Genomic DNA, 51,142 nt, shown 5'->3' with positions numbered 1-51,142 from the left:
GTGCAGACGGTCGCGAAGTCGGCAAGGAAATCCTCTACCCCGGACAACCGGACTCGCTCTACCACATGACCAAGATGCTGGATCAGCATCTCTTCGAGTTCTACGCGCGATATCACGGTGTCCGGATCACCGATCTGCATCAGGGCGTCGTCTGGGGGACCCAGACCGCAGAAACCTGCCGCGACCTGCGTCTGGTCAACCGCTTCGACCACGACGCCATATACGGAACGGTGACGAACCGTTTCATCCTGCAGGCGCTCGAGGGGCGGCCACTGACCGTCTACGGCAGCGGCAGCCAAACCCGCGGGTTCATTCACATCGAGGACATGCTGACCTGTCTCACGCTGGCCGCCGCCACGCCGACAAAGCGCGGGGAGAGGGTCCGCATCCTCAACCAGATTGCCGAGACCAGCAGCATCAATGCTCTCGCCGGCAGGATTTCCCGTATCACAGGTGCGGAAGTCGTTCATCTCGACAACCCGAGGCGCGAGCCGGAGGGGAACGAGTTCGAGGTCGACAACGGGACTTTCCACGATCTGGGGTTCGTCGCCCACCGCTTCGACGAGATCCTGGAGACGGAAATTGCGCAACTTGGCGAACTCCTCGGGCTCGACGGTACGGGCCCGCGCAGCTCGGTCGCCTGATGATCAGAGCTGCTGCATCGTCTCGAGGAGGTTGCGCATGTCGCTGCCGTCCTCGAGGAAGAGCGCGCGCCGTTCTGCCATGATCCGCGCCCGTTCCTTCCGGTATTCACCGGGAGTGACACTCTTGAGAAAGTCGATGATCGACGCGGCATGCGGCGCGGGAAAGGCGTGGCCCACCCCTGCGCGGGCCAGCCAGTCCTCCATCTCGGATCCCTCGGCCACCAGCGGCACCGACCCGTAGAAACCGCCCTGGTACATCCGGCACGCCAGCAGCAGGGGCGAATTGCCCTCTTCGTCGAGAAAATCCAGGCACCAAGAGAAATGCACCCGGCCATACATCTCTTCGAGATCGTCGGGGATCGTGTATTCCCCGTCATAGGTCCAGTTCGGATGCCGGTTGACGATCTCCATGTAGGCGTCCAGCCCGGTCTCCGTCGGGTAGCCTCTTGTGTAGATTTCGACCCGCGGACCGAGGGCCACGGCGATCTCCTCCAGAAGCGCCATGCTCTTGGTGCATCTCAGCGTGCCGAACCAGCCGATCACCCAGCGGTCCGTGATCTCTTCCCAGACCCGTCCCGCCGGAGTCGGCGTCTCCGGCCGGTCCCCGAGCTGGAGCTTGTTCTCGAGCACGAAGCTGGGCCCTTTCCAGCCGTGAACAGGTTCGAAGTACCCCCGCAGGAACCCGGGGGACATCACCACCAGCAGGTCGACGCGCTGCAGCAACCATCCTTCGACACGGCGGAACAGGGCCCCGGCGGTGGACTTCTTGAAGAAGATCGCCTGAACGTCCTCGACCTCGTAGACCAGCTTCGCCTTGCTGCGTGTCAGGAGTCTGGCGAAGTGGCCAAGGGCCAGAAGGTCCAGGTTGCGAGCATAGATGAAGTCCGCGTCGCGTAAGACGTCGCCGTGCTTCACCATCCGCCACAGGGCACGCAGAAGCGCCGGAAGACGGTAGAGATAGCGCCTGTCGACGGTATCCCCGAGGTGGATGTTGTCCCAGTCCGGCTGGAACCCGGTATTGAACTTGTGCCGGCGAAACGTGAAGCTCGTCAGCCTGACACCGGCCTTTCGAAAGGATCGGATCCGCAGGATGAGCGTGGGATTTGTGGCGTCGACGCCGATATAGACCCCTCGGACAGGGGCGGTTTCAGGCAGTTCCGATGTGCCCTGTCCATCCGCGCGCGAGAGGACAGCATCCGCGAGCGTCATGGTGCAAACCTGATAAGAGGGCCTGAGCTCATCTGCGAAACCTGGCAACCGTTCTGAGGTCAGATCACGATACCCGGGCCGCCGGCCATTCGGACAGGCCAATGTGATCCGCGGTGCGATAGGAAGATCCCGCCAGCTGCTAAATGGCGACCCTCTTGCCCTAAGAGGTGGCGACTCCGAACGTAAAGTCGCCGCCGCGTCTCCGGCTGGAGGCTGCGTTGGTTCCGGCCGCGAGTCGGGACAGCACCGGCAATGCCGGCTCGAACGCAGGATGCGGCATAGTCAACGGGAGCCGAGGGACCCGACAAAGGCTGGATTGGCTGGATCTGAAGATCACCAGCTTAACCGAGCGGCCCTGCCATGATTTCAGGATATTCCGCCCGCCGAGCTACGCACCCGACAAGAAGGTCGTGTCTGCGTGACATCCTGTAATGTGGAAGTGGCGGACCGAGGAGGATTCGAACCCCCGACCCCCTGATTCGTAGTCAGGTACTCTATCCAGCTGAGCTATCGGTCCGTCGAGCGCTGATCTAACGGAGGTGTCGGACCCCTGCAAGGGCCTGCGTGAGGAAAAATTGCACTTTACGCCACATCCCCCATGGGGAGGCGGATTTCGAAACAGGTGCCGCAGCCCTCCTTGTCGACCAAGGTGACGGTGCCGCCGTGTCCGCGGACGATCTCGGACACAATGGCGAGGCCAAGGCCCGTGCCGCCCTTGCGCGCACCGCCCTGGAACGGCTGGAAGAGATGTTCCTTTGCCTTCGGCGGCAGGCCCGGCCCGGTGTCCGAGACTTCGATGATCCATTCGCGTTCGCCCTCGCGCGCCGCGATCGAGATCTCGCCCGGCTCGCCCGAGCCGGTGATCGCCTGGCGTGCGTTGCGCACGAGGTTGGCGAGCGAGCGGTAGAGCTGCTCGGGATCGCCCCGCACCATCAGGCTCGCGGGGATGTCCTCGGCCAGGCTCACGTCGTCCTCGCCGATGGCCAGCCGTTCGGCAGACAGCACGTCGTTGGCGAGTTCCGCGAAGTTGAAAAGGGTGAGCCGCGGCGCGGGCTCCTCGGCGCGACCGAAGGCCAGCGTGCCCTCGCAGAGGCTGATGGCGCGCGTGATCGAGCCCACGAGCTTGGGCGCGAGCCGCTTCACCGTGGGGTCCTCGGACATCTCGATCCGGTCTGTGAAGAGCTGCGCCGAGGTGAGGATATTGCGCAGGTCGTGGCTGACCCGCGCCATGGCCCCGCCGAGCTGGGCCAGCCGCTCCTTCTGCTTGAGCGCCTGGGTGAGCTGCTGCTCCATCTCCTGCAGCGCCTCTTCGGCCTCGCGCAGTTCGCGCACGCTGGCCGAGGGCTGCATGATCCGATGGGCATCCTCTGGCGCCTGCGTATAGGCCATCATGTGCGCGATCACGCCCTTGATCGGCTTCACCAGAAGCCGGCGCACGGCCAGGAACAGCAGCAGCGCCGTGATGATCGAAATCACCGCCGAGAGAATCAGGATGCGCAGCCCGTAGTCGATCATGGCCGCGCGCATGGGCGCGGTTTCCATGGTGACCTCGATCAGCAGGCCCGCGTCCCGCAAGGGGCTGCCGATGACCCGGACGATCCGCGGCTCTGGATCTATGAGGCGGGCGAGCGCATCACGGATGAGGATGGGCGGCCCCGCCTCGCGCAGGTCGTAGGTCGCGGCGATGTCCTGGGGCAACGGCGAGCTGAGCACGAGTTCGCGGGCCTCGTCACGCCGCAGTACGACGTTGTAGACGCCGGCATTGGCGAGAAGCTCCTCTTCGAGCTCGGGCGCGATCATGTCGTCGGCCAGAAGCGCGAGCGAAGCGATCTGCGCACGTTCGAGCCGCGCGAGAAGGTAATCCTCGCGGAAGCGTGCCACCGAGGGAACGAAGATGAGGATCTCGGCCAGCATGACGAAAACCATCGTCAGGACGAGGAACCGGCCGGAAAGCGAGTTGAACATGGGCGCCGTAACTTGTCAGGGCAGCCAGCGTTGGACCAGCCGCACCACCTTCTTCACTGTGTCGTTACCGAACAATCTAGGTGTGAAATACGCGCCTGCAGCCCTTTTATTTATTTCGGCGTAAGTCGGGTACGGTGCGACCATGGCCGAGACCTGGCTCATCTTGAGCCCGTTGGCGATGGCAAGCGACCAGAGCGCGATGTGTTCGCCCGCCTGATGCCCCGCGATGGAGGCACCCACGGGCTTGCCGCCGACCACCATGACCTTGATGAGACCGGCCGTCTTGCGCTCCGCAATGGCGCGGTCGTTGTGGGCGTATTCGAACCGGGCGACCTCGGCCTTGTCGCCGTGTTTTTCGCGCGCCTGCGCCTCGGTCAGGCCGACCTGTGCCAGCTCCGGATCGGTATAGGTGGCGGTGGGCAGGTGGGCGGTCCTGGCCTTGCCGGGCAGGGCGAAGAGCAGCGGGCGGATGACCTGCCCGCCGTGGTAGCCCGCGACATGGGTGAACATCATGCCCCCGGCCGCGTCGCCCACGGCATAGACGCGGCGGTTCGCGGTGCGCAGGTTGTCGTCCACGTCGACGCCGGTCTTAGTGCGCTTGATACCCGCCCTCTCGAGGTCGAGCCCCTCGACATTGGCCTTGCGGCCCACGGCGATCAGCAGATGCGTGCCGGTGAAGCTGCGGCCGTCCTCGGTCTCGACCGTGAGGTTGGGGCCATCCTTGCGGACGGCGCTGGCCAGCGCGTCCTCGGCGATTTCCACGCCTTCCTCGCGCAGCGCCTCGAGCACCACGGCGGCGGTCTCGGGATCGTCCTTGGCGAAGGCCTTGCCGCCCTCGATGACCGTCACGCGGCAGCCCAGCCGCCGGTGGGCCTGCGCCATCTCCATGCCGATGGGGCCGCCACCGATGATGAGCAGGTGCGAGGGCCGCTCGCGCAACTCCCAAAGCGATTCGTTGGTCAGGTAGGGCACATCCTCGAGCCCCGGGATCGGCGGCACGAAGGGCGACGACCCCGTGGCGATCACCACGCGCCGCGCGGTGATGCTGTGCTGACCGGCCTCGACGGTGCGGTGGTCGACGAAGCGGCCGAACTCGCGAATCACGCGCACGCCCAGCCCCTCGAACCGCTCCTGGCTGTCGACGGGGGCGATGGTGGCGATGGCCTGCTTCACGTGGTCCTTGGCGGCGGCATAGTCGATCTCGGGGCTACGCGGCGAGATGCCGTAGGGCGCCGCCGTGGTCATGCCGTGGGCCACCTTGGCCGAGGCAATCAGCGCCTTCGACGGCACGCAGCCGTAGTTGAGGCAATCGCCCCCCATCTCGCCGCCTTCCAGCAGCACGACATTCGCGCCCATCTGCGAGGCCCCCGCCGCCACCGACAGGCCACCCGAGCCCGCACCGATCACCAGCAGGTCGCACCGGATCTTTTCCATGCCTCAGATCTCCTTCCGGCCGCGGACGGCCTTTATGACCATGGGAAGCGCCGCCAGGACCGCAAGCCCGAGGATCGGGCCGATCACCTCGGGCGCCCAGAGCAGCGACAGATCGGGGTCCTCGCCGCGGGCGAAGACCTCGCCCAGCCCGACGCCGATCGAGGTGAAGACGAGAGCGCCCGGGATGATGCCAAGCGCGGTCGTCAGCAGAAAGTTCCCGAACTTCACGCCGACCAGCGCAGGCAGCAGATTCGCAACGAAGAAGGGCACCACAGGCACCAGCCGCATGAGGAACATGACGCTGACCTCGTTCTCGTTCAGGCGCTGCTTGATCTGGTGCAGCCGGCCCTCGGATGTTTCAAGCCGTGCTTCGAGCATCCGGCCGAGCCCTGCCCGCGCAGCGAGGAAGATCAGCACCGCACCGATGGTGGCCGAAACGACATTGAAGACCGTCCCCGCCACAAGCCCGAAGAGGAAGCCGCCGGTGACCGAGGTCACGGCCGCCCCGGGCAGCGAGAAGGCGACGATGGCCACGTAGGCGCCGACGAAGACCAGCACGAGCGCGAGGTAGTTCTGATCGCGGAAGGCCAGCAATGCCTCGCGATTCTCGCGCAGCGTGTCGAATGTGAGCTGGTCACGCAGGGTGAAGTAGCCCACCACCGCGGCCACGAGGATCAGCAGAAGCGGCAGATGCCGCCGCAGCCCCGGCTTGTGGTTGTCGCGCGTCTCGGTCATCTCCGCCTTCCCGTCGTGTTTGTCCTGCATGGCATGAAGATGGGGTCGCAGACAGCGCGAGATGCCAAAGTCACGCCGCCTTGATCCGTGGTGCGCGTGATGGGGGCTGCGGGGCAGGCGGCACCGGAAACTGTAACATTTCCCGGCGCCGCAGCACCGGAATGACAGGCTTGACCCCGGTTTTGAGGTTTGACAGGCGCGGGATGCATCCCTATAGGACGGGCTTCGAAAACTCACCGGCCCGGCCCGCCGATACGCGCGCGCCCCGGGTCCGATGCACGGAGCAGACGCGATGAAACGCACATTCCAGCCGTCGAACTACGTTCGCAAGCACCGCCACGGCTTTCGCTCGCGCATGGCCACCAAGGCCGGCCGCAAGATCCTGAATGCCCGCCGCGCGCGCGGCCGCAAGAAGCTCAGCGCCTAAGAGCTTCCGGCCATGACCGGCCCGATTGCAAGCACCGCCTCGGAGCCCTCCGCGGCGGTTTCGCTGCGTCTGGACCGGCTGCGGCACCGTGCCGATTTCCTGCGCGCCGCACGGGCGCGCAAGCAGGGCACCGGTGGCATGATGGTCCAGGCGCGGGAACGCGCGGACGGCGACGAATCGGTGCGCGTGGGATTTACCTGTTCGCGCAAGGTCGGCAATGCCGTGGCCCGCAACCGTGCCAAGCGCCGGCTGCGCGAGGTTGCGCGTCTCGTGCTGCCCGGACTGGCGCACCCCGGCTGGGACTACGTGCTGATTGGCCGCCCCGGCGCCACCATCGACCGCGACTTTACCGCGCTGGAAGGCGACCTGCGCTTTGCCCTGTCGCGCCTGCACGGCTGAGGCCGCGGGCATGACCCCGGCGGCCCGCCTTCTCTCCCTCCCCGTCCGCGCATACAGGCTGCTGTTCTCGCCCTGGGTTGGACATTCCTGCCGCTATCACCCGACCTGCTCGGCCTACGCGCTCGAGGCGCTGGAGCGTCACGGCGCCCTGCGCGGCGGCTGGCTGACGCTGCGCCGCATCGGGCGCTGCCATCCCTGGGGCGGGTCCGGCATCGACAACGTCCCCGACTGACGCGCCACACGCGCCGCGCGGCTTTGCGCCCTTCCCCAAAATAATCGTCGATTTTTGCCAAGGCTCGATGTAAGAGCCTTTCCACGGAACCCGCACGAGTCAGAGGAGGGCCGTTCATGACGTTCATGCCGACCATCTTCTGCCCGTCGTTCCGCGCGGTCCACGGCAACACGGCCTCACGAGGCCTGTAAGCCGCACCGCCCGATCGCCGCCGCTGCGTCCGCCGGCCGCGTTCTCCCCGCAACCCGACCTTTCGAAGCCTGGCAATCCAGCCGGGTCACGTGCATCCGCACGGGTCTGCGGGACGATTCCCTTGGCTTCGATCCAACCTCAGACCAAGGGACCGGGCACCTGCCCGGATATCGTACCATGATCCACCCCGTCCGCATCGCCCCTGCCGGCCCAGACGCCGCGCTCGAGGCCATCATCGCGCGTCACGGCGCCCGCGTCGTGCTCATCGCCGCGCTCCGCGCAGCCCTGCGCCGGCCGCAAACCCGGCCGCCGCCGCCCAATGCCGATGACCTGAGCGCGCATTTGCGCCGCGATGTCGGCCTGCCGCCCGAGACGGCGCACGCAAGGCACGCGGCCCTGCCGCCATTGACGCCGCGCATCTGAACGAAAAAGCGCCCCCCGGAGATCATCTCCGGGGGGCGCTTGAGCATCAGGTCGCGTCGCGCAGACGGGATCAGGAGGCGGCTTCGATCACGCCGCAGGCGATGCGGCCGCCGGCCCCGGCCTCTGCACCGTAGCTGTCGGCGCTCTCGTGCACGATGATCGCCGAGCCGTCGTCGTCCATGACCGGCGCCTCACCGTCTTCGAGGCTTAGAACCGACGAGGTCAGATCGGCCCGCACGTTACCCTCGGGCCCGGCGAAGACGTTGGGCAGATCGCCGGCATGCGCCCCCTCCTCAGCCATCAGGCCGTGGCTGTTTTCACCGGGCTGATAGTGATCGCCGGCAGAGGTGAAGTCCCCCTCGCAGGTGCCGGTCTGGTGCACGTGAAATCCGTGCCCGCCCTCGGGCAAACCGCTTGCCTCGACCTGAAACAGAAGGCCGTCAACAGTCTCGAAAATCTCGACCTGGCCCACTTCGGCGCCGCTCTGATCCATCAGCGTGGCCATGGCGGCGGGGCTGGCTGCGCCCTCGGTGTGGCTGCCGGCAAGGGTCGCGGTCGCAGGCACCAAGGCCAGCGTTGCAGCGGTCAGGGTCGTGCGAAGCATGATGTTTCTCCTCTCGGATAAGGCTTTGCTCACAACGGCTTGGTGGGCACACCGTTCCACTCACGCCAGTCACGAAACCGCGTGCGCCCGGCTGGTCCCGCAGCGCATGGGCATCATAGCCTTGTCGGGGGAGGCGCGGCAGACGCGCCCGCCTAGCCGCGACCGAGCACGGGAGGCGCGTCCACCTCGGGCGTTTTCCCCTCTTCCAGGGAAAGACCCGCGAAATCCCAGAGCTTCGCGTCGAGCAGATGCGAGGGCCGTGCGTTCATCAACGCCCGGAACATCACCTGACGGCGGCCGGGGCTGTTCTTCTCCCACTGGTCGAGGATCTGCTTCACCTGCTGGCGCTGCAGCCCGTCCTGAGATCCGCAAAGGTCGCAGGGAATAATGGGATAGTTCATGGCCCTGGCGAACTTCTCGCAATCGGCCTCGGCCACGTGGGCCAGCGGACGATAGAGGAAGAGATCCCCCTCTTCGTTCACCAGCTTCGGCGGCATGGTCGCAAGCCGCCCGCCGTGGAAGAGGTTCATGAAGAAGGTCTCGAGGATGTCGTCGCGGTGGTGGCCCAGCACGACCGCGTTGCAGCCTTCCTCGCGCGCGATGCGATAGAGGTTGCCCCGCCGCAGACGCGAGCAGAGCGCGCAGTAGGTGCGTCCCTGCGGGACCTTGTCGACGACAATGGAATAGGTGTCCTGGTACTCGATCCGGTGGGGCACGCCCATCTTTTCGAGGAACTCCGGCAGCACCGTCGCCGGGAAGCCCGGCTGCCCCTGATCGAGGTTGCAGGCCAGGATCTCGACCGGCAGAAGCCCGCGCCATTTCAGCTCCATCAGGGCCGCGAGAAGCGTGTAGCTGTCCTTGCCGCCCGAGAGGCAGACAAGCCAGCGGGCGTCGCGCCCCTGCACCATGCCGTACTGCTCCACCGCCTCGCGGACGTAGCGCACGATGCGCTTGCGCAGCTTGCGGAATTCCGTCGTCTGCGGCGCGCCGTAAAAGAGCGGGTGGATGTCGTCGTGGTCACTGAGCATGGCGTTGCAATAGGGCAAAGCCGGGCCCGTGAAAAGAGCCGCGCTGCCCTGCCCCGGCCTGCCCTCGCGGTGATCGTTCAGAGCGCGATCGGCCGGTTCTCGAGGATCGATTCCATGGCGATGTAGGAGGTGACCGAGTCGAGCTCGACCTTATCGATGAGGCGCTGATAGACGCCGTCGAAGCTTTCGATGTCGTCGGTGACAATCTTGAGCATGTAGTCGTAATCGCCGCCGATCCGGTAGAAATCCACGATCTCGGGGATCGCCGTGACATGCTGGCGGAAGGTGTCGAGCCATTCGCGCGAATGGCTGCGGGTGCGCAGCATGGTGAAGACGACGAGGTTCTTGCCCAGCGCCCGGCGATTGATGCGCACCGTGCGCCCCTCGATCACGCCGCTTTTCTCCAGCGCGTTCAGCCGCCGCCAGCAGGCGTTCTGCGACAGGCCCACCACCTCGGCCAGCTCGCGCTGGGTGAGCCCGGAACCGTGCCGCTGAAGCGCCTTCAGCAACTGGATGTCAATCTGATCGATCTTTCCGGTCATTTTTCGTTCATTTCATGAAGATTGGCGGCGCATCGGTCTGTATTTGATAGCGCATTCACACCCAACGCTAAAGTATTCTCTTCTCAAGACCAGTCAGAAGGAGAGTGCCCCCGTGTCCGCCCTGCAGAAGTTTCGCGACAGCCTCCACCGCCCGGACGTGACCGATGTCATCGCCGCAGGAGTCATCGGCAACGACATGGAATTCGAAACGCCCTTCGGCACGCAGAGGCTTCTCTACGCGGACTACACCGCCTCGGGCCGCGCGCTGCGGCAGGTCGAAAGCTTCGTGGCGGAGCGGGTCCTGCCCTTCTACGCCAACTCGCACACCGAGGCCTCCTTCTGCGGCATGACCATGACCCGGATGCGCGAAGAGGCGCGGCGCACGATTGCCAGGCTCGTCCACGCGGGCCCGGAGGGGCACGTGATCTTTGGCGGATCGGGCGCGACGGCGGGGCTGAACCTGATCGTTCGGCTGCTGCGCCTGAGAGAGCGTGTCGCGGCGGGCGAAGACGTGGTCGTGATCAACTCGATCTACGAACATCACTCCAACATCCTGCCCTGGCGCGAGTCGGGCGCGCGGGTCGTCACCATCCCCGGCGCCCCCGAGGGCGGCATCGACCTTTCCGCCCTGGAAGAGACCCTGCGCGCCGAGGCAGGCGCCGACCTGGTGGTCGGCAGCTTCTCGGCGGCCTCGAACGTGACGGGGCTGATCACCGACCCCGATCCCGTCACGCGGCGGCTCAAGGCGCACGGGGCGCTGGCGATCTGGGATTACGCGGGCGGCGGCCCCTACCTGCCCATGGACATGACCCCCGCCCCGGATTGCGCCAAGGACGCGATTGTCTTTTCGCCGCACAAGTTCGTCGGCGGCCCGGCGGCCACGGGCGTTGCGGTGATCCGCGACACGATCGTCGACGGCGTGACCTCGACCGCGCCGGGCGGCGGCACGGTGAGCTTCGTCTCGCCTTGGCGCCACGCCTATTCACCCCGCGTCGAGGCGCGCGAGGAAGCCGGCACCCCCAACGTGATCGGTGACATCCGCGCGGCACTGGCCATGCTGGTCAAGGACGCGATCGGCGCGGCACGGATCGGGACCCGCGACCACGCGCTGCGGGCCCGCGGAATCGACCGGCTCGCCGGGCACCCCAACATCCACCTGCTGGGCCCCGCCGTGACCGAGGGCGCGCTGCCGATCTTCTCGTTCCAGGTGCGCGATGATGATGACACGCCCGTGCATCACCAGCTCTTCACGCGGATGCTCTCGGATCTCTACGGCGTGCAGGTGCGTGGCGGCTGCGCCTGCGCCGGCCCCTATGCACATGAGCTGCTCGGCCTTGACCGGACCACCTCTGAGAGCCTCTTCTCGCGGCTGGAGGACGGGCACGAGATCGACAAACCCGGCTGGGTGCGGCTGAACCTCAGCTACGCCCATACCGACGAACAGGTGGCGCGAATCCTCGACGCTGTGACTGATCTTGCCGGGGACGTCGCCGCACATGCGGCGCGCTACGGCGTCGATGCGGCAACCGCGCGGTTCACTGCCCTGGCGGGGTAATGGCGGCTGCGCGCCGCGACGAGGAGAAGGACGATGATGAACTTCGACCATGCCGTGGTGAACGTGCTCGGCGAGATGGACAGCGTGGCCGAGAGCTACCGGAGGCTCGGCTTTCAGCTCACGCCGAGGGGCCATCATACGCTGGGCTCGATCAACCACCTGGCGGTCTTCGGCGAAACCTACGTGGAGCTGCTGGGATATGCCGAGGGCGAACGCGAGAAGCGCGCCGAGCTGTGGGAGCATCCGCCGGGACTGACCGGCATCGCCTTCCGGGCCGGGGATGCCGCCGCGCTGCACCGGCAAATGGCGGAGAAGGGCGTGCCCATCGAGCCCTTCAAGGATTTCTCGCGCCCGGTGGAGATCGACGGGACCCGGTACGAGGCTGCCTTTCGCACCTTCCAGATCGACCGCGCCGAGCTCGCCAACGGGCGTCTGTTCTTCTGTCAGCACAACACGCCGGAGCTCATCTGGCGCCCCGAGTACATGGATCACCCCAACGGGGTGAGCGAGATCACCGAGGCCATCGTCGCCTGCGACGCGCCCGCGGCGCTGGCGGATCTCGTGACCGCCGCCGAAGGGCTGGCCCGCAGGGGTGATGACAGCGTGGACGCCGGGACGACGGTGGTGCGGTTCTTGCCCCGCGCGGCGGTTGCCGAGGACTTCGGTCCCGTTCCAGATGACAAGGCCGGCCACATGCGGATGGTGGCGCTGGGGCTGCGCTGCCGCTCGCTTGACGCGCTCAGGGCACTTCTGGACGGGAACGCCGTCCCCTACGAGCCCGCGACCGGTTCCGTCGTCACCGTTTCCCCGACCGAGGCGCACGGCCTCTACCTGCGCTTTAGCGAGGCGTGAGGCGCGGCAGGGCGCCGCAGGAAATTCCCCGCGCGTGTTAAGGGCTGCGTTACCCGAGTCCGGATAGGTTCCCCAGGGTAAGAATGGGAACAGGTCACGCAGTCATGAAAGCCGAAACCCGGCACCGCATCGGGCTGGTCAGGTCCCGGCTCGCCACGCTCCCCAAGGGGCCGCAGTGGATCGCCTTCCTGCCCGCGATCGCGCTCGCTGCCTTCTGGCTGGGCGGTGAAGGTGCCCTTCTCGTCGTTGCCATACTGATGCCGATCCTCTTCATGCTCGCTGCCGAGACCGAGGACCCCACCAGTCCCGCGCAACGCGAAATCGCGCCGGCCGACGATGTCACGCCCGCGGGCGAAGCGGTGTCGCTGGCGGATCACGCGCTGCTGCGAGCGCATGCCGCGAACCTCTCCACCGCCTGCATCGTGATCGAGGCCGAGGGACTGGACCAGATCATGCGCCAGCACGGTGACCGCGCGGCCGAATCCCTGCGCGTGGTGCTGCACCAGCGGCTGACCGCCATGCTCCGTCCGGACGACCAGGTGCTCCGCGTCGGGGACCGCCGTTTCATGGTGCTGATGGCGCCTGCCCTGCGTGCCGGGCTCGAACACCTGCTTCAGCTTGCCGCACGACTGCAGCGGGGGCTCGAAGAGCCGACCGAGATCGACGGCGCCACGCATTACGTCGCGGCCTCCATCGGGTTTGTCAGTAGCCAGCGCCTGTCCGGGGCGGCCAGCGGCAGCTCGATGATCGAGGCGGCTCAGACCGCGCTCTCCGAGGCGCTCTCGAACGGGCCCTCGGCGATCCGCGCCTGGTCCGAAAGCCTGCGCGCCGCCCGCGACGCCCGCGCGAGCCTGCTGGCGGATGTCGGACACGCCCTGACCTCTGGCCAGATCCGACCCTGGTTTCAGCCGCAGGTCTGCACTTCGACCGGGCGCATCAGCGGCGTCGAGGCGCTTGCGCGCTGGATTCACCCCGAACGCGGTATCGTGCCGCCGGGCCAGTTCCTGCGCCTTCTCGAAGAGGCCCACCAGATGGACCGACTGAGCGAGGTGATGCTCGAACAGTCGCTGCGCGCGCTTTGCGACTGGGACCGCGCCGGCCTCGACATTCCCCGCGTCAGCATCAACTTCTCGAGTGCCGAGCTGCGCAACCCCAATCTCGTGGAACGGATCCGCTGGGAGCTCGACCGCTTCGGGCTCGGCTGCGACCGGCTGGGGCTGGAGGTGCTGGAAACCGTGATCGCGGATTCCCCCGATGGGGTGCTGGCACGCAATATCGTGCAACTCGGGCAGCTGGGCTGCCACGTCGACCTCGACGATTTCGGCACCGGCCACGCCTCGATCACCGCGCTGCGCCGCTTCAAGGTGCACCGGCTGAAGATCGACCGCAGCTTCGTCACCCGCATCGACCTGGACGAAGAGCAGCGCCGCATGCTCGCGGCCGTCCTGAGCATGGCCGACCGCCTGGAGCTCGAGACGCTGGCCGAAGGCGTCGAAACCACGGGCGAGCACGCCCTTCTGGCCCAGCTTGGCTGCGACCACGTGCAGGGCTTTGCGATCGCACGCCCGATGCCGGCGGAACGGATGATCGAATGGTCCCGCAAGCACCAGGAAACCATCGAGGACGCCCGCAACCTCGGGCGCAGCGGCGGCTGACAACACCCGGTGCGGCGCCCGGGCCGTTCCGGCACCCCTCGGAGCGCCCCTTCAACCCGCGTGCATGCGATCGCCCGACCCACCTCGCAGCGAAACCGCAGCGCATCGATTTCTCGGCCGCGCGGCCGGAGCGCATGCGCCCCCGACCCGTTGCCGATCTGCCGGACGGGCCGCTCCGTCCCCGCGCGGCATGGCAAAGGACCGCCCGCGGGGGCCCGCGGCACTGTCCCGCCCTGCATTCACGGGGAATCCGCTTGACCTTTGGGTGTCCGAACTGTTGAACGCGGGCTGATGTGACAGGAAAGGCACGCCGCGCTCATGGACAGTCAGAACAAGAACCTCCTGCTCGCCACCGCTCTGAGCTTCGTGGTGATCCTGATCTGGTTTGTTCTGTTCCCGCCGCCGGAGCAGGCGCCCCAGGAGCAGGAAACCCTCAGCGAGACTGCCACCGCCGAGAACGGCGATGGCGTGGCTTCCGCGCCCGGCACGGCCCCCGATCCCGGCGGCAGCGATATCGCCGCCAACACCGAGGCCGGCAGCCCCGCGGCGACGACCGAGGCGCCCCGCCTGCAGATCGACACCCCGCGCATCGAGGGCTCCATCTCGCTCACCGGCGGGCGGCTCGATGACCTGCGGCTCAAGGACTACAACGTCGAGGTCGATCCGGATTCGCCCATCGTGCAGATCCTTTCCCCGGTGGGCAGCGACAACCCCTACTACGCGCTCTACGGCTGGGCCCCCGGTTCGGGCCTGGGGCTCGACGCGGTGCCCGGCGCCAACACCGCCTGGGAAATCGCCGAAGGCGAGACGCTGACGACCGAAAGCCCCGTCACGCTGGAATGGCAGAGCCCCGCAGGCCTGACCTTCCGCCGCGAGATCTCGGTCGACGAGAACTACATGTTCACCGTCACGCAGTCCGTCGAGAACACATCGGACGCGACCGTCTCGGCGGCGCCCTACGGCATCGTCGCCCGCCACGGCGAGCCGCAGAACCTCAAGAACTTCTTCATCCTGCATGAAGGCTTGATCGCCATGGCCGACGGGGAGCTCTCCGAGTACGGCTACGACGACATGACCGATTTCGAGGTCTCGGCCACCGAGGGTGCCCGCGCCGAGGTCACGCAGGTGACCGAGAACGGCTGGATCGGCTTCACCGACCATTACTGGATGACGACGCTGGTCCCCAACCCCGGCAGCCCCTTCAAGCAGACCGCCAAGTACGACGAGCGCCGCAACATCTATCAGACCGAGGCGGTGCAACGCACGCTGACCATCGCCCCCGGCGAGACCGCCGAAAGCACCACGCAGCTGTTCGCGGGCGCCAAGGAATGGGACACGATCCGCGACTACCAGCAGAACGGCATCGACCGTTTCGTCGACGCCATCGACTGGGGCTGGTTCTTCTTCCTGACCAAGCCGATCTTCGCGGTGCTGCACTTCCTCAACAACCTGATCGGCAACATGGGTGTCGCGATCATCGTGCTGACGCTCGGCATCAAGGCCCTGCTCTTCCCGCTGGCCTACAAGTCCTACGTCTCGATGGCGAAGATGAAGGAACTTCAGCCCGAGATGGAGAAGCTCAAGGAGCAGGCCGGCGACGACCGCCAGAAGCTCCAGCAGGGCATGATGGAGCTCTACAAGAAGAACAAGGTGAACCCGGCCTCGGGCTGCCTGCCGATCCTGATGCAGATCCCGATCTTCTTCTCGCTCTACAAGGTGATCTTCGTCACGATCGAGCTGCGCCACGCCAACTTCTTCGGGCCGTTCAACGACCTGTCGTCGCCGGACCCGACGTCGATCTACAACCTCTTCGGGGCGCTGCCCTGGGGCGCGCCCGATCCGGGCACGCTGATGGCGACGATCTTCATCGGCATCCTGCCGATCCTGCTGGGCGTGTCGATGTACCTGCAGCAGAAGCTGAACCCGGCCCCGACCGAGCCCACGCAGGCGATGATCTTCGCCTGGATGCCCTGGGTTTTCATGTTCATGCTGGGCAGCTTCGCGAGCGGCCTGGTGGTCTACTGGATCTCGAACAACACCATCACGTTCATCCAGCAGTACACGATCATGCGCAGCCAAGGGTACAAGCCGGACATCCTCGGCAACATCAAGTCGGGCTTCGGACGCAAGGAGAAGGCGCAGGACGACAAGTCCTGACGCCGGTGACCCTCACATGAACCAGCTTCCCTTCCCCATCGCCCCGGATCCCGAGGACGCGGCCCGCGAGGCGGGCCGCAAGCTGTTCCTCGGGCCCGTGGATTTCGTGAAGGGCGTCGTGGCCATGTCCGGCCTGCCGCCGGACGACCGCACCGAGATCTGCTTTGCCGGCCGGTCGAACGTCGGCAAGTCGAGCCTGATCAACGCCCTGACGGGTCGCAAGGGGCTGGCACGGGCGTCGAACACGCCCGGCCGCACGCAGGAAATCAACTACTTCGCCGCCGCGGACAGTCATTACATCGTCGACCTGCCGGGCTACGGCTTTGCCAATGCGCCGGTGTCGAAGGTGCAGGAATGGCAGGCGCTTCTGAAGACCTATCTCGCCGGGCGTGCCTCGCTGCGCCGCGCCTTCGTGCTCGTGGATCACCGCCACGGCATCAAGGAGGTCGACGACGAGATCATGACCCTGCTCGACCGCTCGGCCGTGCCCTTCCAGGCGGTGCTGACCAAGCAGGACAAGGTCAAGGCCAAGGACCGCGAGCCGGTGCTGGCGCAGGTGCGCGAGAAGCTCGGCAAGCACCCCGCCGCCTATCCCGAGATCGTCGTGACCAGCTCCGAGACGGGCGACGGGATCGCCACGCTTCGCGCGATCATCGCCACCCTCGCCTAGCCTTTCAGGCGCCCTTCCGGCAGGATCGCCCGCACCCGCACGAGGACCGAGGATGAGATCGCAAGACATGAACCGAGACTGGATCGTCACCGCCCGCACCCTCTCCGAGGCGCTGCCCAACCTGCAGCGCTACTCGGGCGCCATCGTGGTGGTGAAGTTCGGCGGCAACGCCATGGGCGACGCGCAGGCCATGGCCGAATTTGCGCGAGACATCGTGCTGATGCGCCAGGTGGGCATCAACCCGGTGGTCGTCCACGGCGGCGGCCCCATGATCAACGAGATGCTCGGCAAGCTCGGGATCGAATCGAACTTCGTGCGCGGCAAGCGCGTCACCGACCAGGCCACCGTCGAGGTGGTGGAGATGGTGCTGACCGGTCTCGTCAACAAGCGCATCGTGCAGGCGATCATGGACCAGGGCGGCCGCGCCGTGGGCCTGTCGGGCAAGGACGACGATCTCATGGTCTGCGAGGCGGACGACCCCGAGCTGGGCTTCGTCGGCAAGCCGGTACAGATGAATCCACAGGTGCTGCACGATCTCTTCGGTGCGGGGATCATTCCCGTGGTCGCCCCCGTCGCCACCGGGCGTGGCCCGAACGAGACCTTCAACGTCAACGGCGATACCGCCGCGGGCGCCATCGCGGGCGCGCTCAAGGCTGATCGCCTGATGCTGCTGACCGACGTTTCGGGCGTGAAGAACCAGTCGGGCGAGGTCATGACCGAGCTCACCCCGCAGGAGGTGCGTCACCTCACGGACGAGGGCGTGATCTCGGGCGGGATGATCCCCAAGACCGAGACTGCGCTGAAGGCGATCGAGGACGGCGTGCGCGGCGTGGTGATCATCGACGGACGCGTGCCCAACGCCTGCCTGCTCGAGCTTTTCACCGAACACGGCTCCGGCTCGCTCATCCGCTCGGCAGATCGACCACCGCTCGGCCGCTGACGGCTCCTAAAGCTTTGAGATCGGGCGGCCTTCTGGAAAGGTGGGCGCATGAAACGCCTCATTCTCATGCGCCACGCGAAATCCGACTGGTCCCTCGGGCTCGAGGATCACGACCGCCCTCTCAACAAACGCGGCCAGCGCTCGGCCGAGGCCATCGGCTACTGGCTGGCTCGCAAGGGGCTGAGCCCGGACGAGATCCTTTGCTCGACCTCGGTACGCACGCGCGAGACGCTGGGCCTGCTGGGCGCCTCCGCCGAGCCGCGCTTCGAAGCGGTGCTCTACAATGCCGAGCCGCGTGCGATGCTGGATTGCCTGAAGGATGCGAGTGGCGAGACGGTCCTGATGATCGGGCACAACCCCGGCATCTGCGTCTTCGCCCACGAGCTGCTGGCCAGTGATCCGGACCATCCTCGCTTCGAAGACTATCCGACCTGCGCCACGCTTGTCGCCGAGTTCGAAATCGACGACTGGGGCGCCCTGCGCCCCGGAAGTGGTGTCGCGCGGGACTTCGTGGTCCCGCGCGAACTGATCTGAAGACCCGGGTGGGGCCGGGTCAACCGATCATTCCGCGGTGATCGTGGTCATCACAAGGTCACCGTCCATGCGGATCGGGCCGTCCTCGCTGGCGCCCAGCGTGTATTCGAAGATGCCGGTTTCCATGCCGCCCTCTTCCGAGTGCACCATGAGCATCAGCATGTCGCCGGACGCGACGTCTTCGGTCAGGATGGCGGCGACGTCGGTGTTCTCGCCGGCGCGCAGCGGTGCATGACCGACGACGGGGCCCGGGGCCATCTCCGAATCGGTGCGGTGGACGACGAGCCAGCCGTTGGCATTGGCAGTGACCATGTCGGCGCTGACGACGCCGTTTTCGACGGACTGGTCCGAGGCCTCGACCATCGGGGTCATGGAATGGGATTCAGCGAAGGCCGCGGTGGCGGACGCTGCGATAATGGAAGCGGTCAACAGGATACGCATTGGAAACTCCTTTGGCTGCGCACCGACCTTCTGGCCGGCATGCCCTTAGTCACGAAGCCACGGCGGGGGAGTTTCGCGTGATCCGGAAAAATTCCGCATTCTCACGCAAACGCGATCCCGCGTGAGAGGACCGGGCCCGGGTGGGGGCCCGGACCCGGTCGCCGCGAGCGCCGGAAAGCAATTCGAAAGATGGCCCGGCGCCACGGAATGCGGGCCCTACCGTCCCCTGTCGCAGGTGTAGCAGGGCACCATGGCCGCCGGGCCGGCGCTTTCTGCAGCGACGGTGCCGCGCGGCGCCTCCGGGCGGGGCGCCTTTGTTGCAGGCTCGCCCATCGAGAGCGTGGCCGCGGCGATGACTGTTGCGAACATCATGTCGGGGATCCTTTCCGTAGGCCGCGCTCAGCGTTCGACCACGTGCCAGACGCCGCCGACGCCGTCACCGTTTGCCTGCCCCGGTCGGCTGTCGCCCTGCCAGTAGTAGAGCGGCTGGCCCTCGTAGGCCCACTGCGCGCGACCATCGGCCCGCTGGAAAACGCCGAGACCGTCGTGCGCCGCAGCGCCGTCCTCGGCCAGGTAGGGCGGCCAGCTGCGGGCACAGCCCCCGGAACAGTTGCTGACGTTCTCGCCGTCGTTGTCGAAGGTGTAGAGCGTCATGCCTGCCTCGTCGGCCAGCAGGTGGCCATCGGCGGCGGCTGTCGTGGCAAAAGCGCCGAGCAGGCCGGCGGCGATCAGGGAAATGAACTTCATAGAAAATGCCTTTCGGATCAGTGGCCCGCTTGGGCCGGTGCTAACGCCAGGGGCTGCCGCGGAACGCGTGGTCCGCGCGGCGGGGCCTCGGCTGGCGCGGTTCTGCTCCTACGGGGTTGTGGCAAGCGTTGTCGCGAGCGTTGTAACGCCGCCCCCGACGCGTTGTATTTGGGGGCTCGTGGCGCCTTTCAGGCCTCGTCACCCTCGGCCCGCAATCCGCGTACAAGGGCGGCATAGGCGGCGCGATCGGTCTTGCGAAGGCTGTCGAGTGCGTCACGGGCGCGCTCGCCCGCGCTCTGGCCCTCGGCCTGCTTCACGGCGTCCACCGCATCTATCAGGCGGAAAAGCTCGGCGATGGCAGGGTCATCCCGGTCCGCATCTTTCGCCAGCACCATGAGCGCGTCGAGGATCGTGCCCAACTGGTTGCCGTAGCTCGCCACTTCGCGCGTGATGCGACGCTCGATCTCGATGTTTCCGGCGATGTCGGTGGAGGAATAGTCGGGGGCAGTATTCTGGAACACGTCGCCCGAAAGCGGCGAGCGGAACCAGGTGAACGGAAAGCCGAAGTCAGGTCCGGCCACGGCAATGCCCTCCGAAAGGCGGTCCCCCGGCCAACCCGGAGGACCGGAAAGATCAATGCCCGAGGATCTGGCTCAGGAAGAGCTTGGTGCGCTCGTTCTGAGGATTGTTGAAGAACTCCTTGGGCTCGTTCTGTTCGACGATCTGGCCCTGGTCCATGAAGATCACGCGGTTCGCCACAGCCTGGGCAAAGCCCATCTCGTGGGTCACGCAGAGCATGGTCATGCCCTCCTCGGCGAGCTCGACCATGGTGTCGAGCACCTCCTTGATCATCTCGGGGTCGAGCGCCGAAGTCGGCTCGTCGAACAGCATGATGCGCGGACGCATGCAGAGCGACCGGGCGATCGCCACCCGCTGCTGCTGACCGCCCGAGAGCTGGCCGGGGTACTTGTGTGCCTGGTCGGGGATCTTCACCTTGCGCAGGAAGTGCATCGCCGTTTCCTCGGCTTCCTTCTTGGGCGTCTTGCGAACCCAGATCGGCGCCAGCGTGCAGTTTTCGAGGATCGTCAGATGCGGGAACAGGTTGAAGTGCTGGAACACCATCCCGACTTCAGAGCGGATCGTGTCGATGTTCTTGATGTCCGAGGACAGCAGCGTGCCGTCGACCTCGATCCGGCCCTTCTGGTGCTCTTCCAGCGCGTTGATGCAGCGGATCAGCGTGGATTTGCCAGACCCCGAGGGGCCCGCGATCACGATCCGCTCGCCGCGATGGACGGTCAGGTCGATGTCGCGCAGCACGTGGAAGCTGCCGTACCACTTGTTCATGTTCTCGATGCGGATCGCGACCTCGTCGCTGACCTTCATCTCGACGGGGGCGTCTGTGGTCATTTGTGCGGTCTCAGCCATGGATCAGGCCTCCGTTAGCGATGATCGGTGGTGAGCTGCCGCTCGAGCCACTGCGAGTATTTCGAGATGCCGAAGCAGACGACGAAGAAGAGCGCGGCGGCAAAGGCCCAGAGCTCCCAGTAGACGCCGTTCCATTCGGTCGAGGCGAGGATCGGCCCGCGGATCATGCCCACGAGGTCGAACATCGAGATGATCGAGACGAGTGTGGTGTCCTTGAAGAGCCCCACGGCCACGTTCACGATCCCCGGGATCGAGATCTTGAGCGCCTGCGGCAGGATGATCAGCCGCATCGCCTGGGCGTAGTCGAGCCCGAGGCTGTCCGCCGCCTCGTACTGGCCGCGCGGCAGGGCGGCGAGGCCCCCGCGGATCACCTCGGCGATATAGGCCGAGGCGAAGGCCGTGATCATGATGATCACCCGGATGATCAGGTCGAAGTTCGAGCCCGGCGGCAGGAAGTAGGCCAGCACCACGTTTGCCACGAAGAGCAGGGTGATCAGCGGCACGCCGCGGATGAACTCGATGAAGACCACGCAGATCCACTTGATGATCGGCAAGGAAGACTGCCGTCCCAGCGCCAGGGCGATGCCGATGGGGATCGAGAGCGATACGCAGACGGTGCCCAGGATCAGGTTGAGCATGAAGCCCCCGATCTGGCGCGATTCCACCTGCTGCATGGCAAGGATGCCGTCGACGGGGATCGAGGTCAGTATCCACAGAGCGACGAGGGCGACGATCACGCCGCCGAAGAACCCCATGGCAAAGCTCTTGGCCACGAACCGCTGGTAGACGAGGTAGCCTGCGGCCAGTCCCACCATCGCGAAGATCGGGGCAAGGATGCTGCCGCCCCATATCAGGAAATACGCGAGGAACGGGTAAAGCGCGGTGAAGACCAGCATCTTGCTGGGCAGGTACTGGAAGAAAAGCACCGGCGCGATGGCGACGAAGAGCAGTATGAAGGCCAGCGCCGGGCGCCAGTAGAGCTCGCTCGGGTACTGGAACCCGAAAAGAAGCTGGTTCCAGCGTTCGGCCAGCACAGCGAAGCACCCCCCCGTCTGCCCCTGCAGCATTTCGCGGCAGTCGCGGATCGACGAGGCATCCCAGACGCCGTTGGCGAACCACGGGAAGACCGACCAGATCAGCCAGATCAGCGCGTAGAGCGCCACCAGCGTCAGGATCGTGTTGGGGATGGTCGAGAAGAGATTGGTCCGGGTCCACTTGACCAGCCCGGTTTCGGTGACCGGGGCCGGCTGCTGCTCCAGCATGCTGTCCCGGACGTAGGCGACGGAGTGCTCGTGCATGTCGGACATGTCAGCGCTCCTTCAGCTTGATGGCGTTGTTGTAGACGTTCATCACCGCCGAGATCGAAAGCGAGATCGTCAGGTAGAACAGCATCAGCAGCAGGATGCATTCGATCGCGCGGCCTGTCTGGTTCAGCGTGATGCCGCCCAGCGTACCTGTAAGGTCCATGTACCCCACGGCAATGGCCAGCGAACTGTTCTTGGTGATGTTCAGGTAGTGAGAGATCAGCGGCGGGATGATCACCCGCAGCGCCTGCGGCAGGATCACCATGTTCATGATGCGGTTGGGGCGCAGGCCCAGTGCCGCGGCGGCCTCGGTCTGGCCCTTGCTGACCGACAGGATGCCCGCGCGCACGTTCTCGGCGATGAAGGCGCCGGTGTAGATCGCCAGTGCGAACCACAGCGCGATCAGCGACCCCAGGATCGACACGCCGCCCTGAAGGTTGAAGCGGTTTGCCAGCGGGTCGGGCCGGTCGAGCGAGATCGGCATGCCGAGCAGGAAATAGAAGACCACCGCCGGCACGATCAGGATGACCAGCGAAGGCCAACCCATGGGCAGCAGCTTGCCCGTGTCGTAAAGCAGTTTGGTCGCGTAGCGGCGGTAGGCGAAGACGCCAATGACCGAGGCCACGAAGATCGCAAAGACAACCCAGCCCAGCGGCGTGAAGACCGGCTTGGGGATATAGACCCCACGGTTGGTGAAGGCGAACATGCCCAGGATCAGGTCCGACTCGGGGTCCTCGCCCAGGTAATTGCGTGCCGTGGGCAGCACCGCGGTCATGATCGTGTAGATGATCAGGATCCAGATCAGTACCGGCACGTTGCGGAAGGCCTCGACGTAGGCCGACATGAGCCGTGCAATCAGCCAGTTGTTCGACAACCGCAGCACGCCCGCCGCCACGCCGATGATCGTCGCGGTCAGGCAAGCCAGGAACGAGACCAGCAGCGTGTTCAGGACCCCAACGATCGCCGCGCGCAGGTGCGTCGACTGGCTGTCGTATTCGATCAGGGTCATGTTGATGTCGTAGTTCGACGAGTCGCCCAGGAAGCCCCACGAGATGTTGAGCCCCGCCTCGCGGAGGTTGGTCGCGAGGTTCGAACCGAGATACGCGATAGCCGCGATCAGCAGCAGCAGCGCAATGAACTGGAAGGTGTAGGACCGGTACCGGGTGTCGTTGATCAGCTGCGATAGCTGAAACGACTCGCTTGGCGGGTCGCTGAGCGTGGTCATGTATGATTTCCCTGTCAGACGTCCGGAGATTTCTCTGCAGCGGGTTTGTCCCGACTGTCCTGTCCCGGATTGTTCTGGCTCCGCTCGGGGCGGAAAAATCGGGGGCGCAGGATCACCTGCGCCCCCGGGATCGGTTTAGCGGAACGGCGGGCTGTAGAGCAGGCCGCCTTCGGTCCACTGTGCGTTCAGACCGCGCGACAGGCCGATGGGGGTGTTCTCGCCGATGTTCTTCTCGAAGAGCTCACCGTAGTTGCCGCCGGCCTTGATGGCGTTGACGGCCCAGTCGGATTCGAGGCCCATCATGCTGCCGAGGTTGCCCTCGGTGCCGAGCAGACGGTTCACTTCCGGGCTGTCGGTGCCGCTGGTCAGTTCGTCGATGTTGGCCGAGGTCACGCCCAGCTCTTCGGCGGCGATCAGGGCGTTGAGCGTCCAGCGGACCACGTCACCCCATTCGTTGTCGCCGTGGCGGACCAGCGGGCCCAGCGGCTCCTTCGAGATGATCTCGGGCAGGATCACGTGATCGCCCGGCGCCTCGAAGGCGGCGCGGGTCGCGGCGAGACCCGAGCTGTCGGTGGTGTAGACGTCGCAGGCGCCGTTCAGGTAGTTCTGCTGCGCCTCGGCGTTGGTTTCGATCGGGACCGGCTCGTAGTCCATGTTGTTCTTGCGGAAGTAGTCCGCAAGGTTGAGCTCGGTGGTGGTGCCGGTCTGGATGCAGACCCGCGCGCCTTCGAGCTCTTTCGCCGAGGACACGCCGAGCGCCTTGGGCACCATGAAGCCCTGGCCGTCGTAGTAGTTGACGCCGGTGAATTCGAACTTCAGGTCGACGTCACGGGTAAAGGTCCAGGTGGTGTTCCGGGCCAGCATGTCGATCTCGCCCGAAGCGAGGGCGGTGAAGCGCGTCTTGCCGGTGGTCGGCACGAACTCGACGGCCATCGGATCGCCCAGCACCGCGGCAGCCACGGCGCGGCAGACGGCCACGTCGAAACCGCTCCATTCACCGTTGGCATCCGGCGCGGAGAAGCCCACCAGGCCGGTGCTCACACCGCAGTTGAGCGTTCCACGTGCCTTCACGTCGTCCAGCGTCGCGGCGGACGCGGCTCCGGCCGCAAGGCCGGCCGCCGTCAGCGCGCCGAAGATCACGGTTTTCTTCATATCTACCTCTTCCTGTTGGTCCGCCTCGTCCCGAAACGGATTACGGTGATCCCTTGAACTGGGATCTTGGTCACCAAACTAGGGGCTTGCCCCTTCAGGCGCCCCGAGTTTGGGCGGAATCCAGCGCAGAGGTCAAGGCAGGATGCCGCAAAGACAGGCAGTCGTTACCGTCACGCCTGTCAATTGTGCGATGTCAGGCCGGCCCTGTTTCGCCCTCGGCGAGACGGTAGAATCTTTCGGCCTGAAGGAAGGAAAGCCGCTTGATCTCGGCCACTTCGGCGGCCTCCTCGTCGTGGCCCCACTGCTCTTCCTGGAAGCGTTCGTCGAGCCGCGAGACCTGCCAGATCTCCTCGGCCTCCGCCTGCCTTTCGGCCGCGGCGAGCGCGAGCACGAGCGAGCCGCTCAGCGCCACCAGATCGTGGAAGGCGGCCAGCCGGAAGGGCCCTAGCGCGTCGACCTGCGCCCGCAGTCGGGCCAGCGCCGCGCCGTCCTGCGGCGCGTGCATGATGCCCGCTCGGGGCTCCAGCCGGGCGCCGTAGGCCTCGGCAGCCCAATCGAGGAAGGGGTCCCATTCCTGGCGTTGCCGTTCGGCCAGATCCTCGGGCCGGTCGGCGCGGTAGCACAGAAGGTCCGCGTCCCCGTATTCAGCCAGCATCTCCACCACTGCGGCGCGCTGGTGACGCACCTTGTCGAGCGCGGAATTGGCGGTGCGGGTGAAGGGCATGCTGCCCGGGTCGATGCGCTCGCCCTGCGCCTGCCATTCCTCGGCCACGGCCTGCGCCAGCGGTTCGGTCGGCAGGGTCAGCGTGGCCTTGGCGGGCGTCTTGACCCGGCGGCCGTCAAGTTCGACCAGCCAGAGCCCGTCCTCGGGCACGACGGCGGCGTCCTTCCAGAATCGTTTCGGGGCCCATTCGCTCATGCGGGCTCTCCCAGCGTTTCGCGGATTGCAGTCTCGAGACCTTCGGCATCCTCGACGACGCAGCGCGCGGCGCCCAGCGAGGTGGCGGGGTGGTAGCCCCAGCTCACGCCGATCGCGGGCATCCGCGCGGCCTGCGCCATCTCCATGTCGAAGGAGGTGTCGCCGATCATCACGGCGTTCGCGGGCTCCACGCCCGCCTCGACCATGGCGGTCAGCAGCATCGAGGGGTGCGGCTTCGACGGGTGGTCGTCGGCCACCTGCGTGGTGACGAAATACCGCCCGAGGTTCAGGCTTTCGAGCAGCGCGTCGAGCCCGCGCCGCGACTTGCCCGTGGCGATGCCAAGCAGCAGGTGATCCACCTGCGACAGCCGCTCCAGCAGGTCGGTCATGCCCGGGAACAGGGGCGAGGCCTCGGTCCCGCCGCTCTGGCGCAGCGCGGCGTAGCGGGTCTTGTAGGCCTCGACCATCTTGTCGAGGATCGTCGGCGGCATGTCGGGCGCCAGCTGCGCGATGGCCTGCGGCAGCGACAGCCCCACCACGCCCAGCACGCTCTTGCGGTCGGGCGCGGGGCGGCCGGTTTCGGCAAAGGCCGCCCCCATGGCGGCGAGGATGTCGGCCTGGCTGTCCACCAGCGTGCCGTCCACGTCGAAGATCGCGAGTTTCAGGTCGGTCATCTCAGCTTCTCGAAAGGGTCCTCGTCGGCGATGTCCTCGGCCCAGCCCAGCGTCTCCCAGGTTTCGGCCATGTGCTCGGGCAGCGGCGCGGTCACGGTGACCTGCTTTCCGGTCACCGGATGGAGAAAGGCCATGGTCCGCGCGTGAAGGTGCAGCTTGCGGGAAATGATCCCGCCCAGTTGCGCGCCCCAGCCATCGCCGAGGTTCTCCTGCCCCGAGCCGCCGTACTTGCCGTCGCCGATGATCGGGTGCCCGATCTCGGCCATATGCGCGCGCAGCTGGTGGGTTCGGCCGGTCACCGGTTCCATCGCCACCCATGCGGCGCGGTTGGCCACGCGGTAGAGCGTGGCATAAAGCGTGTGCGCCCGCTTGGCGCCGGGGGTGTCGTCCATCTCGCGCGGGTGCACGGCGCGCATCTTCTCGCCCTCGCCGTGCGGGCCATGACCGCCCGCCTTCACGAGGCCGTAGCGGATCTCGCCCAGGTAGGGCGTCGGCACGCCCGCCACCAGCGCCCAGTAGATCTTGCGCGTCTGCTTGCGCCGGATCGCCCCGGTCACCCCCTGCGCCACCGCGCGCGTGCGCGCCAGCAGAAGCACCCCCGAGGTGTCCTTGTCGAGCCGGTGCACGAGGCGCGGCTTCTCGTCGAGGCCGAAGCGCAGCGCGTCGGCCATCCCGTCCACGTGACGCGTCTGCTTGCTGCCGCCCTGCGTGGGCAGGCCCGGCGGCTTGTTGAGGGCAAGGATGTGGTCATCCTTCCACAGCACGCAGGACCGGATCATCTCGGCATCCTTGTCCGAAACCTGCGGCTTCTTCGGCTGCGCGGGGGTGGTGGGACCTTCGCCCGGATCGGGCAGCGGCGGCACGCGCACCTGCTGCCCGGCCTCGAGCCGGGTCGAGGCCTTCACCCGGCCGCCGTCCACGCGGATCTCGCCCTTGCGGCACATCTTCTCGACCCGCCCTTGCGGGACATGGGGGAACTGCCGCTTGAACCAGCGGTCGAGCCGCTGGTCGCCGTCGCCCGTTGCGACCGTCAGTGTCTGCACACCGCTCATGTGGTGAGACTCCTTGCGAACCAGAGGCCGGCGAAAAGCGCCAGGACCGAGAGAATGACCGAGGCCAGCACGTAGGCCGCCGCCGGCCCCACCTGCCCCCGCTCGTAAAGCGTCGCCGCGTCAAGCGAGAAGGCCGAGAAGGTCGTGAACCCGCCCAGCACGCCCGTCATCAGGAGCGGCGCGAACCGGTTGCCCGAGAGATGCGCCAGCACCACCACGAGCACCCCCATGGCGAAGGAGCCCGCGACGTTCACCGTCATGGTGCCCCAGGGAAAGCTCTTGCCCGCCAGCCGCGCGATCGCGGTGGTGGTGAGATAGCGGCCCGACGCGCCGAGCGCGCCGCCGAGGGCGACTTGGAGGAGGGGGGTCATGGGCGTCCCATCGCCAGTCGGGGGGCACTTGTCAAGCCGGGCATCGGGGGCTCTGCCCCCCTCCGCGCCTGCGCGCGGAGTCCCCCGGAGTATTTCCACCAAGAAGAAGCGGCCGCGCGGCGCCCGGTCACGTGTCGTTCCGCTCTCGCCGCAGGCGGGCGAAGTAGTCGACGCGCTTGCGCAGGTCGCGCTCGAAGCCCCGGTCGACGGGGTCGTAGAGGGCGAGGCGCTCCATGTCCTCGGGGAAGTAGTCCTGCCCGGAAAAGGCATCCTCGGCGTCGTGGTCGTAGTCGTAGCCCGCGCCGTAGCCCTGCTCGCGCATGAGTTTCGTGGGGGCGTTCAGGATGTGCTTCGGCGGGGTGAGCGAGCCGGTCTGCTTGGCCGCCTTCCGCGCCCCCTTGTAGGCCTTGTAGAGCGCGTTCGATTTCGGCGCGAGCGCGAGGTAGACCAACGCCTGCGCGATGGCGAGTTCCCCCTCGGGCGAGCCGAGCCTCTCGTAGGTTTCCCAGCCCTGCAGGCAGACACCCTGCGCCTGCGGGTCGGCGAGGCCGATGTCCTCGACCGCCATGCGGGTGATGCGGCGGGCGAGGTAGCGCGGGTCTTCGCCCGCGTCGAGCATGCGCCCGAACCAGTAAAGCGCGGCGTCCGGGTCGGAGCCGCGCACCGACTTGTGCAGCGCCGAGATCAGGTTGTAATGCGCGTCGCCCGACTTGTCGTATTGCGCCACCCGACGGGTGAGGCGCTGCGAGAGGAAGGTGGTGTCGAGCGGGGCGTCGAGCCGCCAGCTCATGACCTGTTCCACGAGGTTCAGCAGCGCCCGCCCGTCGCCGTCGGCCATGTCGAGCAGCGCCTGCCGGGCCTGCGGTTCCAGCGGCAGGTCCCGGCCGAGGTCCCGCTCGGCGCGCTGCGCGAGGTCCTCAAGTTCCTCATGCGACAGCCGTTCCAGCACCAGCACCTGCGCGCGGGACAGGAGCGCGGCGTTCAGCTCGAAGCTGGGGTTCTCGGTGGTGGCGCCGACGAGGAGGATGGTGCCGTCCTCCATGTGGGGCAGGAAGCTGTCCTGCTGCGCCTTGTTGAAGCGGTGGATCTCGTCGACGAAGAGCAGCGTGCCCTGCCCCGCGCGGCGGCGCTGCTTGGCAGCGTCGAAGACCTTGCGCAGTTCCGCCACACCGCTGAAGATCGCGCTGATCTGCACGAATTCCAGCTCGGTCTCGTCGGCAAGCAGCCGCGCGATGGTGGTCTTGCCCACACCCGGCGGGCCCCAGAAGACGATAGACCCCAGCGTGCCCGCGTCGAGCATGGTGCGCAGCGGCCCGTCGGGGCCGAGGATGCCCTGCTGGCCGATCACCTCGTCCAGGTGACGAGGCCGTAGGCGGTCGGCGAGCGGGCGCGGGGCACTGCCCTCACGCGGTTCGGCGGCGGCCCCGCCCGGCTGGTCGAAGAGATCGGCCATGCTCAGACCCGGAACCGCAGGGCGACGCGGCGGCCGCCGCGTTCGACCTCAAGCTGGATGCGCGGGGCGGCGCGGCGCAGCAGGCGGTCGACCTCGACCGGGCGCGACACGCGGCGGCCGTTCACGCCGAGGATCACGTCGCCCGGTCGCAGCCCGGCCCGTGCCCCGTAGCGGCCTGGCTCGGTCACCGCCACGCCCGAGGCATCGAGCGGCAGGTCGAGCTCCACCGCCACCGCGGGGTTCACGCGGGTCAGCGCCAGCCCGGGCAGAACCGCGCGGTCATCGAGCGTCACCGCTTCGCGCGCGGGGGTCTCGGGCGGGGCGATCATGGGGACCGCGACCTCGGCCTGGTTGCCACTGCGGCTGTAACCGACCCGCGCGTCTTCGCCGATGCCGCGCACCGCCATGCGGAAGATCATCTCCTCCGGCGCGTTGACCTCGAGCCCGTCGACCGCCTGCACCACGTCGCCCACGCGCAGCCCCGCCCCGGCAAAGGGGCTTTCGGGGTGCAGCTGGGTGATGACCACGCCGCCGGGGCGAGCGAGCCCGAGGCTCTCGGCTAGGTCGGCCTCGACCGGCTGGCCGGTGATCCCCGCCCAGGGCCGGGCGAAGACCTCGTTCCCGGCGCGGGCCTGATCGACGAATTCCTGCACCAGCGCCGAGGGGATGGCGAAGCCGATGCCGTTCGATCCGCCAGAGCGGGTCAGGATCGAGGTGTTGATGCCGATGAGCCGCCCCTGCACGTCGATGAGCGCGCCGCCGGAATTGCCCGGGTTGATCGGCGCGTCGGTCTGGATGAAGTAACCGCGCCCCTGCCCCGTCGCCGTGCCCGATCGCGCCAGCCCCGAGACGATGCCGCTGCTGACGGTCTGTCCAACGCCGAAGGGGTTGCCGATGGCCAGCACCAGTTCGCCCACCTCGACCGTGTCGCTGTCGCGCAGGGCCAGATGCGGCATGTCCGCGGCGCCCTGCAGCCGCAGGATGGCAAGGTCCGAGTCCTCGTCGGCCAGCAGCACCTCGGCGTCGAATTCGCGCCGGTCGTTCAGCACCACGCGGATGTCGGTGGCCTGCCCGACCACGTGGTAGTTCGACACGACGATGCCGTCCCCGGACAGGATCACGCCCGAGCCGAGCGAGTTCTGGACGCGCGGGCGCGACAGGTCGCGGAACATCTCGCCAAAGAAGGGATCGCCCGCGAAGGGGCTGCGCGACTGCACCACGCGGCGGGCGTAGATGTTGACCACGGCGGGTGTCGCCTCGCGCACCAGCGGCGCGAAGCTGAGCGAAATCTCTGTCTGGCTCTGCGGCACCCGTGTCTCGGCCCAGCCGGGCGTTGCGAGAATCAGAAGAAGGCAGAGACAGCGCAGCATCGACAGAACCTCCGAAAGCGACGGGTCACTACCCGAGATAGGCAGGCACGGCGCGGTTGGCGAGGGGTCGACCGGGAAAAGAGCCCAACGACGTCCACGCCTCGCACAACAGAAAAGGGCCCCGCCGTTCCCGGCAGGGCCCCTCGAAATCGTCGGGCGAAGAGGATCAGTCCTCTTCGGCTTCCATCGCCTCTTCGCGTGCGCGGTCGGCGGCGCCCTTGGCCTCGGGGTCGCGGTCCACCAGCTCGATGATGGCCATGGGGGCCATGTCACCGTAGCGGAAGCCGGCCTTCAGGACGCGGGTGTAACCACCCGAACGCTCGGCGTAGCGGGGGCCGAGCACGTCGAAAAGCTTGGCGACCAGCTCGGGCTGCTTGAGCTGTGCAGCTGCCTGGCGGCGGGCGTGGATGTCGCCGCGCTTGCCCAGCGTGATGAGCTTGTCCATCACGCGCTTCAGCTCTTTCGCCTTGGGCAGCGTGGTCTTGATCTGTTCGTGTTCGATGAGCGAGCCCGACATGTTGGCCCAGAGGGCCTTGCGGTGCTCGTGGGTGCGGTTCAGGCGGCGGTATCCGCGGGCGTGACGCATTTTCTTACTCCGGTTTTTGCCCTCTACGGGCGGTTTTGCTTTGTCCGGCCGCCGATGCGTGTCAGCGGCTCTCCTTGGGGCAGATGCCCGGTTCGGTGCGTGAGATCACGCACCCTACAGTTTGGTAGGGTGCGTGCTTGCACGCGCCTTAGAACGAGTCTTCCAGCTTCTTGGCCAGGTCCTCGATGTTGTCCGGCGGCCAGTCCTCGACATCCATGCCAAGGTGCAGGCCCATGCCCGACAGCACTTCCTTGATCTCGTTCAACGACTTGCGGCCGAAGTTCGGGGTGCGGAGCATCTCGGCTTCGGTCTTCTGGATCAGGTCGCCGATGTAGACGATGTTGTCGTTCTTCAGGCAGTTCGCCGAACGCACCGAAAGTTCCAGCTCGTCCACCTTCTTGAGGAGGAGCGGGTTGAACTCGAGGCCGTCCTCGTCGTCCTGGCGGGTGGCCGACTCGGGCTCGTCGAAGTTGACGAAGATCGACAGCTGGTCCTGCAGGATCCGCGCGGCATAGGCCACGGCATCCTCGGGGCTCACGGAGCCGTCGGTCTCGACCTTCATGGTCAGCTTGTCGTAGTCCAGCACCTGGCCTTCACGCGTCGGCTGCACGTCGTAGGCGACGCGCTTTACGGGCGAGTAGATCGCGTCGATCGGGATCAGGCCGATGGGCGCGTCTTCTGGCTTGTTGCGGTCGGCCGAGACATAGCCCTTGCCCGTGTTCACGGTCAGTTCCATGAACAAGTCGGCGCCATCGTCGAGGTGGCAGATCACGTGCTCGCGGTTCAGCACCTCGATGCCGGCGCTTTCGGCGATGTCACCGGCGGTGACGACCGCGGGGCCCTTGGCCGTGATCGACACGCGCTTGGGTCCGTCGACCTCCATACGCAGGCTGACCCCCTTGAGGTTCAGCACGATATCGGTCACATCCTCGCGGACGCCGGCCACGGACGAGAACTCGTGCAGCACGTTGTCGATCTGGACGCTGGTGATTGCGGCGCCCTGAAGGCTCGACAGCAGGACACGGCGCAGCGCGTTGCCGAGCGTGAGACCGAAGCCGCGCTCGAGAGGCTCGGCCACGACCGTCGCCATGCGCGCGGGTTCGGCGCCGGGCTTGATCTCCAGCTGAGTCGGCTTGATCAGTTCAGCCCAGTTCTTATGGATCATGCAGTTCCCTCCATACCTGCCCCGCCCCCATGTCCGAAGGGTCGGGACGCCCGAGGTTCAAAATGGCGTAGCGGGGCCGGGCGCGAAGGCCCGGCCCCGTAGTAGAGTGAAACCGATCAGACGCGGCGGCGCTTGGGCGGGCGGCAGCCGTTGTGGGCGATGGGCGTCACGTCGCGGATCGAGGTGATGTTGAAGCCCGCTGCGGCCAGGGCGCGCAGCGCGGATTCACGGCCCGAACCGGGGCCCTGCACCTCGACCTCGAGGGTCTTGACGCCGTGCTCCTGCGCCTTCTTGCCTGCATCTTCCGCGGCCAGCTGGGCGGCGTAGGGCGTCGACTTGCGCGAGCCCTTGAAGCCCATGGTGCCGGCGGACGACCAGGAAATGGCGTTGCCCTGCACGTCGGAGATCAGGATCTTGGTGTTGTTGAAGGTCGAGTTCACGTGAGCAACGCCAGCGGCGATGTTCTTGGAGACCTTCTTCTTGCCGCTGGTGCGGCGAGTATCGCGTGCCATGAGTCGTGTCTCCCCTTACTTCTTCTTGCCTGCGATGGGCTTTGCGGGGCCCTTGCGCGTGCGAGCGTTGGTGTGGGTGCGCTGACCGCGCACGGGGAGGTTGCGACGATGGCGCAGGCCGCGGTAGCAGCCGAGGTCCATCAGGCGCTTGACGTTCATCTGCACTTCGCGGCGCAGGTCGCCTTCGACCGTGAGGTTCGCGTCGATGTGCTCACGAACGGCGAGCACTTCGGCATCGCTCAGTTCGTTGACGCGGCGGCTCAGGTCGATGTTGACGGCCTCGCAGATGTCCTTCGCCGTGGAAGGACCGATGCCGTGGATGTAGGTCAGAGCGATCGGGACCCGTTTGTGGGTCGGGATGTTGACGCCGGCAATTCGTGCCAAAATGCTGTTCCTTTTCGTTGCGAGCCCGTAGCCCCAGGCCCTTTTTTCACAACTCGTGTCTTTCACAACATGTGGCCCGAGGCAGGTCGCCTTCGGGCCGTCGCGCAGTCGAGGTGATCGGCAGCGGCCGCGGAAACGGCCACCAGTCGTGATTCCCGTTCAGAGATGCGGGTGCGTAAAGCGATTCAGAACCCACGTCAAGCCGCATCAGACAAGGCCGTCAGACCTGCGTCCCGCGCCTCTTTCGGGCCCCGGTCTTCCCGGGAAAATCGCCCTCTCCCGGCCGGGGAGAGGACGGAGCAAGGAGGTTCAGCCGTCCAGCTTCTCGGTGATCGCCGCCTGGACATCGTCGATCTCGCCCAGGCCGTCGACGCGGGAGTAGAGACCCTTGACGTAGTAGTAGCCCACCAGCGTCGAGGTCTGCTTGTAGTAGGCCAGCAGACGGGTCTTGAGGCTTTCCTCGTTGTCATCCGCGCGGCGCTTGAACTCGGTCCCGCCGCAGACGGCGCATTTGCCGTCCTCGGGGATCGGCTTGGTCAGGTCGTTGTAGACCTCGCCGCAGTTGGCGCAAGTCGACCGCGCCGTGATGCGTTCCACCAGCTTGTCGTCGTCCACGCGCAGCTCGATCACGTGATCGAGCTTCTCGCCCATGTCCTCGAGCAGGTCACCCAGCGCGTCCGCCTGCTTCAGCGTGCGCGGGAACCCGTCGAAGATGAACCCCTTGCCGTCGGAGGCCTCGAGCTTTTCGCGGATCAGGCCGATGACGATATCGTCGGTGACCAGATTGCCGGCCGCCATGACCTCGGCGACCTTCTGGCCCATTTCGGTTCCGCTGTCTTTTGCTTCCCGCAGCATGTCGCCCGTGCTGAGCTGAACCATGCCCCGGTTCTTTTCCAGAATGCGGGCTTGCGTGCCCTTCCCCGCTCCCGGCGGCCCAAGAAGAATGATGTTCATCGGCGCGTCGGTCCCCCCCGTTTCTTTCGAGCCTTGCCCTTGCCCTTGCCGCGCAGCTGCGACTTCTGGATCAGGCCTTCGTATTGGTGTGCCAGCAGATGGCTTTGCGCCTGCTGGATCGTGTCCATCGTGACGCTCACGACGATGAGAACAGAGGTGCCGCCGAAATAGAAGGGAATTGCGAACTGCGCCCGCAGGATTTCCGGAAGAAGGCAAACCGCCGCGAGGTAGGCCGAGCCGAGCACAAGCACGCGGTTCACGACGTACTCGAGGTATTCCGCGGTGCGTTTGCCGGGCCGGATGCCGGGCACGAAGCCGCTCTGGTTCTTCAGGTTGTCCGCCACATCGTCCGGCTTGAAGGCCACGTTGAACGTGTAGAAATACGCGAAGAAGACGATCATCGCGGCGAAGAACAGCAGGTAGAGCGGCTGACCGGGCCCGAAGTAGGCCAGGATCGTCGACATCACCGGGCTGGTCTGGCCGCCCGAAAAGGTGCTGATCGTCGTCGGCAGCAGCAGCAGCGAGCTTGCAAAGATCGCCGGGATCACGCCCGCGGGGTTCACCTTGACCGGCAGGTGCGAGCTCTGCGCCTCGGTCATCTTCATGCCGACCTGTCGGCGCGGGTACTGGATGGTGATCTTTCGCAGCGCCCTCTCCATGAAGACCACGAAGGCGATCACCGCCACGACCATGACAAGCACACCGACGATCACGGCGGGGCTGATGGCGCCCGAGCGGCCGCTCTCGAAGAACTGTGCGAGGGCTGCGGGAACCTCGGCGATGATGCCGACGAAGATGATGAGCGAGATACCGTTGCCCAGACCGCGGCTGGTGATCTGCTCACCCAGCCACATCAGGAACATGGTACCGCCGACCAGGGTGATCACGCAGGCCGCGCGGAAATACCAGCCGGGCTCGTGCACCAGGTCGCCTGCCTCGAGCGAGGCGGCAAGCCCGTAGGCCTGGAAGGTCGCCAGGAGCACGGTGCCGTAGCGCGTGTACTGGTTGATCTTCTTGCGGCCCTGCTCGCCCTCTTTCTTGAGCTGTTCCAGCGCGGGAACCATCGAGGTCAGCAGCTGCACGATGATCGAGGCCGAGATGTAGGGCATGATCCCGAGTGCGAAGATGCCCATCCGCCCCAGCGCGCCGCCGGTGAACATGGACACCATACCGGCGATCCCCTGCCCCGCCTGCTCGACGAAGTCGCGCAGGGCGCCGCCGTCGATGCCCGGCACGGGCAGGTAGGTCCCGATCCGGTAGACCACCAGCAGCGCCAGCGTGAACAGGATGCGGTTGCGCAGGTCGGTGGCCTTGCCAAGCGCCGCCCAGGAGGTGTTGGCGGCCATTTGCTCTGCTGCGGATACCATACGGGTCTCTCTTTTCAGACGAACGCCGCCAGACGTCTTCCGGCGTCGGCGGCGTTCAGGAAAACTGTTGGCAGGTGTAAGCGGCGCATGCGCCGCTCACAACCGGTTATTCCGCCGCTGCCGTGCTCGTGACATTGAGCGAGCCGCCGGCTTTCTCGACGGCTTCGACAGCCGACTTGGAAGCACCGGTGACGTTCAGCGTCAGGCCCGAGGTCAGCTCGCCCTTGGCGAGGACGCGGATGCCGTCCAGCGAACGACGGACAAGGCCGCATTCGACGAGCTTGGCTTCGTCGATCGGCTGACCGGCGTCGAGCTTGCCGGCGTCGACGAATTTCTGGATCATCCCGAGGTTCACCACCGCGTAGCTCTTGCGGTTCGGCTTGTTGAAGCCGCGCTTGGGCAGACGCTGGTAGAGCGGCATCTGGCCACCTTCGTAGCCGTTGATGCTCACGCCCGAGCGGGATTTCTGACCCTTGATACCACGGCCACCCATCTTGCCCTTGCCGGAGCCGGGGCCGCGGCCAACGCGCATGGCCTTCTTGGTTGCGCCGGGATTGTCGCGCAGTTCGTGCAGTTTCATGTCGCTTCTCCTTCGCCGGATGCGGCCCCCGAAGCGTAATGGGCCGACCACGGCATGCGATTACGTGAGTCGCGGCCCACTCGGGGCCACCGGGCGCGTATAAGACCCGTTCGGCGCAGGATCAAGTCCCTGCACCCGCGCAGTCACGCGGGCTCGGTCAGGCGCGTGATGCGGCCCGCCAGCGCAAAGGCCGTCCGGCCCACGATGATCGACAGCACGAAGGCCACCGGCCAGGCGACAAGCCAGCCCACCAGCCAGTCCGTGAACCAGCCCGGGATGCCCACCGTCGGGATGGCGCGGAAGATCAGGGTCATGAGAAAGGACATGCTGCCCGAAATCATGACCTGCGCGAGGATCAGAGTAGATTTTGCCTTGTCCATGGTCACTCCATCTGGATGCGGGTGCCATGTGCGCTGCCCTCTGCGGCAGTCCACGACACCCCTCGTTTCAGGGTGCCGCGGGTTCGACCCTCTGGGGGTCGACTAACTCCCGGCGCGTTGCGCGGGGGCCGGGATAACCGTACCGGCCAGACGTTTTTCGGCTGAAGCCTGATACCTCGCCCGCACCGATCCGGTCAAGCGCGGGCGATGCACAGGGGCTGTGCTCAAAGCTCGCCGGGCGCGTACCAGTCGCCCATCTTCACCTGCGTGGCCTCGCCCACCAGTTCGGCGAAGTGTTCGGGATCCTGCGTGCCGCCGTCCTGCCCGCGGTAGTGGTAGGGATAGACATAGGTAGGCTGGAACTCGGCCACGGCGTCCGCCGCCTGCTCGGCGGTCATGGTGTAGGGCAAGTTCATGCAGAGGAACGCCAGGTCGATGTCCTCGAGCGCGCGCATCTCCGGCGTGTCCTCGGTATCGCCCGAGATGTAGACCCGGAAGTCGCCCATGGTCAGGACATAACCGTTGTCGCGCCCCTCGGGGTGAAAGTTCGTGCGCCCCTCGGTGGTGTTGTAGGCCGGGATCGCGTCGATCGAGATGTCGTTCCAGCCGGTACTGTCGCCGTTGGCCATGACCTCGTCGGCCTGCAGCCCCTCGGGCAGCATCTCGGCCACAGCGGGGTTGGTGATGAGATGCGTGTCCTCGCCCTTGAGCGCCTGCAGCACCTCGGCGTTGTAGTGGTCGCCGTGCTCGTGCGTGATGAGGATCAGGTCCGCGGCGGGGAAGTCCTCGTACTGCGACGCCTCGCCCACAGGGTCGACGTAGATCACGCCGGCGGGCGTCTCCATCACGAAGGAGGCGTGCGACACGGGATGCACCGTCAGCGGGCCCATCCCGGTGTCGAAGCTGTTCGAGGCGTGGGCCTCGGCCCGCGCGGCATAAGGCAGAACGGTGATGGCGCCGGCAGCGGCGGCGGCACTGGCAAGGAAGGTGCGGCGGGTGGTCATGGTCTGTCCTCCTGTGTTGGACCGGGGATCGGTCGTCCGGTCAGAGGATAGTCCGCGGCGGAAACGCGGCAATGTCGCGGTGGGCGCGCGAAATCGCCGCCAGGGTTTGCCGAGGCGCACACCGACAAGCCGGGCGCGCGCCGGACCGCGGTTTGGCGCCACGACCTCCGGGCTGGGCACTTTGTGCCGGCAAGGTTCGGATGACCTCGGACCTCAGCGCGGCGGCAACCAAAGCGCCAGACCGCGGGGACGGTCCGGCGCCCGCCCGGCGGGCTGACGCCCCTTGTTCCGGACGAAAGGCGGAGTCCCCCCGACACCCCTCCCCCAAACAGAAAAACGCCCGCGGGATCTCTCCGACGGGCGCTTCAAACTTCAATCCGCGAAGGGCGCTCAGTCGCGCTCTTCGACGACCTCCACCAGGTGGGGGATCTTGCGGATCATGCCGCGAACCGAGGGGGTATCCTCGAGCACGCGGGTCTTGTGCATCTTGTTCAGGCCCAGGCCCACCAGCGTGGCACGCTGGTCGGCGGGGCGGCGGATCGGGCTGCCGATCTGCTTGACGACGATGGTCTTGGCCATGGGTTACGCCTCCTCGGCAAGCTGGGTCTGCGGATCGCCGTGCGACGGTGCTTCGTCCCGCTTGGGCAGGATGTCTGCGACCTTCTTGCCGCGGCGCTGCGCCACCATGCGGGGCGACTGCTCGCGCTGCAGGCCGTCCAGCGTGGCACGGATCATGTTGTAGGGGTTCTGCGAGCCGTTCGACTTGGCGACGACGTCCTGAACACCCAGCATCTCGAAGACGGCACGCATGGGACCACCGGCGATGATACCGGTACCCTGCGGTGCGGTCCGCATGATGACCTTGCCTGCCCCCCAGCGACCTTCCTGGTCGTGGTGCAGGGTGCGGCCTTCGCGAAGCGGCACGCGGATCATCTTGCGCTTGGCCTGCTCGGTGGCCTTGCGGATGGCCTCGGGGACCTCCTTGGCCTTGCCCTTGCCGAAGCCGACGCGGCCCTTCTGGTCACCGACGACCACGAGCGCCGCGAAGCCGAAGCGCTTGCCGCCCTTGACGGTCTTGGAGACGCGGTTGATCGCGACGAGGCGATCGGCGAATTCGGGGGTTTCGTCGCGGTCGCGGCGGTTGCCCCTGCGGTTGTCACGTTCTGCCATGCGGCATGTCCTTTCTCGTGGCGCGGTCTCGCGCCGGTTCTCCAATCGAAGTGGGCGTGGATACGCGCCCCCCGATCATCGAGGCCGTGGGGCGGCTGCCCGTCCGGCCTGCGCCTGTGCAAAGGGGTGCGCGGCGACCGCGCACCCCGGAAGTTCCTGCGAGAGGCAGGCTCAGAGCTTGAGCCCGGCCTCGCGCGCCGCGTCGGCCAGAGCCTTGACGCGACCGTGGTAGAGGAAACCACCGCGGTCGAAGTAGGCGGCCTCGACGCCGGCAGCCTTGGCCCGCTCGGCGATCAGGGCGCCGACCTTCTGGGCGGCTTCGACGTTTGCACCGTTGCCCGTGACACCGAGGTCCTTCTCCATCGTCGAGGCGTGGGCCAGCGTGCGGCCTTCCACATCGTCGATCAGCTGGACGCTGATGTTCTTGTTCGAGCGGTGAACCGACAGGCGAACGCGTCCGGCGTTCACCTGGCGGAGTTTGTTCCGGACGCGCAGGCGGCGCTTCAGGAACAGTTGACGTTTGCTGTATGCCATCTGTCGCGTCCTTACTTCTTCTTGCCTTCCTTCTGGAAGATGTACTCGCCCTTGTAGCGAATACCCTTCCCTTTGTACGGCTCGGGGCGGCGCCAGTCGCGGATGTTCGCGGCGACCTCACCAACCTGCTGCGCGTTGTGCCCCTCGACGATGATCTCGGTGGGCTTCGGGCAGGTGACGGTGATCCCCTCGGGGATCGCGAAGTCGACATCGTGGCTGAGACCGAGGTTCAGCTTCAGGACCTGGCCCTGCAGCTGCGCGCGGTAACCCACGCCCTGGATCTCGAGCTCCTTCTTGAAGGTGTCCGTCACGCCGTGAACCATGTTGGCCACGATCGTGCGGGACATCCCCCACTGCTGGCGCGCACGCTTGGACGTGCCGCGCGGGGTGACGGTGACGGAGTCGTCCGCCACGGTCAGGGTCACGTCGTCGGTCGCCGTGAAGCTCTGGGTGCCTTTCGGCCCCTTCACCTCGATGGTCTGACCCGAGACGTTCGCCGAAACGCCGGACGGCAGAGTGACCGGCTTCTTGCCAATACGAGACATCGGGCCCTCCTCAGAATACCGTGCAAAGCACCTCGCCACCAACGTTGGCGGCACGTGCACTTGCATCCGACATCACACCCTTGGGGGTGGAGACAATCGACACACCAAGGCCCTGACGGACCTGCGGGATGTCCTTGACGCCCATGTAGACGCGACGACCGGGCTTGGAGACCCGCTTCACTTCGCGAATGACGGGGGCGCCTTCGTAGTATTTCAGGGCAATCTCGAGCGTGGGGTGTCCCAGCGCATCGGTCCCGGCTTCGTAGCCGCGGATGTAGCCCTCATCGCTCAGCACATCGAGCACCCAGGCGCGCAGCTTGGACGCGGGCGTCGACACTGTCGACTTGCCGCGCATCGACGCGTTCCGGATACGGGTGAGCATATCGCCGACTGGATCGTTCATGAAATGCCCTCCCTTACCAGCTCGATTTCACGACACCGGGAAGCTGACCGGTCGAACCGAGATCGCGCAGGGCGATACGGCTGATCTTCAGCTTGCGGTAGTACGCGTGCGGACGACCCGAGATCTGGCACCGGTTGTGCAGGCGGGTCGGCGAGGAGTTGCGGGGCAGTTTCGCCAGATCAAGGCGTGCCTTGAACCGCTCTTCCATCGGCTTGGATTCGTCGTTCGCGATCTCTTTGAGCTCGGCGCGCTTGGCGGCGTATTTCTCCACCAGCCGCTGACGCTTCTTCTCGCGTTCGATCATTGCTTTCTTTGCCATGATTCTCGGCTCCCTCAGGCGTTGAAGGGCATGTTGAAATGCTTCAACAGCGCCTTGGCTTCCGCGTCGGACTGCGCGGTGGTGGTGATGATGATGTCCATGCCCCAGACCTCGTCGACCTTGTCGAACTCGATCTCGGGGAAGACGATGTGCTCCTTGATGCCCATGGCAAAGTTGCCACGGCCGTCGAAGCTCGGCTTCACGCCCCGGAAGTCGCGGATGCGGGGCATCGCGATGTTCACCAGGCGATCCATGAATTCATACATCCGGTCGCCACGCAGCGTGACCTTGGCACCCAGCGGCATTTCCTCGCGAACGCGGAAGCCGGCGATGGATTTCTTCGCCTTGGTGGTCACGGCCAGCTGGCCGGCGATCTTGGTCAGGTCTTCCTGAGCCGATTTCGCCTTCTTGGAATCACGCACCGCCTCGGCACCGCAGCCGATGTTCAGGACGATCTTGTCCAGACGCGGGATCTGCATGTCGTTGCCATAGCCGAACTCTTCCTTGAGTGCCGGCTTGATGGTCTCGCGGAACTGCGCCTTGAGACGCGGTGTGTAGCTCTGGGTATCAAGCATCGATCGCGTCCCCCGTGGTCTTGGCAAAGCGGACCTTCTTGTCGCCTTCCATGCGGAAGCCCACGCGGGTCGGCTTGCCGTTCTTGTCTGCGACGGCGAGGTTGCTCAGGTCGATCGGCAGCGCCTTCGGCTGCCGGCCACCCTGGCTTGTCTGGCTCTGGCGGACGTGGCGAACGGCCATGTTCAGGCCTTCCACGACGGCCTTGCCGTCCTTCGGCATGATCTGGGTGACCTCTCCGGTCTTGCCCTTGTCCTTGCCGGTCAGCACGACGACCTTGTCGCCCTTGCGGATCTTGGCAGCCATCACAGCACCTCCGGAGCGAGCGAGATGATCTTCATGAAGTTCTTCGCACGCAGCTCACGCACGACGGGGCCGAAGATACGGGTCCCGACGGGCTCGTTATTGTTGTTCAGAATAACGGCGGCGTTGCGGTCGAACCGGATCGCGGTTCCGTCCTCGCGGCGGACTTCCTTCGCGGTGCGCACGACGACGGCCTTGCGGACGTCACCCTTCTTCACGCGGCCGCGCGGAATGGCCTCCTTCACCGAGACGACGATGATGTCGCCGACCGATGCGTAGCGGCGATGCGAGCCGCCGAGGACCTTGATGCACTGAACTTTCCGGGCACCGGAATTGTCAGCGACATCCAGATTGGTCTGCATCTGGATCATGTGGTTTCTCCCGACCTTCCGGGGCTGTTCTCGTTAAGTCCCCGGGGTTTCGATTGTGATCCGGGCCCCGCTCGGGGCCCGGTGCGCCCGGCTTAGTGGGCGGCTTCAGCTGCTTCGCGCTCGGCGCGCTCACGCTCATGCTGGGCGTGGCGTTCCTCGTCGAGCTTCTGCTGGATCTTGGCGTTCTCTTCGCGCTGGCGGTTGAACGCTTCGATCATGTCCTGGGTCATCACTTCCCAGCGCTTCGTCTTCGACTTCGGAGCGCACTCCTGGATGAAGACGAAATCGCCGACGGAGACGTTGCCGGCTTCGTCATGGGCACGGTACTTCTTCGACTTCTTGATCGTCTTCTGAAGAACGGGGTGCTTCATGCGGCGCTCGACGCTCACCGTAACGGTGTTCGCGTTGGCGGTGGAGGTCACGGTGCCTTGCAGGATACGCTTGGGCATTGTCTTACGCCTCCTCGCCTGCCGCCGAAGCGGCCTTTTCGTTCAGGATGGTCTTCACGCGCGCGACGTCGCGGCGGACCGTGCGCATGCGCGCGGTGTTTTCCAGCTGGTTGGTGGCCTGCTGGAAGCGGAGGTTGAAGGCCTCCTTCTTGAGCTGGACAAGCTGATCCCGGAGCTGATCCGGGGTCTTGTCACGGAGTTCATTGGCGTTCATGTCGCCCTTCCTTCTTCAACATCACCGGAGAGCCCCTTGCATTGCGAGGGTCACCCTGATTCCGGTGGAGTCCGTGGATGAGCGGCCCCTATAGACGTCATGGCCGTTGTTGGCAAGGGCTTCAGTGGGGCTCGCGGACCAGTGCTCGCTGGAACCAGGCAAGAAGGTCGTCTGCACTTATGTCGTGCGCCGCGACGGCGACGACAAGATCATCGACGGGTTCGTCGTCGTCGATGTCGAGGTGGTACCCGCTTCGCTCGATCAGCAGTTCGACAAGTATCCAGGCGGTTCGCTTGTTGCCATCGACGAAGCCGTGGTTTCCGATCATGCTATGCATCAGCGCCGTGGCTTTCTCGGCCAGGGTCCTGTGATACCCGAAATACGGTCGTGCAAGCGCGGATTCGATCAGGTGAAGGCTGGAGATCCCCGGTCTGCCCCCGAAGCTGAGCGCCATTTCATGCGCGCTCAGGGCATCGGCCAGCGTCACCCGGTAGTGCGCCCTAGCGATTGACCAGCCGTTTCAAGGCGGCATTCCGGCGGCTCGAAACCTCCTTCAACAACGCTTCGGTCTTGGGCGTCTTGCGGGACACGCCATTTTCCGTGCCGACCGCCACAAAGCGCCCGGTTTCCGCATCCCGTGCGATCCAACCGTCCTTCAAGGTCGTCTTATGATGTCGCGGCTTCATGGCTCTCAGGCTTCCCTATCCGTGAGAAGCAATGATATCGCATCTCTGGCCGCATTTTCAATGTGTTCCAGCTTGCGCCCCCTACCCTTCGCTGGCCTTCGCCATCTCTTCCTCGAACTCGCGGCGCAGCTTCTTGCGGACACCGGCGGCGCGCTGACGCCGCGCCTCAACGTCGTCGAGCACCTTCAGCTCCGGCACCTCGGAGGGCTTGCCGTCGTCGCCCACCGCGACCATGGTGAAGTAGCACGAGTTGGTATGCCGCGACTTGCCCGACCGGATGTCCTGCGCCTCGACGCGGATGCCGATCTCCATCGATGTGCGGCCCGCGTGGTTCACGCTGGCGCGGAAGGTGACAAGCTCGCCCACGTTGATCGGCTCCTTGAAGACCACCTGATCCACCGAAAGCGTCACGGCGTAGCGCTGCGAATAGCGCGAGGCGCAGGAAAAGGCGACGCGGTCGAGCAGGTTCAGAAGCGCCCCGCCGTGCACCTTGCCGCTGAAGTTGGCCATGTCCGGTGTCATGAGCACCGTCATCTCGAGCTTGCGCGGATCCATCTCTGCCCCCTGCTGGCGCGCCGGTTGTCCGGCTGTCGGACCGCGTTATCGCCGCGCCCCTGCCGCGCGTCCAGCGCGAATGCCCTAGAGCCCGGCGCTGCGGATCTCTTCGAAGCGCCGCGGCAACTCCTCAAGATGCGCCCGAAGGTGTGGGTCCTCGATCTTCTCGAGCAGCGCCTCCGTCGGGTAGTCGGAGGGTGCAAATCCGATGGGCCGTCCCGCGTGATCGACGAAGTGGGCGCAGATGTAGCCGTAGGCCACGAGCCGCGTCCAGAAGATCGGTTTGGCCTCGATGCTGAAGTCCCCCAGGATCGACGGCACAGGTTCCAGCCGGTCGGCATTGCCCGGCCGGGCCACAAAGGCCTCGAACTCGGGGAACGTCATGACGCGCGGCTTGCCGTCCTCGCCGGTGACGATCAGGGCGTGGGCAATGCGGCTCAGCGAATACATGTAGATGTGCTCGACCTGCGCATCCCAGTCGGCATCGGGGTGTTCGAGGATCGCGTCGCCGCTCGACATGGCCTTGGAGATCGACCTCTTGAGCCGCAGTAGCTCGATGGCATCGGGATCGACGCCGAAGTCGGCAATGGCGATCTTGCCCTCGATCACCTCGCACAGAGCAAAGGGCCGCAACAGCTTGTAGGTGACGCTGTTGCCGAAGTAGCCGCCCAGCTTCAGCGACCAGAGCTTGCGCCCCGATCCCAGCGTCCGCACCTGCGCCGCCACGTCGCGCGCTGCAAGCAACAGCTGAAACCGAAGGTCGCCGATGGCGGTGTAGAGCCTGCGGCGGGCCTCGTGCTCATACTCCAGCCGCGACTTCCGCTCGGCCGCGCGACCGTCCAGCCGGGCCTTGACCCGCTCGACCAGAACGCTGGCAAAGGGATTGACGATCAGCGCGACAATCGCGGCGATCAGGGCGGCGACGATACGAGGGTCCCGGAGCAGATCAGACATGGAAACGACCTTGGCGACAATGTCGCCAGAGTGCCCCGGAATGCGGCTCAAGCCCAGCCTGTTTAGGCTGCCCCTTCCCGGGACAATCTTAATGGCGAGTAAAGCCGCCCACCCAAGTCATTGATTGCAAAGGGGTCGAGAAATGTCCCGGCCCGGGACATCTCAAACCCACTTGTAGTTGAAGCTGACCGAAATCCTATCGTCCTCGCTCATGTTCATGGGCACCTCGTGACGCAGCCAGCTCTCCCAGAGCAGCACGTCACCCACCTTGGGCGCCTCGTAGACGAAGGTCTTCAACTCGTCCCGCGCCCCCTTCCGGCGGGTCGGCGCGGCCATCATCATGGGCAGCCGCGGGTCCTCCAGCTTCAGCGCGGAGGTCCCGTCCGGCATCGCCACGTAGGTCGTCCCCGAGATCACCGAATGCGGGTGGATATGGCTGCCGTGGGTGCCGCCCTCGGGCAGGATGTTGATCCAGAGATCCTCGATCTCCAGCCGCCCCTCGCCGAGGTCGAACTCCAAGTCCTCGGCAAAGGCCGCCACATGCAGGTCGAGCGACTTCACCAGCTCCCCGAAGATCGGAAAGCGCCACGGCAGGTCCGTGAGCGAGGCGTAGGAGGTATAGCCCGGATACCCGTTCTCCTCGCACCACTCCTGCCCCGCCTCGTCATCCTCGGCGATGGAATAGCAGGACGCCGCCAGTTCGTCGGCGTCGATCTTGGGTCCCTGCTCGGCAAGCGGGGCACGGTAAAGGCGGGTCGCGAAAAGGGAACGGATCTGGCTCATGATGCCGGTACTAGCCCCCGCCCCGATCCCCGGCAAGGGTTTCTCAAGCCATTGCCGCCATGGTCCGGGCTATGATTCTAATTCCCTCGGTCAGAATGACCCTCCCGCGCTGCCTGCTTGTCCCCCTGCTCCTCTCCGGCCCTGTCGCGGCGCAGGGCATTCCACTGATACAGGGGGCGAACGGGCCGCTGCTCCGGCAAGCCCAGCCCCTCGTCCAGCCGCGCGAGGGCGAGGGCGGCAGTACCGGCGCCAGCCTCTTTGCGGGGCGCGAGGGGACCAGTCTGTTCGCACGCATCCCCCGCTCGCCCCTGCCTGGCCCGAATGCCAGTCGCGGTGAACGCCTGCGCCACCTCATCGCGGCTGCCGAGGCCGGGCCCGATGGCTACGACGCCGTCCAGCACGGTGCCCGAATCCGGCCGCCGAAGCCACCCACACAGATGACCCTGGCCGAGATCGAGGCCTGGACCCGGGCCACACCCGGCCAGCCCCACGCCATCGGTCGCTATCAGTTTATCCCCGACACGCTGCGGATGCTGATAAAGCGGGGCGGCTTCGAGTCCGACACCCGGTTCTCACCGCAGGTGCAGGACCGGCTGGCCGACATGCTGATCGCCGACGCCGGACTTGCCGAGGCGCTGCAGGGCGACCTCACCGCGACGCAGTTCATGAACAACCTCGCCAAGATCTGGGCCGGGCTGCCGACCTCTTCGGGCTGGTCCCACTACCACGGCCATGCCGGCAACCGCGCGACCCGCACCTGGGCCTGGTTCGAACGGCAGATGGCCCCGATCCTGGCGAGCGACACAGACCGGAACTGAACCGCCAAAGAAAATGCCCCCGCCGCGGGTCGCGACGGGGGCATCTGATTTCCAAGGTAAAACCCTGCGGGCTTACCAGTCCTCGCGGACCACCACGCGGGTCTTGATCGGCAGCTTCATCGCGGCAAGGCGCAGGGCCTCGCGCGCAACTTCATCGCTGACGCCGTCGATCTCGAACATCACGCGGCCCGGCTTGACCTTGCAGGCCCAGCGGTCGACGGAACCCTTACCTTTACCCATCCGCACCTCGATCGGCTTGGCCGAAACGGGGGTGTCGGGGAAGATACGGATCCAGACGCGGCCCTGACGCTTCATGTGGCGGGTCATCGCGCGGCGAGCCGCCTCGATCTGACGCGCCGTGATGCGCTCGGGCTCGGTGGCCTTGAGACCGAAGGAACCGAAGTTCAGGTCGGAGCCGCCTTTGGCGAGACCCTTGATCCGGCCCTTCTGGACCTTGCGGAATTTTGTGCGCTTAGGTTGAAGCATGGGTCACTCCTTACCGGCCACGGCCAGCGCCACGGGGGGCGGGACCGTCCTGGATTTCCTGCGCCTTGCGATCGCGCGCCTGGGGATCGTGCTCCATGATCTCGCCTTTGAAGATCCAGACCTTGATCCCGATGATCCCGTAGGGGGTCACGGCTTCGACCGATGCGTGGTCGATGTCGGCACGCAGCGTGTGAAGCGGCACGCGGCCTTCGCGGTACCACTCGGTCCGCGCGATCTCGGCACCGCCGAGACGGCCCGCGACGTTCACGCGGATGCCCTGGGCACCCATGCGCATGGCGTTCTGCACGGCACGCTTCATCGCGCGGCGGAAGCTGACACGACGCTCGAGCTGCTGGGCGATGTTCTCGCCGACCAGACGGGCGTCGAGCTCGGGCTTGCGCACCTCGACGATGTTCAGGTGCAGTTCGCTGTCGGTCATGTTCGACAGCTTCTTGCGCAGAACCTCGATGTCGGCGCCCTTCTTGCCGATGATCACGCCCGGACGAGCCGTGTGAATGGTCACGCGGCACTTCTTGTGGGGGCGTTCGATGATCACGCGGGCAACGCCGGCCTGCTTGCATTCCTTGTAGATGAACTCGCGGATCTTGAGATCCTCGAGAAGCAGATCACCGTAGTCCTTGGTATCGGCGTACCAGCGGCTGTCCCAGGTGCGGTTGACCTGGAGGCGCATGCCGATCGGATTTGTCTTGTTACCCATTAGGCTTGCTCCTCAACCTGGCGCACCTTGATGGTGATTTCCGAGAACGGCTTGTTGATGCGACCGAACCGGCCACGCGCCCGGGGGCGGCCGCGCTTCATCACAAGGTTCTTGCCGACGTAGGCTTCCGCGACGACGAGTTCGTCGACGTCCAGCCCGTGGTTGTTCTCGGCGTTGGCGATTGCCGACTGAAGGCACTTACGCACGTCTTGCGCGATCCGCTTCTTCGAGAAGGTTAGATCGGTGAGCGCGTGATCCACCTTCTTGCCGCGGATCAGCTGTGCGACGAGGTTCAGCTTCTGCGGGCTGGTGCGCAGCATCCGCAGCTTGGCCATCGCTTCGTTGTCCGCCACGCGGCGGGGATTCTTATCCTTGCCCATGGCTTATTTCCTCTTGGCTTTCTTGTCGGCCGCGTGACCGTAGTAGGTCCGCGAAGGTGCGTACTCGCCGAACTTCTGGCCGATCATGTCTTCGGAGACGTTCACCGGCACATGCTTGTGGCCGTTGTACACGCCGAAGGTGAGGCCGACGAACTGCGGCAGGATGGTCGAGCGACGCGACCAGATCTTGATGACCTCGTTGCGGCCCGACTCGCGGGATTTTTCGGCCTTCTTGAGCACATAGGCGTCAACGAAGGGACCTTTCCAAACAGAGCGGGACATGGATTAGCGCCCTTTCTTCCTGGCGTGACGCGAGCGGATGATAAGCTTCTGCGACGCCTTGTTGGTGTTACGGGTGCGCTTGCCCTTGGTCGGCTGACCCCAGGGCGTGACCGGGTGACGGCCACCGGAGGTCCGGCCTTCACCACCGCCGTGGGGGTGGTCAATCGGGTTCATGACGACACCGCGGACGGCGGGGCGCTTGCCCATGTGGCGGGTGCGGCCGGCCTTGCCGAAGTTCTGGTTGCTGTTGTCGGGGTTCGACACGGCACCAACGGTGGCGAGGCATTCCTGGCGGACCATGCGCAGTTCGCCCGAGCTCAGGCGGATCTGTGCGTAGCCGCCGTCACGGCCGACGAACTGGGCGTAGGTGCCCGCGGCGCGTGCGATCTGGCCGCCCTTGCCGGGCTTCAGCTCGATGTTGTGGACGATCGTCCCGATCGGCATGCCGGAGAAGGGCATGCAGTTGCCGGGCTTGATGTCGGCCTTCGCGCTGGAAATCACGCGGTCGCCGATGGCGAGACGCTGGGGCGCGAGGATATACGCCTGCTCACCGTCGTCGTACTGGACGAGTGCGATGAAGGCGGTACGGTTCGGGTCATATTCGATGCGGGCAACGGTGCCCTGCACGTCGAACTTGCCCCGCTTGAAATCGACGATCCGGTAGAGGCGCTTCGCGCCGCCCCCGCGGCGGCGTGCGGTGATGCGTCCGGTGTTGTTCCGGCCGCCCTTCTTCGTCAGGCCCTCGGTGAGGTGCTTGACGGGGCGTCCTTTATACAGCTCCGAACGGTCGATCAGCACCAGCCCGCGCTGGCCCGGCGTCGTCGGCTTATACGACTTGAGTGCCATGCTTTCTGTCTTCCGTTAGCTTGCGGCCCGGCAGGCGGGCCTATGTCAGGGGCGGCGAGCCGCCCGGGTATAGGGCCCCTTAGGTCCCCGGTGGTATGGCAGGAAACCTGCCGGATGGCGTTGCCGCCAAAATCATGCGGCCCCGGAACGAATCCGGAGCCGCGAAAGATGCCCGTGACTATTAAAGCCCGGTCGAGACGTCAATGGTGTTCCCCTCCTCGAGGGTCACATAGGCCTTCTTGACGTTGTTGCGGCGGCCGATCTGGCCACGGAACCGCTTGACCTTGCCTTTGGTGATGGTCGTGTTCACGGCCTTCACCTTGACACCGAACAGGCTTTCCACCGCTTCCTTGATCTGCGGCTTGTTCGCGTCGATGGCCACCTCGAAGACCACGGCGTTCGCTTCGGACGCCATGGTGCTCTTCTCGGTGATCACCGGCTTGCGGATCACGTCGTAGTGCTCTGCCTTCGTGCTCATTTCAGTCGAGCCTCCAGTGCTTCGACACCCGCCTTCGTGAGCACCAGGGTGTCACGCTTGAGGATGTCATAGACGTTGGCGCCCATCGACGGCAGCACATCGAGACCTTCGATGTTGCGCGCGGCCTGGGCGAAGTTCTCGTTCACCTCGGGACCGTCGATGATCAGGGCGCGCTTCCAGCCGAGCTTGGCGACCTGCTGAGCCAGTGCCTTGGTCTTGCCGTCGCAGTCGGCGCTGTCGATCACGACGAGCGAGCCGTCGCGTGCCTTCGAGGACAGCGCGTGCATCAGGCCGAGGCGGCGGACCTTCTTGGGCAAGTCATGCGCGTGGCTGCGCGGGACCGGGCCCTTGTAGATACCACCCTTGCGGAAGATCGGCGCGTTCCGGTCACCGTGACGTGCGCCACCGGTGCCCTTCTGGCGGTAGATCTTCTTGGTCGAGTAGCTGGTCTCGCTGCGGGTCTTTGCCTTGTGCGTGCCCTGCATCGCCTTGTTGCGCTGCCAGCGGACGACACGGTGCAGGAGGTCGGCGCGCGGCTCGAGGTCGAAGACCTCGTCCGACAGCTCGACCGACCCGGCGGTGTCGCCGTCCAGTTTGATCACGTCGAGTTTCATTCCTCGCCTTCCTTCTTGTCGGCGTCGATATCAGCCTCGGCCTCTTTCAGGGCCTCTTCCTGCTGAGCCGCTTCTTCGGCCAGCTTGGCTTCCTCGGCGGCACGGGCCTCTTCCTCGGCGGCGCGCGCGGCTTCTTCGGCCTGGCGCTTGGCCTCATCGGCCGCGGATTTCAGCGCGGCGGGCAGGATGATACCTTCGGGCTGCGGTTTCTTGACCGCATCCTTGATGGTGACCCAGCCGCCCTTGGAACCGGGCACGGCACCCTTGATCATGATGATGCCGCGGTCGGCATCGGTCTTCACGACCTGCAGGTTCTGGGTCGTCACGCGGACGGCACCCATGTGGCCGGCCATCTTCTTGCCCTTGAACACCTTGCCGGGGTCCTGACACTGGCCGGTCGAGCCGTGCGAGCGGTGGCTGATCGAGACACCGTGCGTGGCGCGCAGGCCGCCGAAGTTGTGCCGCTTCATGGCACCGGCGAAACCCTTACCGATCGTGGTACCGGCGACGTCGACAAACTGACCTTCGAAGTAGTGGTCGGCGGTGATTTCCTCGCCAACCTCGATCAGGTTCTCGGGCGCCACGCGGAATTCCGCGATCTTGCGGCGCGGTTCAACCTTGGCGACGGCGAAATGGCCGCGCATCGCCTTGCTCACGTTCTTGGCCTTGGCAGAGCCGGCGCCAAGCTGAACGGCGGTGTAGCCGTGCTTGTCAGCGGTCCGCTGAGCGACGACCTGGCAGCCGTCGAGCTGCAGCACCGTCACCGGGATCTGCTTGCCGTCTTCCATGAAAAGCCGGGTCATGCCCAGCTTCTTCGCGATCACTCCAGAGCGCATCTGACAGCCCTCCTTATACCTTGATCTCGACGTCAACGCCGGCGGCGAGGTCGAGCTTCATCAGGGCGTCCACGGTCTGCGGGGTCGGATCGACGATGTCGAGAAGACGCTTGTGCGTGCGGATCTCGAACTGGTCGCGCGACTTTTTGTTCACGTGGGGGCCACGCAGAACGGTGAATTTCTCGATCTTGTTCGGCAGCGGGATCGGTCCGCGCACCTGCGCGCCCGTCCGCTTGGCGGTGTTCACGATCTCCTGCGTCGACGCATCGAGGACGCGGTAATCGAACGCCTTGAGCCGGATGCGAATGTTCTGGCTTTGCATTGTCTTAGCCTGTCTTGGCGTTGGGGTTGAGAGGAAGAGACACGCGCATCGCGCCCCTTCGTCGAACCCTTGAAAAGCAAGGTGCGCAGTCCACTGCGCACCTCACCTGATTACGTGGTGGCGTGCCAGGCCGGCACGCCACGTTGGATCACTCGACGATCTTGGAGACGACGCCGGAGCCGACGGTGCGGCCGCCTTCGCGGATGGCGAAGCGGAGGCCGTCTTCCATGGCGATCGGGGC

Annotated in this window: 69 protein-coding genes and 1 tRNA gene (1 of these 70 cut by a window edge); 13 read left to right on the top strand and 57 right to left on the bottom strand. The window is 66.0% G+C overall.

From position 1 onward, the window contains the following. A protein-coding gene (locus C8N44_RS08755) for an NAD-dependent epimerase/dehydratase family protein (RefSeq protein WP_107975815.1) crosses the window boundary here: on the top strand, positions 1–644 show its 3' portion. 541 nt of this gene lie to the left of the window's left edge; the window shows 644 of its 1,185 coding nt (coding positions 542–1,185); its start codon lies beyond the left edge, outside the window; its stop codon occupies positions 642–644. A gap of 3 nt (positions 645–647) precedes the next feature. On the opposite strand, the gene C8N44_RS08750 is transcribed toward C8N44_RS08755, so the two are convergent. The 5 genes from C8N44_RS08750 to C8N44_RS08730 all read right to left on the bottom strand — a co-directional run bounded on the left by C8N44_RS08750 (position 648) and on the right by C8N44_RS08730 (position 5,987). Then, positions 648–1,853 (bottom strand): glycosyltransferase, encoded by a 1,206-nt coding sequence (locus C8N44_RS08750; RefSeq protein WP_107975814.1) that lies wholly within the window; start codon positions 1,851–1,853, stop codon positions 648–650. Between the two features lie 440 nt (positions 1,854–2,293). Continuing rightward, positions 2,294–2,370 (bottom strand) — tRNA-Arg (locus tag C8N44_RS08745). Between the two features lie 65 nt (positions 2,371–2,435). Continuing rightward, a complete protein-coding gene (locus tag C8N44_RS08740) occupies positions 2,436–3,818 on the bottom strand; it encodes a sensor histidine kinase (protein WP_107975813.1) in 1,383 nt (460 codons plus the stop codon). 15 nt (positions 3,819–3,833) lie between these two features. Then, entirely contained in the window at positions 3,834–5,252 is a 1,419-nt protein-coding gene (locus C8N44_RS08735; RefSeq protein ID WP_107975812.1) for a dihydrolipoyl dehydrogenase family protein, read from the bottom strand. Positions 5,253–5,255: 3 nt separating this feature from the next. Further along, positions 5,256–5,987: a TVP38/TMEM64 family protein gene (locus C8N44_RS08730; RefSeq protein WP_107975811.1), complete on the bottom strand. Its 732-nt coding sequence runs from the start codon at positions 5,985–5,987 to the stop codon at positions 5,256–5,258. A 292-nt stretch (positions 5,988–6,279) separates the two neighbouring features. On the opposite strand from C8N44_RS08730, the gene rpmH reads away from it, so the two are divergent. From rpmH to C8N44_RS08710, 4 genes are all read left to right on the top strand, one after another. Next, positions 6,280–6,414 carry a 50S ribosomal protein L34 gene (gene rpmH / locus C8N44_RS08725; protein ID WP_107975810.1) on the top strand — a complete coding sequence of 45 codons (135 nt, stop codon included), beginning with the start codon at positions 6,280–6,282 and terminating at the stop codon, positions 6,412–6,414. 12 nt (positions 6,415–6,426) lie between these two features. After that, positions 6,427–6,813: a ribonuclease P protein component gene (gene rnpA, locus C8N44_RS08720; RefSeq protein WP_107975809.1), complete on the top strand. Its 387-nt coding sequence runs from the start codon at positions 6,427–6,429 to the stop codon at positions 6,811–6,813. A gap of 10 nt (positions 6,814–6,823) precedes the next feature. Beyond that, entirely contained in the window at positions 6,824–7,045 is a 222-nt protein-coding gene (gene yidD / locus C8N44_RS08715) for a membrane protein insertion efficiency factor YidD (protein ID WP_107975808.1), read from the top strand. Positions 7,046–7,414: 369 nt separating this feature from the next. Beyond that, on the top strand, positions 7,415–7,660 hold the full coding sequence (locus tag C8N44_RS08710; RefSeq protein WP_107975807.1) for a hypothetical protein: 246 nt from the start codon (positions 7,415–7,417) through the stop codon (positions 7,658–7,660). A 70-nt stretch (positions 7,661–7,730) separates the two neighbouring features. Here the strand turns inward: C8N44_RS08710 and C8N44_RS08705 are convergent, their stop codons facing one another. The 3 genes from C8N44_RS08705 to C8N44_RS08695 all read right to left on the bottom strand — a co-directional run bounded on the left by C8N44_RS08705 (position 7,731) and on the right by C8N44_RS08695 (position 9,834). Continuing rightward, on the bottom strand, positions 7,731–8,264 hold the full coding sequence (locus C8N44_RS08705) for a superoxide dismutase family protein (protein WP_244641046.1): 534 nt from the start codon (positions 8,262–8,264) through the stop codon (positions 7,731–7,733). Between the two features lie 152 nt (positions 8,265–8,416). Next, positions 8,417–9,292 carry a tRNA 2-thiocytidine(32) synthetase TtcA gene (ttcA, locus tag C8N44_RS08700; RefSeq protein ID WP_107975913.1) on the bottom strand — a complete coding sequence of 292 codons (876 nt, stop codon included), beginning with the start codon at positions 9,290–9,292 and terminating at the stop codon, positions 8,417–8,419. Positions 9,293–9,369: 77 nt separating this feature from the next. Beyond that, complete coding sequence (locus C8N44_RS08695) at positions 9,370–9,834, bottom strand: Lrp/AsnC family transcriptional regulator (protein ID WP_107975806.1); 465 nt, start codon at positions 9,832–9,834, stop codon at positions 9,370–9,372. 112 nt (positions 9,835–9,946) lie between these two features. Between C8N44_RS08695 and C8N44_RS08690 the strand changes: the two genes are divergently transcribed. From C8N44_RS08690 to C8N44_RS08660, 7 genes are all read left to right on the top strand, one after another. Continuing rightward, on the top strand, positions 9,947–11,389 hold the full coding sequence (locus tag C8N44_RS08690) for an aminotransferase class V-fold PLP-dependent enzyme (protein WP_373282700.1): 1,443 nt from the start codon (positions 9,947–9,949) through the stop codon (positions 11,387–11,389). A 33-nt stretch (positions 11,390–11,422) separates the two neighbouring features. After that, complete coding sequence (locus C8N44_RS08685) at positions 11,423–12,241, top strand: VOC family protein (protein ID WP_107975805.1); 819 nt, start codon at positions 11,423–11,425, stop codon at positions 12,239–12,241. Positions 12,242–12,345: 104 nt separating this feature from the next. Next, entirely contained in the window at positions 12,346–13,896 is a 1,551-nt protein-coding gene (locus tag C8N44_RS08680) for a putative bifunctional diguanylate cyclase/phosphodiesterase (RefSeq protein ID WP_107975804.1), read from the top strand. A gap of 318 nt (positions 13,897–14,214) precedes the next feature. Then, positions 14,215–16,053 (top strand): membrane protein insertase YidC, encoded by a 1,839-nt coding sequence (gene yidC, locus C8N44_RS08675; protein ID WP_107975803.1) that lies wholly within the window; start codon positions 14,215–14,217, stop codon positions 16,051–16,053. Positions 16,054–16,069: 16 nt separating this feature from the next. After that, on the top strand, positions 16,070–16,723 hold the full coding sequence (gene yihA, locus C8N44_RS08670) for a ribosome biogenesis GTP-binding protein YihA/YsxC (RefSeq protein WP_107975802.1): 654 nt from the start codon (positions 16,070–16,072) through the stop codon (positions 16,721–16,723). 52 nt (positions 16,724–16,775) lie between these two features. Continuing rightward, positions 16,776–17,663, top strand: coding sequence for an acetylglutamate kinase (gene argB / locus C8N44_RS08665; protein ID WP_107975801.1), 888 nt, complete (start codon positions 16,776–16,778; stop codon positions 17,661–17,663). Between the two features lie 48 nt (positions 17,664–17,711). Beyond that, positions 17,712–18,197 carry a SixA phosphatase family protein gene (locus C8N44_RS08660; protein ID WP_107975800.1) on the top strand — a complete coding sequence of 162 codons (486 nt, stop codon included), beginning with the start codon at positions 17,712–17,714 and terminating at the stop codon, positions 18,195–18,197. A gap of 27 nt (positions 18,198–18,224) precedes the next feature. Here the strand turns inward: C8N44_RS08660 and C8N44_RS08655 are convergent, their stop codons facing one another. The 39 genes from C8N44_RS08655 to C8N44_RS08470 all read right to left on the bottom strand — a co-directional run bounded on the left by C8N44_RS08655 (position 18,225) and on the right by C8N44_RS08470 (position 45,121). Then, a complete protein-coding gene (locus C8N44_RS08655) occupies positions 18,225–18,638 on the bottom strand; it encodes a DUF7282 domain-containing protein (RefSeq protein ID WP_107975799.1) in 414 nt (137 codons plus the stop codon). Between the two features lie 216 nt (positions 18,639–18,854). Beyond that, positions 18,855–19,010, bottom strand: a complete 156-nt coding sequence (locus C8N44_RS23340; protein WP_158274025.1) for a hypothetical protein — start codon at positions 19,008–19,010, stop codon at positions 18,855–18,857. A 27-nt stretch (positions 19,011–19,037) separates the two neighbouring features. Next, the gene (locus C8N44_RS08650; RefSeq protein WP_107975798.1) at positions 19,038–19,385 is read right to left on the bottom strand and encodes a COG4315 family predicted lipoprotein; all 348 of its coding nucleotides are present in this window, start codon (positions 19,383–19,385) and stop codon (positions 19,038–19,040) included. Between the two features lie 188 nt (positions 19,386–19,573). After that, positions 19,574–19,966, bottom strand: coding sequence for a hypothetical protein (locus tag C8N44_RS08645; RefSeq protein WP_107975797.1), 393 nt, complete (start codon positions 19,964–19,966; stop codon positions 19,574–19,576). A gap of 52 nt (positions 19,967–20,018) precedes the next feature. Next, positions 20,019–20,810: an amino acid ABC transporter ATP-binding protein gene (locus tag C8N44_RS08640; RefSeq protein ID WP_280514082.1), complete on the bottom strand. Its 792-nt coding sequence runs from the start codon at positions 20,808–20,810 to the stop codon at positions 20,019–20,021. A gap of 14 nt (positions 20,811–20,824) precedes the next feature. Next, positions 20,825–22,117: an amino acid ABC transporter permease gene (locus C8N44_RS08635; RefSeq protein ID WP_107975795.1), complete on the bottom strand. Its 1,293-nt coding sequence runs from the start codon at positions 22,115–22,117 to the stop codon at positions 20,825–20,827. 1 nt (position 22,118) lies between these two features. After that, positions 22,119–23,339 carry an amino acid ABC transporter permease gene (locus tag C8N44_RS08630; protein WP_107975794.1) on the bottom strand — a complete coding sequence of 407 codons (1,221 nt, stop codon included), beginning with the start codon at positions 23,337–23,339 and terminating at the stop codon, positions 22,119–22,121. 135 nt (positions 23,340–23,474) lie between these two features. After that, positions 23,475–24,491, bottom strand: a complete 1,017-nt coding sequence (locus C8N44_RS08625) for an amino acid ABC transporter substrate-binding protein (RefSeq protein ID WP_107975793.1) — start codon at positions 24,489–24,491, stop codon at positions 23,475–23,477. A gap of 193 nt (positions 24,492–24,684) precedes the next feature. After that, on the bottom strand, positions 24,685–25,410 hold the full coding sequence (locus tag C8N44_RS08620; protein WP_107975792.1) for an ATP12 family chaperone protein: 726 nt from the start codon (positions 25,408–25,410) through the stop codon (positions 24,685–24,687). Beyond that, positions 25,407–26,084, bottom strand: coding sequence for an HAD-IA family hydrolase (locus tag C8N44_RS08615; RefSeq protein ID WP_107975791.1), 678 nt, complete (start codon positions 26,082–26,084; stop codon positions 25,407–25,409). The genes C8N44_RS08620 and C8N44_RS08615 overlap by 4 nt, the downstream gene beginning before the upstream one ends. Then, a complete protein-coding gene (locus C8N44_RS08610; RefSeq protein ID WP_107975790.1) occupies positions 26,081–27,136 on the bottom strand; it encodes an RluA family pseudouridine synthase in 1,056 nt (351 codons plus the stop codon). The genes C8N44_RS08615 and C8N44_RS08610 overlap by 4 nt, the downstream gene beginning before the upstream one ends. Beyond that, positions 27,133–27,507 carry a fluoride efflux transporter CrcB gene (gene crcB / locus C8N44_RS08605; RefSeq protein WP_107975789.1) on the bottom strand — a complete coding sequence of 125 codons (375 nt, stop codon included), beginning with the start codon at positions 27,505–27,507 and terminating at the stop codon, positions 27,133–27,135. Before crcB ends, C8N44_RS08610 begins: the two co-directional genes overlap by 4 nt. 127 nt (positions 27,508–27,634) lie before the next feature. Beyond that, complete coding sequence (locus C8N44_RS08600) at positions 27,635–28,960, bottom strand: replication-associated recombination protein A (protein ID WP_107975788.1); 1,326 nt, start codon at positions 28,958–28,960, stop codon at positions 27,635–27,637. A gap of 2 nt (positions 28,961–28,962) precedes the next feature. Continuing rightward, positions 28,963–30,330: a trypsin-like peptidase domain-containing protein gene (locus C8N44_RS08595; protein ID WP_107975787.1), complete on the bottom strand. Its 1,368-nt coding sequence runs from the start codon at positions 30,328–30,330 to the stop codon at positions 28,963–28,965. A gap of 166 nt (positions 30,331–30,496) precedes the next feature. After that, positions 30,497–30,916: a 50S ribosomal protein L17 gene (rplQ, locus tag C8N44_RS08590; protein WP_107975786.1), complete on the bottom strand. Its 420-nt coding sequence runs from the start codon at positions 30,914–30,916 to the stop codon at positions 30,497–30,499. 148 nt (positions 30,917–31,064) lie between these two features. Next, entirely contained in the window at positions 31,065–32,081 is a 1,017-nt protein-coding gene (locus C8N44_RS08585; RefSeq protein WP_107975785.1) for a DNA-directed RNA polymerase subunit alpha, read from the bottom strand. 116 nt (positions 32,082–32,197) lie between these two features. Continuing rightward, complete coding sequence (gene rpsK, locus C8N44_RS08580) at positions 32,198–32,593, bottom strand: 30S ribosomal protein S11 (protein WP_107975784.1); 396 nt, start codon at positions 32,591–32,593, stop codon at positions 32,198–32,200. Between the two features lie 15 nt (positions 32,594–32,608). Beyond that, positions 32,609–32,977 carry a 30S ribosomal protein S13 gene (rpsM, locus tag C8N44_RS08575; protein ID WP_107975783.1) on the bottom strand — a complete coding sequence of 123 codons (369 nt, stop codon included), beginning with the start codon at positions 32,975–32,977 and terminating at the stop codon, positions 32,609–32,611. Between the two features lie 309 nt (positions 32,978–33,286). Then, on the bottom strand, positions 33,287–33,931 hold the full coding sequence (locus tag C8N44_RS08570) for an adenylate kinase (protein ID WP_107975782.1): 645 nt from the start codon (positions 33,929–33,931) through the stop codon (positions 33,287–33,289). Beyond that, entirely contained in the window at positions 33,928–35,298 is a 1,371-nt protein-coding gene (secY, locus tag C8N44_RS08565) for a preprotein translocase subunit SecY (RefSeq protein WP_107975781.1), read from the bottom strand. Before secY ends, C8N44_RS08570 begins: the two co-directional genes overlap by 4 nt. A 106-nt stretch (positions 35,299–35,404) precedes the next feature. After that, complete coding sequence (gene rplO / locus C8N44_RS08560; protein ID WP_107975780.1) at positions 35,405–35,878, bottom strand: 50S ribosomal protein L15; 474 nt, start codon at positions 35,876–35,878, stop codon at positions 35,405–35,407. A 143-nt stretch (positions 35,879–36,021) separates the two neighbouring features. Then, positions 36,022–36,258 (bottom strand): DUF2798 domain-containing protein, encoded by a 237-nt coding sequence (locus C8N44_RS08555; RefSeq protein WP_107975779.1) that lies wholly within the window; start codon positions 36,256–36,258, stop codon positions 36,022–36,024. Positions 36,259–36,482: 224 nt separating this feature from the next. Further along, positions 36,483–37,262: an MBL fold metallo-hydrolase gene (locus C8N44_RS08550; protein ID WP_107975778.1), complete on the bottom strand. Its 780-nt coding sequence runs from the start codon at positions 37,260–37,262 to the stop codon at positions 36,483–36,485. Between the two features lie 390 nt (positions 37,263–37,652). Next, complete coding sequence (rpmD, locus tag C8N44_RS08545; protein ID WP_107975777.1) at positions 37,653–37,841, bottom strand: 50S ribosomal protein L30; 189 nt, start codon at positions 37,839–37,841, stop codon at positions 37,653–37,655. A gap of 3 nt (positions 37,842–37,844) precedes the next feature. Then, positions 37,845–38,432 carry a 30S ribosomal protein S5 gene (rpsE, locus tag C8N44_RS08540; RefSeq protein ID WP_107975776.1) on the bottom strand — a complete coding sequence of 196 codons (588 nt, stop codon included), beginning with the start codon at positions 38,430–38,432 and terminating at the stop codon, positions 37,845–37,847. Between the two features lie 171 nt (positions 38,433–38,603). Then, the gene (gene rplR, locus C8N44_RS08535; protein WP_107975775.1) at positions 38,604–38,966 is read right to left on the bottom strand and encodes a 50S ribosomal protein L18; all 363 of its coding nucleotides are present in this window, start codon (positions 38,964–38,966) and stop codon (positions 38,604–38,606) included. Between the two features lie 11 nt (positions 38,967–38,977). Next, on the bottom strand, positions 38,978–39,511 hold the full coding sequence (gene rplF, locus C8N44_RS08530; RefSeq protein WP_107975774.1) for a 50S ribosomal protein L6: 534 nt from the start codon (positions 39,509–39,511) through the stop codon (positions 38,978–38,980). Positions 39,512–39,521: 10 nt separating this feature from the next. Continuing rightward, on the bottom strand, positions 39,522–39,914 hold the full coding sequence (gene rpsH, locus C8N44_RS08525) for a 30S ribosomal protein S8 (RefSeq protein ID WP_107975773.1): 393 nt from the start codon (positions 39,912–39,914) through the stop codon (positions 39,522–39,524). Positions 39,915–39,927: 13 nt separating this feature from the next. Beyond that, positions 39,928–40,233, bottom strand: a complete 306-nt coding sequence (gene rpsN, locus C8N44_RS08520; RefSeq protein WP_107975772.1) for a 30S ribosomal protein S14 — start codon at positions 40,231–40,233, stop codon at positions 39,928–39,930. A gap of 14 nt (positions 40,234–40,247) precedes the next feature. After that, entirely contained in the window at positions 40,248–40,808 is a 561-nt protein-coding gene (rplE, locus tag C8N44_RS08515) for a 50S ribosomal protein L5 (protein WP_107975771.1), read from the bottom strand. Beyond that, positions 40,801–41,112 carry a 50S ribosomal protein L24 gene (gene rplX, locus C8N44_RS08510; RefSeq protein ID WP_107975770.1) on the bottom strand — a complete coding sequence of 104 codons (312 nt, stop codon included), beginning with the start codon at positions 41,110–41,112 and terminating at the stop codon, positions 40,801–40,803. The genes rplE and rplX overlap by 8 nt, the downstream gene beginning before the upstream one ends. Next, positions 41,112–41,480, bottom strand: a complete 369-nt coding sequence (gene rplN / locus C8N44_RS08505; RefSeq protein WP_107975769.1) for a 50S ribosomal protein L14 — start codon at positions 41,478–41,480, stop codon at positions 41,112–41,114. The genes rplX and rplN overlap by 1 nt, the downstream gene beginning before the upstream one ends. A gap of 92 nt (positions 41,481–41,572) precedes the next feature. Then, entirely contained in the window at positions 41,573–41,929 is a 357-nt protein-coding gene (rpsQ, locus tag C8N44_RS08500) for a 30S ribosomal protein S17 (protein ID WP_107975768.1), read from the bottom strand. 4 nt (positions 41,930–41,933) lie between these two features. Continuing rightward, positions 41,934–42,143, bottom strand: coding sequence for a 50S ribosomal protein L29 (rpmC, locus tag C8N44_RS08495; RefSeq protein WP_107975767.1), 210 nt, complete (start codon positions 42,141–42,143; stop codon positions 41,934–41,936). A gap of 121 nt (positions 42,144–42,264) precedes the next feature. Continuing rightward, positions 42,265–42,630 (bottom strand): type II toxin-antitoxin system death-on-curing family toxin, encoded by a 366-nt coding sequence (locus C8N44_RS08490; RefSeq protein ID WP_107975766.1) that lies wholly within the window; start codon positions 42,628–42,630, stop codon positions 42,265–42,267. Between the two features lie 13 nt (positions 42,631–42,643). After that, entirely contained in the window at positions 42,644–42,802 is a 159-nt protein-coding gene (locus tag C8N44_RS23335) for a hypothetical protein (RefSeq protein ID WP_158274024.1), read from the bottom strand. A gap of 108 nt (positions 42,803–42,910) precedes the next feature. Beyond that, the gene (locus C8N44_RS08480) at positions 42,911–43,384 is read right to left on the bottom strand and encodes an acyl-CoA thioesterase (RefSeq protein ID WP_107975764.1); all 474 of its coding nucleotides are present in this window, start codon (positions 43,382–43,384) and stop codon (positions 42,911–42,913) included. Between the two features lie 84 nt (positions 43,385–43,468). Beyond that, positions 43,469–44,338, bottom strand: coding sequence for a hypothetical protein (locus tag C8N44_RS08475; RefSeq protein ID WP_107975763.1), 870 nt, complete (start codon positions 44,336–44,338; stop codon positions 43,469–43,471). A 162-nt stretch (positions 44,339–44,500) separates the two neighbouring features. Continuing rightward, on the bottom strand, positions 44,501–45,121 hold the full coding sequence (locus C8N44_RS08470) for a 2OG-Fe(II) oxygenase family protein (protein WP_107975762.1): 621 nt from the start codon (positions 45,119–45,121) through the stop codon (positions 44,501–44,503). Positions 45,122–45,216: 95 nt separating this feature from the next. On the opposite strand from C8N44_RS08470, the gene C8N44_RS08465 reads away from it, so the two are divergent. Beyond that, positions 45,217–45,939: a lysozyme family protein gene (locus C8N44_RS08465; protein ID WP_107975761.1), complete on the top strand. Its 723-nt coding sequence runs from the start codon at positions 45,217–45,219 to the stop codon at positions 45,937–45,939. 72 nt (positions 45,940–46,011) lie between these two features. On the opposite strand, the gene rplP is transcribed toward C8N44_RS08465, so the two are convergent. The 10 genes from rplP to C8N44_RS08415 all read right to left on the bottom strand — a co-directional run. Continuing rightward, positions 46,012–46,425, bottom strand: a complete 414-nt coding sequence (gene rplP, locus C8N44_RS08460; RefSeq protein ID WP_107975760.1) for a 50S ribosomal protein L16 — start codon at positions 46,423–46,425, stop codon at positions 46,012–46,014. Positions 46,426–46,435: 10 nt separating this feature from the next. Next, positions 46,436–47,143, bottom strand: a complete 708-nt coding sequence (gene rpsC / locus C8N44_RS08455) for a 30S ribosomal protein S3 (protein WP_107975759.1) — start codon at positions 47,141–47,143, stop codon at positions 46,436–46,438. Next, complete coding sequence (rplV, locus tag C8N44_RS08450; RefSeq protein WP_107975758.1) at positions 47,143–47,523, bottom strand: 50S ribosomal protein L22; 381 nt, start codon at positions 47,521–47,523, stop codon at positions 47,143–47,145. Before rplV ends, rpsC begins: the two co-directional genes overlap by 1 nt. Before the next feature lie 3 nt (positions 47,524–47,526). Continuing rightward, positions 47,527–47,805 (bottom strand): 30S ribosomal protein S19, encoded by a 279-nt coding sequence (gene rpsS, locus C8N44_RS08445; RefSeq protein ID WP_107975757.1) that lies wholly within the window; start codon positions 47,803–47,805, stop codon positions 47,527–47,529. A 3-nt stretch (positions 47,806–47,808) separates the two neighbouring features. Continuing rightward, on the bottom strand, positions 47,809–48,651 hold the full coding sequence (gene rplB, locus C8N44_RS08440; RefSeq protein WP_107975756.1) for a 50S ribosomal protein L2: 843 nt from the start codon (positions 48,649–48,651) through the stop codon (positions 47,809–47,811). Positions 48,652–48,832: 181 nt separating this feature from the next. Then, positions 48,833–49,129, bottom strand: coding sequence for a 50S ribosomal protein L23 (locus tag C8N44_RS08435; RefSeq protein WP_107975755.1), 297 nt, complete (start codon positions 49,127–49,129; stop codon positions 48,833–48,835). Next, positions 49,126–49,743 (bottom strand): 50S ribosomal protein L4, encoded by a 618-nt coding sequence (gene rplD, locus C8N44_RS08430; protein WP_107975754.1) that lies wholly within the window; start codon positions 49,741–49,743, stop codon positions 49,126–49,128. The genes C8N44_RS08435 and rplD overlap by 4 nt, the downstream gene beginning before the upstream one ends. Further along, the gene (gene rplC / locus C8N44_RS08425) at positions 49,740–50,579 is read right to left on the bottom strand and encodes a 50S ribosomal protein L3 (protein ID WP_107975753.1); all 840 of its coding nucleotides are present in this window, start codon (positions 50,577–50,579) and stop codon (positions 49,740–49,742) included. The genes rplD and rplC overlap by 4 nt, the downstream gene beginning before the upstream one ends. 13 nt (positions 50,580–50,592) lie before the next feature. Further along, a complete protein-coding gene (gene rpsJ, locus C8N44_RS08420; protein ID WP_007792792.1) occupies positions 50,593–50,901 on the bottom strand; it encodes a 30S ribosomal protein S10 in 309 nt (102 codons plus the stop codon). A gap of 148 nt (positions 50,902–51,049) precedes the next feature. Beyond that, the coding region (locus tag C8N44_RS08415) for an EF-Tu C-terminal domain-related protein (RefSeq protein ID WP_210204150.1) at positions 51,050–51,142 on the bottom strand (93 nt) is incomplete at its 5' end.

The sequence above is a fragment of the Allosediminivita pacifica genome, from assembly GCF_003054175.1.
Taxonomy (GTDB): domain Bacteria; phylum Pseudomonadota; class Alphaproteobacteria; order Rhodobacterales; family Rhodobacteraceae; genus Allosediminivita; species Allosediminivita pacifica.
The sequence above is the reverse complement of the archived record's forward strand: the minus strand, read 5'-3'. Positions and strand labels throughout refer to the sequence as shown.

What these genes read in the sequence shown, in the direction of transcription:
- rpsJ (WP_007792792.1), bottom strand. Translation starts at nt 50,901, where the DNA reads ATGCAAAGCCAGAACATTCGCATCCGGCTCAAGGCGTTCGATTACCGC.
- C8N44_RS08480 (WP_107975764.1), bottom strand. Translation starts at nt 43,384, where the DNA reads ATGGATCCGCGCAAGCTCGAGATGACGGTGCTCATGACACCGGACATG.
- C8N44_RS08640 (WP_280514082.1), bottom strand. Translation starts at nt 20,810, where the DNA reads ATGGCTGAGACCGCACAAATGACCACAGACGCCCCCGTCGAGATGAAG.
- rplD (WP_107975754.1), bottom strand. Translation starts at nt 49,743, where the DNA reads ATGAAACTCGACGTGATCAAACTGGACGGCGACACCGCCGGGTCGGTC.
- rpsQ (WP_107975768.1), bottom strand. Translation starts at nt 41,929, where the DNA reads ATGCCCAAGCGTATCCTGCAAGGCACCGTGACCTCCACCGCCAACGCG.
- C8N44_RS08730 (WP_107975811.1), bottom strand. Translation starts at nt 5,987, where the DNA reads ATGACCGAGACGCGCGACAACCACAAGCCGGGGCTGCGGCGGCATCTG.
- C8N44_RS23340 (WP_158274025.1), bottom strand. Translation starts at nt 19,010, where the DNA reads ATGATGTTCGCAACAGTCATCGCCGCGGCCACGCTCTCGATGGGCGAG.
- C8N44_RS08705 (WP_244641046.1), bottom strand. Translation starts at nt 8,264, where the DNA reads ATGCTTCGCACGACCCTGACCGCTGCAACGCTGGCCTTGGTGCCTGCG.
- C8N44_RS08750 (WP_107975814.1), bottom strand. Translation starts at nt 1,853, where the DNA reads ATGACGCTCGCGGATGCTGTCCTCTCGCGCGCGGATGGACAGGGCACA.
- rpsN (WP_107975772.1), bottom strand. Translation starts at nt 40,233, where the DNA reads ATGGCAAAGAAAGCAATGATCGAACGCGAGAAGAAGCGTCAGCGGCTG.
- C8N44_RS08470 (WP_107975762.1), bottom strand. Translation starts at nt 45,121, where the DNA reads ATGAGCCAGATCCGTTCCCTTTTCGCGACCCGCCTTTACCGTGCCCCG.
- rplB (WP_107975756.1), bottom strand. Translation starts at nt 48,651, where the DNA reads ATGGCACTCAAGTCGTATAAGCCGACGACGCCGGGCCAGCGCGGGCTG.
- C8N44_RS08465 (WP_107975761.1), top strand. Translation starts at nt 45,217, where the DNA reads ATGACCCTCCCGCGCTGCCTGCTTGTCCCCCTGCTCCTCTCCGGCCCT.
- C8N44_RS08435 (WP_107975755.1), bottom strand. Translation starts at nt 49,129, where the DNA reads ATGAGCACGAAGGCAGAGCACTACGACGTGATCCGCAAGCCGGTGATC.
- C8N44_RS08475 (WP_107975763.1), bottom strand. Translation starts at nt 44,338, where the DNA reads ATGTCTGATCTGCTCCGGGACCCTCGTATCGTCGCCGCCCTGATCGCC.
- C8N44_RS08610 (WP_107975790.1), bottom strand. Translation starts at nt 27,136, where the DNA reads ATGAGCGGTGTGCAGACACTGACGGTCGCAACGGGCGACGGCGACCAG.
- yidD (WP_107975808.1), top strand. Translation starts at nt 6,824, where the DNA reads ATGACCCCGGCGGCCCGCCTTCTCTCCCTCCCCGTCCGCGCATACAGG.
- C8N44_RS08600 (WP_107975788.1), bottom strand. Translation starts at nt 28,960, where the DNA reads ATGGCCGATCTCTTCGACCAGCCGGGCGGGGCCGCCGCCGAACCGCGT.
- C8N44_RS08740 (WP_107975813.1), bottom strand. Translation starts at nt 3,818, where the DNA reads ATGTTCAACTCGCTTTCCGGCCGGTTCCTCGTCCTGACGATGGTTTTC.
- C8N44_RS08635 (WP_107975795.1), bottom strand. Translation starts at nt 22,117, where the DNA reads ATGTCCGACATGCACGAGCACTCCGTCGCCTACGTCCGGGACAGCATG.
- crcB (WP_107975789.1), bottom strand. Translation starts at nt 27,507, where the DNA reads ATGACCCCCCTCCTCCAAGTCGCCCTCGGCGGCGCGCTCGGCGCGTCG.
- C8N44_RS08660 (WP_107975800.1), top strand. Translation starts at nt 17,712, where the DNA reads ATGAAACGCCTCATTCTCATGCGCCACGCGAAATCCGACTGGTCCCTC.
- rpmH (WP_107975810.1), top strand. Translation starts at nt 6,280, where the DNA reads ATGAAACGCACATTCCAGCCGTCGAACTACGTTCGCAAGCACCGCCAC.
- C8N44_RS08650 (WP_107975798.1), bottom strand. Translation starts at nt 19,385, where the DNA reads ATGAAGTTCATTTCCCTGATCGCCGCCGGCCTGCTCGGCGCTTTTGCC.
- C8N44_RS08680 (WP_107975804.1), top strand. Translation starts at nt 12,346, where the DNA reads ATGAAAGCCGAAACCCGGCACCGCATCGGGCTGGTCAGGTCCCGGCTC.
- rnpA (WP_107975809.1), top strand. Translation starts at nt 6,427, where the DNA reads ATGACCGGCCCGATTGCAAGCACCGCCTCGGAGCCCTCCGCGGCGGTT.
- C8N44_RS08710 (WP_107975807.1), top strand. Translation starts at nt 7,415, where the DNA reads ATGATCCACCCCGTCCGCATCGCCCCTGCCGGCCCAGACGCCGCGCTC.
- C8N44_RS08620 (WP_107975792.1), bottom strand. Translation starts at nt 25,410, where the DNA reads ATGAGCGAATGGGCCCCGAAACGATTCTGGAAGGACGCCGCCGTCGTG.
- rpsE (WP_107975776.1), bottom strand. Translation starts at nt 38,432, where the DNA reads ATGGCAGAACGTGACAACCGCAGGGGCAACCGCCGCGACCGCGACGAA.
- rplO (WP_107975780.1), bottom strand. Translation starts at nt 35,878, where the DNA reads ATGAAACTGCACGAACTGCGCGACAATCCCGGCGCAACCAAGAAGGCC.
- C8N44_RS08630 (WP_107975794.1), bottom strand. Translation starts at nt 23,339, where the DNA reads ATGACCACGCTCAGCGACCCGCCAAGCGAGTCGTTTCAGCTATCGCAG.
- rplX (WP_107975770.1), bottom strand. Translation starts at nt 41,112, where the DNA reads ATGGCTGCCAAGATCCGCAAGGGCGACAAGGTCGTCGTGCTGACCGGC.
- C8N44_RS08550 (WP_107975778.1), bottom strand. Translation starts at nt 37,262, where the DNA reads ATGACCACCCGCCGCACCTTCCTTGCCAGTGCCGCCGCCGCTGCCGGC.
- ttcA (WP_107975913.1), bottom strand. Translation starts at nt 9,292, where the DNA reads ATGCTCAGTGACCACGACGACATCCACCCGCTCTTTTACGGCGCGCCG.
- rplP (WP_107975760.1), bottom strand. Translation starts at nt 46,425, where the DNA reads ATGCTTCAACCTAAGCGCACAAAATTCCGCAAGGTCCAGAAGGGCCGG.
- C8N44_RS08695 (WP_107975806.1), bottom strand. Translation starts at nt 9,834, where the DNA reads ATGACCGGAAAGATCGATCAGATTGACATCCAGTTGCTGAAGGCGCTT.
- C8N44_RS08595 (WP_107975787.1), bottom strand. Translation starts at nt 30,330, where the DNA reads ATGCTGCGCTGTCTCTGCCTTCTTCTGATTCTCGCAACGCCCGGCTGG.
- rpmD (WP_107975777.1), bottom strand. Translation starts at nt 37,841, where the DNA reads ATGGCCAAGACCATCGTCGTCAAGCAGATCGGCAGCCCGATCCGCCGC.
- rpsS (WP_107975757.1), bottom strand. Translation starts at nt 47,805, where the DNA reads ATGTCCCGCTCTGTTTGGAAAGGTCCCTTCGTTGACGCCTATGTGCTC.
- rpsC (WP_107975759.1), bottom strand. Translation starts at nt 47,143, where the DNA reads ATGGGTAACAAGACAAATCCGATCGGCATGCGCCTCCAGGTCAACCGC.
- C8N44_RS08735 (WP_107975812.1), bottom strand. Translation starts at nt 5,252, where the DNA reads ATGGAAAAGATCCGGTGCGACCTGCTGGTGATCGGTGCGGGCTCGGGT.
- C8N44_RS08625 (WP_107975793.1), bottom strand. Translation starts at nt 24,491, where the DNA reads ATGAAGAAAACCGTGATCTTCGGCGCGCTGACGGCGGCCGGCCTTGCG.
- rpsK (WP_107975784.1), bottom strand. Translation starts at nt 32,593, where the DNA reads ATGGCACGCGATACTCGCCGCACCAGCGGCAAGAAGAAGGTCTCCAAG.
- C8N44_RS08555 (WP_107975779.1), bottom strand. Translation starts at nt 36,258, where the DNA reads ATGGACAAGGCAAAATCTACTCTGATCCTCGCGCAGGTCATGATTTCG.
- C8N44_RS08585 (WP_107975785.1), bottom strand. Translation starts at nt 32,081, where the DNA reads ATGATCCATAAGAACTGGGCTGAACTGATCAAGCCGACTCAGCTGGAG.
- C8N44_RS08685 (WP_107975805.1), top strand. Translation starts at nt 11,423, where the DNA reads ATGATGAACTTCGACCATGCCGTGGTGAACGTGCTCGGCGAGATGGAC.
- rpsH (WP_107975773.1), bottom strand. Translation starts at nt 39,914, where the DNA reads ATGAACGATCCAGTCGGCGATATGCTCACCCGTATCCGGAACGCGTCG.
- rplQ (WP_107975786.1), bottom strand. Translation starts at nt 30,916, where the DNA reads ATGCGTCACGCCCGCGGATACCGCCGCCTGAACCGCACCCACGAGCAC.
- rplC (WP_107975753.1), bottom strand. Translation starts at nt 50,579, where the DNA reads ATGCGCTCTGGAGTGATCGCGAAGAAGCTGGGCATGACCCGGCTTTTC.
- rplF (WP_107975774.1), bottom strand. Translation starts at nt 39,511, where the DNA reads ATGTCTCGTATTGGCAAGAAGCCGGTCACTCTGCCGTCCGGCGTTTCG.
- C8N44_RS08615 (WP_107975791.1), bottom strand. Translation starts at nt 26,084, where the DNA reads ATGACCGACCTGAAACTCGCGATCTTCGACGTGGACGGCACGCTGGTG.
- yidC (WP_107975803.1), top strand. Translation starts at nt 14,215, where the DNA reads ATGGACAGTCAGAACAAGAACCTCCTGCTCGCCACCGCTCTGAGCTTC.
- rplE (WP_107975771.1), bottom strand. Translation starts at nt 40,808, where the DNA reads ATGCTTGATACCCAGAGCTACACACCGCGTCTCAAGGCGCAGTTCCGC.
- rplR (WP_107975775.1), bottom strand. Translation starts at nt 38,966, where the DNA reads ATGGCATACAGCAAACGTCAACTGTTCCTGAAGCGCCGCCTGCGCGTC.
- argB (WP_107975801.1), top strand. Translation starts at nt 16,776, where the DNA reads ATGAGATCGCAAGACATGAACCGAGACTGGATCGTCACCGCCCGCACC.
- rplV (WP_107975758.1), bottom strand. Translation starts at nt 47,523, where the DNA reads ATGGGCAAGGATAAGAATCCCCGCCGCGTGGCGGACAACGAAGCGATG.
- rpmC (WP_107975767.1), bottom strand. Translation starts at nt 42,143, where the DNA reads ATGAACGCCAATGAACTCCGTGACAAGACCCCGGATCAGCTCCGGGAT.
- C8N44_RS08655 (WP_107975799.1), bottom strand. Translation starts at nt 18,638, where the DNA reads ATGCGTATCCTGTTGACCGCTTCCATTATCGCAGCGTCCGCCACCGCG.
- yihA (WP_107975802.1), top strand. Translation starts at nt 16,070, where the DNA reads ATGAACCAGCTTCCCTTCCCCATCGCCCCGGATCCCGAGGACGCGGCC.
- secY (WP_107975781.1), bottom strand. Translation starts at nt 35,298, where the DNA reads ATGGTATCCGCAGCAGAGCAAATGGCCGCCAACACCTCCTGGGCGGCG.
- rplN (WP_107975769.1), bottom strand. Translation starts at nt 41,480, where the DNA reads ATGATCCAGATGCAGACCAATCTGGATGTCGCTGACAATTCCGGTGCC.
- C8N44_RS08570 (WP_107975782.1), bottom strand. Translation starts at nt 33,931, where the DNA reads ATGAACATCATTCTTCTTGGGCCGCCGGGAGCGGGGAAGGGCACGCAA.